General features: G+C 68.4%; 49 protein-coding genes (1 of these 49 running past the window's edge). 23 read left to right on the top strand and 26 right to left on the bottom strand.

What is annotated here, in order from left to right:
* The 3 genes in view from C441_RS15620 to C441_RS15610 are tightly spaced (at most 17 nt apart) and all read left to right on the top strand, a layout consistent with a single transcriptional unit that may run on beyond the window.
* Window positions 1-482: the end of a DUF58 domain-containing protein gene (locus C441_RS15620; RefSeq protein WP_007275951.1), read on the top strand. It extends 973 nt beyond the left edge of the window; the window shows 482 of its 1455 coding nt (coding positions 974-1455); its start codon lies beyond the left edge, outside the window; it ends in the stop codon at window positions 480-482.
* Window positions 483-499: 17 nt separating this feature from the next.
* A complete protein-coding gene (locus C441_RS15615) occupies window positions 500-991 on the top strand; it encodes a hypothetical protein (RefSeq protein WP_007275950.1) in 492 nt (163 codons plus the stop codon).
* Entirely contained in the window at window positions 988-1995 is a 1008-nt protein-coding gene (locus C441_RS15610) for a hypothetical protein (RefSeq protein ID WP_007275949.1), read from the top strand. The genes C441_RS15615 and C441_RS15610 overlap by 4 nt, the downstream gene beginning before the upstream one ends.
* A gap of 15 nt (window positions 1996-2010) precedes the next feature.
* Here C441_RS15610 and C441_RS15605 read toward each other — a convergent pair whose 3' ends face one another.
* The 6 genes from C441_RS15605 to C441_RS15580 form a co-directional block, all read right to left on the bottom strand.
* Window positions 2011-3000: an AAA family ATPase gene (locus C441_RS15605; protein ID WP_007275948.1), complete on the bottom strand. Its 990-nt coding sequence runs from the start codon at window positions 2998-3000 to the stop codon at window positions 2011-2013.
* A gap of 97 nt (window positions 3001-3097) precedes the next feature.
* A complete protein-coding gene (locus C441_RS15600) occupies window positions 3098-4003 on the bottom strand; it encodes a DUF4350 domain-containing protein (RefSeq protein ID WP_007275947.1) in 906 nt (301 codons plus the stop codon).
* Window positions 4004-4279: a hypothetical protein gene (locus tag C441_RS15595; RefSeq protein WP_004969163.1), complete on the bottom strand. Its 276-nt coding sequence runs from the start codon at window positions 4277-4279 to the stop codon at window positions 4004-4006.
* 76 nt (window positions 4280-4355) lie between these two features.
* Complete coding sequence (locus C441_RS15590) at window positions 4356-5645, bottom strand: ABC transporter permease (RefSeq protein WP_007275946.1); 1290 nt, start codon at window positions 5643-5645, stop codon at window positions 4356-4358.
* Complete coding sequence (locus tag C441_RS15585; protein ID WP_007275945.1) at window positions 5638-6873, bottom strand: FtsX-like permease family protein; 1236 nt, start codon at window positions 6871-6873, stop codon at window positions 5638-5640. Before C441_RS15585 ends, C441_RS15590 begins: the two co-directional genes overlap by 8 nt.
* Window positions 6866-7615, bottom strand: a complete 750-nt coding sequence (locus C441_RS15580; RefSeq protein ID WP_007275944.1) for an ABC transporter ATP-binding protein — start codon at window positions 7613-7615, stop codon at window positions 6866-6868. Before C441_RS15580 ends, C441_RS15585 begins: the two co-directional genes overlap by 8 nt.
* Before the next feature lie 171 nt (window positions 7616-7786).
* Here C441_RS15580 and C441_RS15575 point away from each other — a divergent pair, with 171 nt between their 5' ends.
* Window positions 7787-8314 (top strand): metal-dependent hydrolase, encoded by a 528-nt coding sequence (locus C441_RS15575; protein ID WP_007275943.1) that lies wholly within the window; start codon window positions 7787-7789, stop codon window positions 8312-8314.
* 42 nt (window positions 8315-8356) lie between these two features.
* Here C441_RS15575 and C441_RS15570 read toward each other — a convergent pair whose 3' ends face one another.
* Window positions 8357-9436 (bottom strand): hypothetical protein, encoded by a 1080-nt coding sequence (locus C441_RS15570; protein ID WP_007275942.1) that lies wholly within the window; start codon window positions 9434-9436, stop codon window positions 8357-8359.
* A 120-nt stretch (window positions 9437-9556) separates the two neighbouring features.
* The gene (locus C441_RS15565) at window positions 9557-16279 is read right to left on the bottom strand and encodes a PGF-pre-PGF domain-containing protein (RefSeq protein ID WP_049920631.1); all 6723 of its coding nucleotides are present in this window, start codon (window positions 16277-16279) and stop codon (window positions 9557-9559) included.
* Between the two features lie 617 nt (window positions 16280-16896).
* Between C441_RS15565 and C441_RS20040 the strand changes: the two genes are divergently transcribed.
* From C441_RS20040 to C441_RS15540, 5 genes are all read left to right on the top strand, one after another.
* Window positions 16897-17148 (top strand): hypothetical protein, encoded by a 252-nt coding sequence (locus C441_RS20040; protein ID WP_004969155.1) that lies wholly within the window; start codon window positions 16897-16899, stop codon window positions 17146-17148.
* Window positions 17149-17596: 448 nt separating this feature from the next.
* Entirely contained in the window at window positions 17597-17887 is a 291-nt protein-coding gene (locus tag C441_RS15555) for a hypothetical protein (protein WP_049920630.1), read from the top strand.
* A gap of 186 nt (window positions 17888-18073) precedes the next feature.
* Window positions 18074-20329 carry an NADP-dependent malic enzyme gene (locus C441_RS15550; RefSeq protein WP_007275939.1) on the top strand — a complete coding sequence of 752 codons (2256 nt, stop codon included), beginning with the start codon at window positions 18074-18076 and terminating at the stop codon, window positions 20327-20329.
* 120 nt (window positions 20330-20449) lie between these two features.
* Window positions 20450-20647 (top strand): hypothetical protein, encoded by a 198-nt coding sequence (locus tag C441_RS15545; RefSeq protein ID WP_004967129.1) that lies wholly within the window; start codon window positions 20450-20452, stop codon window positions 20645-20647.
* A 46-nt stretch (window positions 20648-20693) separates the two neighbouring features.
* Entirely contained in the window at window positions 20694-21194 is a 501-nt protein-coding gene (locus C441_RS15540; RefSeq protein WP_007275938.1) for a hypothetical protein, read from the top strand.
* 44 nt (window positions 21195-21238) lie between these two features.
* Here the strand turns inward: C441_RS15540 and C441_RS15535 are convergent, their stop codons facing one another.
* The 4 genes from C441_RS15535 to C441_RS15520 form a co-directional block, all read right to left on the bottom strand.
* The gene (locus C441_RS15535; protein ID WP_007275937.1) at window positions 21239-22717 is read right to left on the bottom strand and encodes a PGF-pre-PGF domain-containing protein; all 1479 of its coding nucleotides are present in this window, start codon (window positions 22715-22717) and stop codon (window positions 21239-21241) included.
* Window positions 22714-23919, bottom strand: coding sequence for a hypothetical protein (locus C441_RS15530; RefSeq protein ID WP_007275936.1), 1206 nt, complete (start codon window positions 23917-23919; stop codon window positions 22714-22716). Before C441_RS15530 ends, C441_RS15535 begins: the two co-directional genes overlap by 4 nt.
* A gap of 1 nt (window position 23920) precedes the next feature.
* A complete protein-coding gene (locus C441_RS15525) occupies window positions 23921-29779 on the bottom strand; it encodes an outer membrane protein assembly factor BamB family protein (protein WP_007275935.1) in 5859 nt (1952 codons plus the stop codon).
* Between the two features lie 202 nt (window positions 29780-29981).
* Window positions 29982-30776: a helix-turn-helix transcriptional regulator gene (locus C441_RS15520; RefSeq protein ID WP_007275934.1), complete on the bottom strand. Its 795-nt coding sequence runs from the start codon at window positions 30774-30776 to the stop codon at window positions 29982-29984.
* Between the two features lie 180 nt (window positions 30777-30956).
* On the opposite strand from C441_RS15520, the gene C441_RS15515 reads away from it, so the two are divergent.
* Complete coding sequence (locus tag C441_RS15515) at window positions 30957-31883, top strand: universal stress protein (protein WP_007275933.1); 927 nt, start codon at window positions 30957-30959, stop codon at window positions 31881-31883.
* A 52-nt stretch (window positions 31884-31935) separates the two neighbouring features.
* Here the strand turns inward: C441_RS15515 and C441_RS15510 are convergent, their stop codons facing one another.
* The 3 genes from C441_RS15510 to C441_RS15500 all read right to left on the bottom strand — a co-directional run bounded on the left by C441_RS15510 (window position 31936) and on the right by C441_RS15500 (window position 35792).
* Complete coding sequence (locus C441_RS15510) at window positions 31936-32970, bottom strand: sodium:calcium antiporter (protein ID WP_007275932.1); 1035 nt, start codon at window positions 32968-32970, stop codon at window positions 31936-31938.
* A 75-nt stretch (window positions 32971-33045) separates the two neighbouring features.
* Window positions 33046-34494 carry a phosphomethylpyrimidine synthase ThiC gene (thiC, locus tag C441_RS15505; protein ID WP_083874931.1) on the bottom strand — a complete coding sequence of 483 codons (1449 nt, stop codon included), beginning with the start codon at window positions 34492-34494 and terminating at the stop codon, window positions 33046-33048.
* Between the two features lie 143 nt (window positions 34495-34637).
* Entirely contained in the window at window positions 34638-35792 is a 1155-nt protein-coding gene (locus C441_RS15500; protein ID WP_007275930.1) for a multicopper oxidase domain-containing protein, read from the bottom strand.
* A gap of 260 nt (window positions 35793-36052) precedes the next feature.
* On the opposite strand from C441_RS15500, the gene C441_RS15495 reads away from it, so the two are divergent.
* Entirely contained in the window at window positions 36053-36421 is a 369-nt protein-coding gene (locus C441_RS15495) for a winged helix-turn-helix domain-containing protein (protein ID WP_007275929.1), read from the top strand.
* A gap of 22 nt (window positions 36422-36443) precedes the next feature.
* Here C441_RS15495 and C441_RS15490 read toward each other — a convergent pair whose 3' ends face one another.
* Window positions 36444-37082, bottom strand: a complete 639-nt coding sequence (locus C441_RS15490) for a helix-turn-helix domain-containing protein (RefSeq protein ID WP_007275928.1) — start codon at window positions 37080-37082, stop codon at window positions 36444-36446.
* Window positions 37083-37238: 156 nt separating this feature from the next.
* On the opposite strand from C441_RS15490, the gene C441_RS15485 reads away from it, so the two are divergent.
* The gene (locus C441_RS15485) at window positions 37239-38345 is read left to right on the top strand and encodes a halocyanin domain-containing protein (protein WP_007275927.1); all 1107 of its coding nucleotides are present in this window, start codon (window positions 37239-37241) and stop codon (window positions 38343-38345) included.
* Window positions 38346-38497: 152 nt separating this feature from the next.
* On the top strand, window positions 38498-39118 hold the full coding sequence (locus C441_RS15480) for a hypothetical protein (protein WP_007275926.1): 621 nt from the start codon (window positions 38498-38500) through the stop codon (window positions 39116-39118).
* 146 nt (window positions 39119-39264) lie between these two features.
* Here C441_RS15480 and C441_RS15475 read toward each other — a convergent pair whose 3' ends face one another.
* Complete coding sequence (locus tag C441_RS15475; RefSeq protein WP_007275925.1) at window positions 39265-39462, bottom strand: XapX domain-containing protein; 198 nt, start codon at window positions 39460-39462, stop codon at window positions 39265-39267.
* A gap of 85 nt (window positions 39463-39547) precedes the next feature.
* Window positions 39548-39883 carry a CGCGG family putative rSAM-modified RiPP protein gene (locus C441_RS15470; protein WP_007275924.1) on the bottom strand — a complete coding sequence of 112 codons (336 nt, stop codon included), beginning with the start codon at window positions 39881-39883 and terminating at the stop codon, window positions 39548-39550.
* Between the two features lie 118 nt (window positions 39884-40001).
* Here C441_RS15470 and C441_RS15465 point away from each other — a divergent pair, with 118 nt between their 5' ends.
* Entirely contained in the window at window positions 40002-42284 is a 2283-nt protein-coding gene (locus C441_RS15465) for a nitric-oxide reductase large subunit (protein ID WP_007275923.1), read from the top strand.
* A gap of 130 nt (window positions 42285-42414) precedes the next feature.
* Here C441_RS15465 and C441_RS15460 read toward each other — a convergent pair whose 3' ends face one another.
* The 3 genes from C441_RS15460 to C441_RS15450 all read right to left on the bottom strand — a co-directional run bounded on the left by C441_RS15460 (window position 42415) and on the right by C441_RS15450 (window position 44852).
* A complete protein-coding gene (locus C441_RS15460; RefSeq protein ID WP_007275922.1) occupies window positions 42415-42948 on the bottom strand; it encodes a hypothetical protein in 534 nt (177 codons plus the stop codon).
* Window positions 42949-43040: 92 nt separating this feature from the next.
* Window positions 43041-43595: a halocyanin domain-containing protein gene (locus C441_RS15455; RefSeq protein WP_007275921.1), complete on the bottom strand. Its 555-nt coding sequence runs from the start codon at window positions 43593-43595 to the stop codon at window positions 43041-43043.
* Window positions 43596-43679: 84 nt separating this feature from the next.
* The gene (locus C441_RS15450; protein WP_007275920.1) at window positions 43680-44852 is read right to left on the bottom strand and encodes a TIGR04053 family radical SAM/SPASM domain-containing protein; all 1173 of its coding nucleotides are present in this window, start codon (window positions 44850-44852) and stop codon (window positions 43680-43682) included.
* A gap of 32 nt (window positions 44853-44884) precedes the next feature.
* On the opposite strand from C441_RS15450, the gene C441_RS15445 reads away from it, so the two are divergent.
* The 6 genes from C441_RS15445 to C441_RS15425 all read left to right on the top strand — a co-directional run bounded on the left by C441_RS15445 (window position 44885) and on the right by C441_RS15425 (window position 48828).
* The gene (locus C441_RS15445) at window positions 44885-45244 is read left to right on the top strand and encodes a DUF2249 domain-containing protein (RefSeq protein ID WP_007275919.1); all 360 of its coding nucleotides are present in this window, start codon (window positions 44885-44887) and stop codon (window positions 45242-45244) included.
* A 139-nt stretch (window positions 45245-45383) separates the two neighbouring features.
* On the top strand, window positions 45384-45536 hold the full coding sequence (locus tag C441_RS20605; RefSeq protein ID WP_157575444.1) for an HVO_2142 family zinc finger protein: 153 nt from the start codon (window positions 45384-45386) through the stop codon (window positions 45534-45536).
* 168 nt (window positions 45537-45704) lie between these two features.
* On the top strand, window positions 45705-46784 hold the full coding sequence (nirK, locus tag C441_RS15440) for a copper-containing nitrite reductase (protein WP_007275917.1): 1080 nt from the start codon (window positions 45705-45707) through the stop codon (window positions 46782-46784).
* Between the two features lie 102 nt (window positions 46785-46886).
* The gene (locus C441_RS15435; RefSeq protein ID WP_049920629.1) at window positions 46887-47207 is read left to right on the top strand and encodes a DUF5789 family protein; all 321 of its coding nucleotides are present in this window, start codon (window positions 46887-46889) and stop codon (window positions 47205-47207) included.
* Window positions 47208-47419: 212 nt separating this feature from the next.
* A complete protein-coding gene (locus C441_RS15430; RefSeq protein ID WP_007275915.1) occupies window positions 47420-48004 on the top strand; it encodes a hypothetical protein in 585 nt (194 codons plus the stop codon).
* 209 nt (window positions 48005-48213) lie between these two features.
* The gene (locus C441_RS15425) at window positions 48214-48828 is read left to right on the top strand and encodes a hypothetical protein (RefSeq protein WP_007275914.1); all 615 of its coding nucleotides are present in this window, start codon (window positions 48214-48216) and stop codon (window positions 48826-48828) included.
* Window positions 48829-48861: 33 nt separating this feature from the next.
* On the opposite strand, the gene C441_RS15420 is transcribed toward C441_RS15425, so the two are convergent.
* Entirely contained in the window at window positions 48862-49167 is a 306-nt protein-coding gene (locus C441_RS15420) for a cupin domain-containing protein (RefSeq protein WP_007275913.1), read from the bottom strand.
* Window positions 49168-49290: 123 nt separating this feature from the next.
* Here C441_RS15420 and C441_RS15415 point away from each other — a divergent pair, with 123 nt between their 5' ends.
* Window positions 49291-49590, top strand: coding sequence for a hypothetical protein (locus C441_RS15415; protein WP_007275912.1), 300 nt, complete (start codon window positions 49291-49293; stop codon window positions 49588-49590).
* A 32-nt stretch (window positions 49591-49622) separates the two neighbouring features.
* Here the strand turns inward: C441_RS15415 and C441_RS15410 are convergent, their stop codons facing one another.
* A complete protein-coding gene (locus C441_RS15410) occupies window positions 49623-50963 on the bottom strand; it encodes a hypothetical protein (protein ID WP_007275911.1) in 1341 nt (446 codons plus the stop codon).
* Window positions 50964-51074: 111 nt separating this feature from the next.
* Window positions 51075-51308 carry a DUF2249 domain-containing protein gene (locus C441_RS15405; protein ID WP_004967158.1) on the bottom strand — a complete coding sequence of 78 codons (234 nt, stop codon included), beginning with the start codon at window positions 51306-51308 and terminating at the stop codon, window positions 51075-51077.
* A 485-nt stretch (window positions 51309-51793) separates the two neighbouring features.
* Here C441_RS15405 and C441_RS15400 point away from each other — a divergent pair, with 485 nt between their 5' ends.
* Both C441_RS15400 and C441_RS15395 read left to right on the top strand, forming a co-directional pair.
* A complete protein-coding gene (locus tag C441_RS15400; RefSeq protein ID WP_007275910.1) occupies window positions 51794-52960 on the top strand; it encodes a Cdc6/Cdc18 family protein in 1167 nt (388 codons plus the stop codon).
* Window positions 52961-53917: 957 nt separating this feature from the next.
* Complete coding sequence (locus tag C441_RS15395; RefSeq protein WP_007275908.1) at window positions 53918-54787, top strand: class 1 fructose-bisphosphatase; 870 nt, start codon at window positions 53918-53920, stop codon at window positions 54785-54787.
* Between the two features lie 602 nt (window positions 54788-55389).
* On the opposite strand, the gene C441_RS15390 is transcribed toward C441_RS15395, so the two are convergent.
* Both C441_RS15390 and C441_RS15385 read right to left on the bottom strand, forming a co-directional pair.
* Window positions 55390-56208, bottom strand: a complete 819-nt coding sequence (locus C441_RS15390; RefSeq protein WP_007275907.1) for an IclR family transcriptional regulator — start codon at window positions 56206-56208, stop codon at window positions 55390-55392.
* Window positions 56209-56833: 625 nt separating this feature from the next.
* Window positions 56834-57671, bottom strand: an 838-nt coding sequence (locus C441_RS15385) for a hydantoinase/carbamoylase family amidase (RefSeq protein ID WP_049920628.1), incomplete at its 5' end; no start/stop codon positions are given.

Genomic DNA, 57671 nt, shown 5'->3' with positions numbered 1-57671 from the left:
CCCGCCCGGTCGCGCCGGAAGACGCCCGCAAGCGGAGCCGCCGCCTCGACGGCGACGACTCGGCGTTCGCGGCGACGCTCCGCCCGTACCTCAAAGACGGCGAGAGCTACGTCTCGCGGGTCAGCGACCGGCCGCTTTTCGACGCGGTGAAGTCCGCGTGCTCGCGGTCGGACCGACAGGACCACCTCGTGCTCATCACCGACGACTCGGCGAAAGTCGAGACGTACGAGGCGGTCGTCGTCGCGTCGAAACGAAGCTCCCAGACGAGCGTCTTCCTCACGCCGACGACGTTCTTCGACGACGCGGCCGAGGGCGAGACCGTCGATGCGAACGGGGCGAACGGAGCGGGCGACGCGGCCGGGTTCGTCGCCTTCGAGGAGTTCAGAAAGCGCCTCGAACGCCTGCCGAACGTCACCGCCTACGAGGTCGCCCCGAAGAGCGCGATGAGACTGGCGACGGGGTGGGCCACCGCCGCGGAGTGATACCGATGGAGACACCTGTGAACCAGAGCGAACGGACGATTCGAACCGTGTTGGACGCGAACGAGCTCACCCCGATGGACGCGGCGGGCGTCCTCTGTTTCACCCTCGCGGTGGGCCTGACAGACGGGCTGTGGGGGGTCGCCGCGGGCGTCCTCGTCCTCGTCGCGGCGGCGAGCGAGGGACCGCTCGCGTTCGTCGTCGCTCAACTGACCGCCGTCTCGCTGTTCGGAGACGCGGGCCTCGTCGCGCTCGGAGCCACGCAACTGGCCGCGTTCCCGCTCCTCGCGAGCGCCGCGTACGAGCGGCCGCCGGACCGCGCTCGACTCGCTCGGCTGGCGGCGGGTTACGTCGTCGCCCTCGGGGTCACGTGGGCGCTCTGGACGACGCTCCGGTGGGCGTGGCAGGCCGCGCTGGTCGCCGCCGTCCTCGCCGCGGCGGTCGCCTACGGACTCCACCGCTACGAGCGCGTCGCGCTCGGCCTCGTCGACGCGACGGAGGCGGAGCGATGAGCGCGGACGACGCGCGCGACCGGGAGTCGGCGTTGGCGAACGGGGACGCCCGCGCCGTCGTGTCGGCCGCCACCGGCGACGACGGCGAGGGCCGACCGAGCACCGACGAGGCGGACCACGCCCGCGGCGAACTCGCCACCCTCCGACGCGAGAACGCCCGGCTCAGACAGCGCTACGAGGCGCTCCGAACGGGCCGGTATCGACAGACCGCCGTCGCGCTGGCCGGACTCGGCGTCGCCGGCCTCATCGGCGGCGCGCTGTTTCCGCCCGTCCGGGAGACGCTCGTCGTCCTCGGCGCTATCGGGCTGTTCGCCGCCGCGGTGACGCGGTATCTCACCCCCGAGCGATTCATCCCCGTCAGTGTCGGGTCGTCCGTGTTCGGCGCGCACGCGCGCAACCACGCCGCCGTCGTCGACGAGCTCGGCCTGCAGGACGCGGCCGTCTACGTCCCCGACGGGGCGCGCGACAGCGTTCGCCTGTTCGTCCCGGAGCACCGCGACTACGCCCTTCCCGACGCCGAGGCGCTCCGCGACACCTTCGTCGTCACCGACGACGAACTGACCCGCGGCGTCGCGTTCGACCCGAGCGGCGGCGGCCTGTTCGACGAGTTCGCACGGAGCCTCGACGGCCCGCTCGGCGACGACCCCGGGACGCTGGCGCGACAGGCGACCGACGCCCTCGTGGAACTGTTCGAACTCGTCGAGACCGCGACCGCCGAGACGGACGCCGCGGACGGTCGCCTGACGGTTCGCGTCGAAAACTGCCGGTTCGCCTCGGCCGAGACGTTCGACACGCCGGTCGCGTCGTTCGTCGCCGTGGTCGTCGCCCGCGGCCTCGACGCGCCGGTCGTCGCCGAGGTCGCCGCCGGCGAGGAGACGGACTTCGCCGTCACCTGCCGGTGGGAGGTCGAAGACGACGGGGAACACGAATCGTCAGCCGACGCGGCGTCGGAGAGTGAAAGTGAGCCCGAAGAAGCAGAAGCAGAAGCCGACGAGCGACGATAGGTCGCCGGCGCGCCCTCAGTCGTCGTCGCCCGCGACCGAGGAGGTCGTCGACTCGCCGAGGCCGACTTCGGGCGTCGGCACGGTGTCGACGACCTCTTCGACGACGTCTCTGGGGTCGCGCCCGCTGATGTCCGCCTCGGTCCCGAGGACGAGGCGGTGCGACATGATGATCGGAGCCAGTCGCTTCACGTCGTCCGGAATCACGTAGTCGCGGCCGCGAATCGCCGCGGCGGCCTTCCCGGCCCGCAGGAAGGCCAGCGAGGCGCGGGGCGACGCGCCGAAATCGACCGCGGCGTGCGTCCGGGTCGCGCCGACGAGGTCGAGGATGTAGTCGAACACCTTGTCGTCGACGTGGACGCTCGTGACGACCTGTCGGGCCTCCCCGATGTCGGCGTCGTCGATGACGTTCGAGATGTCCGAGGGCTTGAGCGACGGCGAGCGGTCGAACCGTTCGAGAATCTCCCGCTCGTCTGCCCGGTCGGGGATGTCGACGACGACCTTGAACTGGAAGCGGTCGCGCTGGGCCTCCGGGAGGTTGAACGTCCCCTCGTACTCGATGGGGTTCTGCGTTGCGACGACCATGAACGGGTAGGGGAGCTTGAGCGTCTCGCCTTCGATCGTCACCTGCCCCTCTTCCATCGCTTCGAGGAGCGCCGACTGCGTCTTCGGCGTCGCGCGGTTAATCTCGTCGGCGAGGACGACGTTCGAGAACACCGGCCCCCGCTGGAGGTCGAACTCGCCGAGGTTCTCGCGGTAGATGTGGGTGCCCGTGATGTCGGCCGGCAACACGTCGGGCGTCATCTGAATCCGCTGGTAGTCGAGGTTCGCGGCGTGTGCGAACAGGTTGGCGATAGTCGTCTTAGCCACGCCCGGAACCCCTTCGAGGAGGACGTGCCCGTTTGTCAGCAACGCGATAGTGAGCGCCTCTATCGCGTCTTCGTTCCCGACGAGGAGTTGCGACGTCTCGTCCAGGATGGCCTCGTAGACCTCTTCGGGAGCACTCATATGGCAACAGTCGGGACGGCGACCACATATAACTGCGGTCTCGGCGAGCCCGCGAGACGGACGGCGGGCCGACCGCGTCCCCGAGCGCCTCGACGGCCTACGAGAACCGTCCCCGCCGGGCGACGAGCGCGACCGCGCCGACGACGAGGCCGCCGAACAGGAGTTGCAATCCGGCCGAGCCCCGGAGCGCCCGAAGCGCGACCTGCAGGGGCGGGCGCTCCTCGGCGTGCGAGAAGTCCAACACGACGGTCTGTCGGTCGGCCGCGAGCGCCGCCGCGAACGCCCGGTTGTCCGGGCGGTCGAGCATCGCGTTGATGAACACGCTCGGGTCGCTCACGACGACCACGTCGCCCGCGCCGAGGCGCTCTGCCGTCACGACGGGGTAGGACTGAAGCGTCTCGGCGTCGTCCAGTTCGCCGTCGTCGTCGCGGTCGAGATACGAGAAGTTCGACGAGCGGACGAGGACAGTGCTCTCGTTCGACGTCACCGTCGCCGGGTGGTTCAAGGTGAGTTGCGTCACGTTTCGGGTGAGCGGGTCCGCGGCGACGCGCGTGGCGACCGGGAGCGCGCCGGCGCGGTACTGGTGGCGGTCGTCGCGGAGCGGCGTCCGGTCGATGCGCGCCGACGCGCCCAGTCGGGCGAGCAGGTCGTTGCCGTGCGGCCTGAAGTCGTCGGCGACGACGACGGTCCCCCCGGCGCGGACGAACGACTCGACGCGGGCGGCCTCGGCGTCGGTGTAGCCCCGCTCCGGGGAGATGACGAACGCGACGGTTCCCGCCGGCTCGACCTCGTCGTACTCGGTGGTGTTGTAGACGACCTGCGTCTCGGCACCCGCGTCCGAGGCGACCCCGCGAATGCCCGAGCCGCCGTCCCACGCGGCGTTGAACGCGCCGTAGGTGGACGACGAGGTGCCCGCGCCGACGCCGACGCCGACGAGCATCGCGACGAGGAGCGCCGCCGCCAACAGGTGCGGATAGCCGACCTCGCGGGAGCCGAGGCGCACTCAGAACACCCCCGGCGGGAGGATGTCGAGGATGCGTCTGACCACGATGTAGCCGAAGGCGACGAGGCCGCCGCCGATGAGCCACAGGAGCCGCCGCCGCCACGCGGGCGTCACCGCGACCGGCGCGGTGAGTTCGACGACGACGAGAAAGCCGATGAGGGACACGACGAACACCAGCTCGTAGGACAGCGCGTCGAGGAGGACCAAGACGAGCGTCGCGCCGAGCATCCAGGCGAGCTGGGCGCGGATGAACCGCTCGCGTCGTGCCGTTGCCATGTACGGTCGTGGACGGGGCGGGATAACTAAACTATCGCTTGCGGGGGTCGGGAACCCCCCGGACGCCACGCCGCGACTACAGGTGGTCGAGCGGTCGGATGCCGGCTATCTGTCGGCTGACCGCGAGCGACGAGACGAGGCTCATCACGAACGCGATGGCGAAGCCGCCGGCGAGGACCGTCTCCGGGAGGACGACCACGTCGCCGAACCCGACGAGCAGTTGGGCCAGTCGGTTCAGACCGCGCGCGGCCGGGAACGACAGCGCCACCCCGAGCAGGCCGCCGAGCGTCCCGAGAACGAGCGACTGCACGACGAGCGTCAGCGACAGCGTCGACGACGACGTGCCGAGCGCCTTCAGCGCGGCGAGCTCCCGCGTTTGGTGGTAGACGTGCGACAGCAGGACGTTCACGCTGAGCGCCAGCCCCGCCAGTAGCGCGAGGAAGACGAGGCTCCCGCCGGCGGCCATGATGACCGCCTGGTCGCGCAGAATCTCCGTGAGCTGTTCCTGGTTCGTCCGCACGTCGTAGTCCGGATAGTCCGCTTGGATGTCGGCCGCGACCGCCTCGGGGTCGGCCCCGTCGGCGACGGTGAGCGTCATGAGCGTGGCCGTGTCCGCGCCGGTCGTGCCCGTCACCTCCTGAAGTTCGCTCAGGTGGACCACGACGCTCGGCGTGCCGAGGAACCGCGAGAACGTCGGCGAGACGCCGACGACGGTGAACTCGTTTTCGCGGGCGATGCCCGTGGTGCCGCCGACGTACAGCGAGTCGCCGACGGAGACGTTCATCATCTCGGCGGTCCGCTCGTCGATGACGACCTCGTGGGTCATCGGCCCGGAGTAGTCGCCGTCGGCGTAGTGGACGTCGGTCCGGTTGAACCCCGAGCCGTTCGTAATCTGGACCGACCCGCCGCGGGCGGGCGCGCCGACGCCGACGAGCGTCTCGTAGTCGGAGTCGTTGGACCTGACGTACACCGTCTGGAACGACATCGGCGTGACGAGTTTCACGTCCTCGCGGGCCTCCAGTTCGGCGTCTAACCCGTGGGCGTCGACGATGCTGTTTTCGAAGCCGCCGACGCCGGTCGGCGAGAACCGGACCGGGCCGCCGGTAATCCACACGTCGCGGCCCGCCGCGTCGAACTGCTGTTGGCCCGTCTGTATCACGCCGATTCCCGTCCCCGCAAGGAGCGTCGCCGCGAGGACCGCGAGCGTGATACCGAGGACGGTCAGGACCGTCCGCCCGCGGGCGTGAGAGAGCTGTGAGACCGCGATTCCCGCCGACGCGCGGACGCGGGAGAGCCGCGGGAACCGCGACGACGCCGGAAGTGTGCTCGCGTCCGACCCCCGGTTCGGGTCGGCGTCCTCAGTCATGCGACATCGCCTCCAGAGTGGGCGTCCGCCAGGTGAGCCACGCCGGATAGACGGAGGAGACGAGGCCGATGAGCGCCGCGACCGCGACGCTGTAGCCGACGAGCACCGGGTCGAACAGCGCGACTTGCACCCCGAGTAGCTCCCGCGTAATCGCGTTCGTCAGGTGGATACCGCCGATGCCCGCCACGACGCCGACGACGCCGCCGACGGTGGCGACGACGACCGTCTCGGCGACGACGAGCAACATCTGCGAGCTCGTCCGGTAGCCCATCGCCGAGAGCACGGCGAGGTTCCGGCGGTCGGCGTTGACTTCGAGGCCCATCATCGTGGCGACGAACAGCACGCCGACGAGGACGGCGACGACGAGCGAGACGGCGGCCATCGCGAGCGGGAGACTGGAGGTCGACGCGCCGCGGACGGCGAGGCCGGTCTGCGTGACGACCGAGGTCCGCGGGTAGAGCGCCTCGATGTCGGACCGCACGCCCGGCGAGTCGGTGCTGACGAGCAGTTGGTCCGCGAGGTCGCCGTCGGTCGAGCCGGTCATCGTCTGCAGTTCCGAGAGGTGGACGAGCGCGACCGGGACGGGCCCGACGCCCGACGACAGCGACCCCTCGCGGACGTCGACGACGGTGAACGCGGCCCGCGAGCCGCCGACGCTCGCGGTCACCTCGTCGCCGGGCGAGACGCCGAGCAGTTCCGCGGCGGCGTCGTTGAGCACGAGTTCGCCGGTCCGCGGGCCGTCGTAGCTCCCGTTGGCGTAGTGGGGGTCCCCCGGCGTGAGCGACGCCGTCGAGACGCCGACGACCGACGTGGGTTTCTCGGGCGGGATGATGCCCGCCGCGAGGACGTACTCGTCGGTCGAGCCGCCTTCGGGCGCGAGCGTCACCAACTGCGTCTGGACCGGCGTGGCGTAGTCCACCCGCTCGTCGCGTGAGAGCCGGTCGGTAATCGCGTGGGTGTCGCCGAGTTGCGGACTGCCGACCGAGACGGCGACCGACGAGGCCGTGCTGGCCTCGGGGACGACCCAGTAGTCGACGCCCTCGCTCTGGATGGCGTTTTCCGCGCCGAGGCCGAGGGCGATGCCGCTGACGGTCGTCATGAGCGTCACGGCGAGGGCGACGCCGAGGACGCTCAACAACACCTGCTTCGAGGAGGTGGTTCGCAGGCGGCCGAGGACGCGCCGCCCCGCGAGGCCGACGACGCCGAACAGTCGGTGTCGCCTAGCCATCGCTCACCACGTGGCCGTCGCGGAGGCGGACGACGCGGTCGGCCCGCTCGATGACGTGTTCGTCGTGCGTGGCGACGACGACCGCCCGCTCCGTGGCGGTCTGTTCGATGTAGTCGAGGACGCGTTGGCCCGTCTCGGTGTCCAACTCGCCGGTCGGCTCGTCGGCGATGAGCACCGCGGGGTCGGAGACCAGCGCGCGGGCGATGGCGACGCGCTGTTGCTCGCCGCCGGAGAGTTCGCCCGGCTTGTGGCCGGCGCGGTCGCCGAGGCCCACCCGTTCGAGCAGTTCTTCGGCGCGGGCGCGTCGGTCGCGCTTCGACACGCCGCGTTCGATGAGCGGGAGCGCGACGTTGCCGCGGGCCGAAAGCGAGGGCAACAGGTGGAAGTGCTGGAAGACGATGCCGATGGTGTCCCGGCGGAGTTTCGTCCGCCCGCGGTTCGACAGCGACCGGACGTCGGTGCCCGCGATGCGGACGTCGCCGCGGGTGGGCGTGTCGAGCGCGGCGAGGAGGTGCAACAGCGTGGACTTGCCGCTCCCGCTCGGGCCGGCGATGGCGACGAACTCGCCCGTCGAGACCGAAATCGAGACGCCGTCGAGCGCGCGGACCGTCGGGGCGTCGGACCCGCGGGAGAAAAACGAGTCGGACCCGCGGGTGTACTCCCGAACGACCCGCTCGCAACGGAGAGTCGCCGCCGCGTCCGCCGCGTCGGGGGGACGGTGTTCGGAGACCGAATCAGACATACTGCCACGTGGTCCCCGGCGTGACATATACTTGGTGCGTGGCCGCCGCGGGGACGGGGCTAGGGTGACGCTGACCCACCCGACCCGACCCGACGAACGTCCAGAGTCGCGGGGATGCGTCGGCACGCGTCACCCCACGGTTGAATAGCCTCGGCACCGTCCGCCTCGGTAGTGTTCCCAATCGGCCACCTCGCCCTCGGATATCTCTCGGTTTCGCTCTTCCGAGTCGGCCGTCGACGCCCGCTTCCGACCGGGTGGACGCTGGCCGCCGCGCTCGTCGGCTCGCAGTTGCCAGACCTCATCGACAAACCGCTCGCGTACTACGGCGTCCTCGTCAGCGGCCGCTCGCTCGGCCACTCGCTTCTCGTGATGCTTCCGGTGCTCGTCGTCCTCGTCGGCGTCGGCCACCGGCTTGGCTACAGCGAGCACGCGACCGCCCTCGTCGTCGCGACGCTCTCGCACTACCTCGGCGACACCTACCGGGCGCTTCTCGCCGGCGACTGGGGTTCGATGCAGTTCCTCCTGTGGCCCCTGTTCCCGGCGACCGACTACGCCTCGGACTCGATTCCGCCGTGGGTCCGCGTCTTCGAATCGCTGGGCGACCCGCGGTACAACTTCCAGTACGCCCTCGCCGCCGTCGCGTTCGGGCTCTGGCTGGTCAACCGACTCGACCGTCGGCGAGCGCGAGCGGAGCGGTAGACAAGCAAAGAAAAAACGGTGGTAACGCGAGAGAAAAGAGCGTTAGCCGACGAGTCGCCGGCCGACCGCGAAGACGACGAGCGCGCCGAACAGGAGGTACGGCGCCGTGTTCGGAACTTCCGAAGACGTCGTCGTCTGGGCCGTCGCCGACGTGGACTCGTTGGGCGTCACGACGTTGTCGGTCGTCGTCTGGGCCGTCGCCGTCGACTCGGTGGAATCTCCCGTCTCGTCGGCGTCGGTCGTCGTATCCGTCGCGTCGGTCGTCGTCGACTCGGCGGTGTCGGTCGCCGCCGTCGACGTGTCGGTCGACTCCGAGGTGGTCGTCGTGGCGTCGCCCGTGCCGCCGCCGCCGCCAGCACCGCCGGAGCCGTCGTCGGGCGTGGACGTGTCGGTCGCCTGTTCGACCACCTCGACCGTCGAGGCGTCGCTCACGCCGATGAGCTCGTTCTCGCCGAGGGCCCGGTCGTCGCCGCGGACGACCGCGTACAGCGAGTAGTCACCGGCATCCACGTCGTCGGTGGAGACGGACGCCGAGTAGTGCGTGTCGTTGACCGCCGAGGCGTCGACGCGGACGTTCTCGGAGTCGTCCGCGAGGACGACCTGCACGGCCTCGACGGACTCGCCCGACGCGACCTCGTCGAGTTCGACGGTCACGTCGAGGTCGTCCGACTGCTCGACGCTCCCGGCGGCCTGCGTCGAGACCGCGTAGGCGCGAATCACGAGCGGCTCGCCGGCGTACACCTCTTCTGTCGACTGGTTGCCGACGACGACGGCGTACGTTCCGGGGTCGAGTCCGCCGGTACCGAACTCGCGGTCTGCGTCACCGGTCGCCGACGCGGACCGCCGGATTCGCTGTTCGGAGTCGAGAATCGTGATCGTGTAGTCGCTGTCGCTCGGCGCGTCCACGGAGACCGAAACGGTGTCGCCGGCGTCGGCGCGGCCGACTTGGGTGACGGTGAACTCGCCTTGCGAGGTCGAGACGGTTCTGTCGACGGTGTCGATGGAGCCGCCGATATCGATATCGTAGTCCCCGTTGGCCCCCACGGCCGGGGGCGCGACGGCCGCGAGGAGCATCGCGGCGACCACGAGAACGGGAATCGAGACGCGGGGTCGTAGCATCATCGTTCGTTTTGCTGACCGGTGGTAAAAGCTTGTAGGCAGTTCGTCGCGCCGTCCGCGGGCGGCGCTGGTCCGGTCGAAAAAAACGAAGGAGAGACGAACCGCGCGGTGCGGTCGTTGTCGTTAGTCGTTCCGGCGGACCGCGAGGAGCGCGGCCGCGAGGAGCGCGACCACGGCGAGCGCCGCGCCGAATCCGGGAACGGGGGAGTCGGTCGTGCCGCTCGCGGTCGTCGACGTTTCGTCGTCGAAGCCGGGCGTACTGGACGCCGTGGTGGTGCCGTCGTCCGGCGTCGTCGTTGTCGTCGTGTCGTCGTCGGTCGTCGTCGTGACGACCTGCCGCGACGTCACGGCGAAGTACGAGAAGCCGGGCGTGTCGGCCTCGATGACGACCGCGCCGTCACCGCTGTCGACGACGCGGGTTTCGAGGTCTTCCCACGAACCGGCGTCCTCGTTGAACCGCCGGACCACGAGGTCGGACGATTCGACGCCGAGTTCGTCGAGCCGGCTCTGTCTGACGGTGAACCGGAGGGTCGACTGGCGGTCGCGCGCGCTGTCGGGCACGTCGATGCGCACGTAGCTGACGGCCGTGCCGCCGGGCTGTCCCACGCTACCGGGGAGCCCCGAGCGTTCGCTGACGGTGATCTCACCGGTCGTCCGCTGACTGAACGTGATGCTCACCGCGGAGACGCCCTGCCCGCCGTCGAACTGCGCGTCGAAGCCGGGTGCCGAGAACAGCCGGTCGCTGTCCGTGGTGTCGTCGTGGGGGAGGCTGTTACCGCCGCCGCCGCCACCGCCGCCGCCGACGTTCGCCTCCTCGACGGTGATACTGCCAATCGTGACGCCGTCGACCCGCAGGTCGTACGTGCCGGCGTCGTCGATGGAGACGCTGTACGTCAGCGTGCCGGAGGAACCGGGACCGACGGTGACGCTCTCGGTGGCCAGCGTCGTGCGGCCGGCCGTGAGCGCCTTGGTGTACGTCCCCTCCGCGGTGCCGGTGTTGTTCACGCGCACCTTGACCGTGAACGTCTCGTCGGTGTCCACGGTCGTCTGCGAGATGGTGCTCGCGCCCGCGTCGATGCTGAACGCCGGGGCACGCGCCGAGACGGTGACCGTGTCGATGGTCGTGCCGTTGAACGCGTAGACGTAGTCGCCGGTTCCCGGCGGGGTGTCGGTGAAGGTGAACGTCCGCTGTGCGCCGGAGGCGAGCGAGGTCGAGACGTTCCCGACCGTCGTCCCGTTCCGGGTCACGTCGCCGGAGACGTTGCCGCTCGCGCCGCCGAGGTTACCGAGTTTGACCGTGACGGTCGTCTCCTCGCCTTCGAGGAGCGACGTCGGACTGGCCGACGAGTCGCCGAGCAGTTGGATGTCGGCGGTCGGCGAACTCACGTCGAGCGCGTTCGTCGCGGTCGTCCCGTTGACCGCGACCGTGTAGGTGCCCGCGTTCGTCGGCTTGATGACGAAGTTCACGGACTGGTTCTCACCGGTGGCGAGGGTCACGGACTTCGTGACGCCGAAGTCGGTGGTGCCCGCCTGACTGGTGCCGGTGACGCCGACGTCGGTCGAGCCCGACTCGTCGCCGAAGTTCTCGACCTCAGCGGTCACCTCGACTTTGTCGCCGGTCTGGGCGGTCGCCGGGTCGAGCGAAACGGACGTCACCGCGATGTCCGGCCCCTGATTGACCGAGAACGTCGTGTCGTTCGTGGTCGTGTCGCCGTTGTTGTTGGTGACGCGCACGCTGAGCTGGTGGTCGCCCGAGTCGATTTCGGACGAGTTGAGATCGAGCGTCGCGCCGGGGTTCGGGAACACCGTCGCGTCGTCGGTCACGTCCTCGCCGTCGAGCAGAATCGTCACCGCGGAGGCGTCGATGCCGCTCTCGGGGTCGGTGTAGTTCACTTCGACCGAGAAGTTAGCGTCGCTCCCGAAGGTGGCGTTCCGGGAACTGACCCGCGTGACGTTCGGTGCCGTCAGGTCGGGCGCGACGCTGAAGTTCACCGTCGAGGCGTTCTCGTTCCCACTGCGGTCGGCCGCCGAGACGGACACCGTGTGGTTGGTGCCCGGTTCGAGACCGGTCTTGTTGAACCAGACGTTCGAGAGGTCGTCGAGGTTCGCCTCGCTCGTGACGTCGGTCCCGTCGAAGGTGACGGTCACGGAGCTGAGGTTGACGCCGCTTTCGGCGTCGTCGACGCTCGCGGTCACGTTGACCGAGGTCGTCGTGTTCGAGAGCTCGTCGCCCTCGGCGGGGTTCGAAATCTCGACTGCCGGGTCGGTGTCGTCAGCGGCGATGCTGAAGTTCGTCGTGCTCTCGACGCTGTTACCGGCGTTGTCGGGCACGCGAACCGTCAGGTTGTGCGTCTCGTCGTCGTCCACGGGGACGGTCGTGTTGAACCCGGTCGCGTCGGGCGCGGCCGAGGCGCTGATGTCCTGTCCGTCGTACAGGACGGTGACGTTCTCCGCGTCGACGCCGGTGTCGTTCACCGCGTCGCTCGCTTCCTCGTAGGTCGCGTTGAGTTCCACCGTGTCGGTGCCGAACGGGAAGGTCGTGCCGTCGGTCGGGCCGAGCGCGGTGACCGTCGGCGCTTCGCGGTCGTCCTGCACGGTGAAGTTGACCTGTTCTGTCGCCGTGTTGGCGGTCAGGTTCGTGTCGGACGCCTCGATGGTGACGGTGTAGTCCGCCGGCGGGAGGCCGGGCGTGGTGTAGTTGACCGACTCGTTCGTGACCGTCGCGTTGTCGGTCACGTCTCTGAGCTGGCCGTCGCTTTCGACCGTCACCGACACCGAAGAGGTGTTGACGTCCACGTTGTCGGAGAGCGTCGCGTTCACCGAGACCGTGTTGTTGACCTCGGAGAACTCGACGCCCTCGGTCGGGTCGTCGTAGCTGATGGTCGGCGCTTCCGTGTCGTTTGTGACCGCGCCGTAGGTCGACAGACCGGTTCGGGTCGCGGTGTAGTAGTCACCGGACAGGCCGAACGGGTCGGTCTGGAGCGTCGTCGGGAGCACCCGCGTGCCGCCGCGCTCGATGTAGACGATGTTGAAGCCGTTGCCGGAGGTGTCGAGGTCGGCGCTGAAGCCGTAGGTGACGTCCTCGATTTGGTCCTCGGTGAGGCCGGCGTTGGCTTCGAGGTATCTCGTCGCCGCCGTGCCCTGCGAGAGGGCGTTCGGCGGGATGTTCGTGTCCGTCAGCGTGACGACGGTCTGCCCGGCGGGCAGGTCCGCGTCGTCGCTGGCGTTAATCCGAATGAACGTGTTACCGCTCGAGCTCACGAGCAGGAGCGTCGACTGCTCCGAGAAGTTGTTGCTCGTGACGGTCGCCGTACTGGAGTCGCTCGCCGTGTTGCCGGCGCGGTCGGTCCCCGTCACGTCGAGCGCGTACTCGCCGGACTCGTTCGTGGCGAGCTCGGCGGTCCACGTCGTCGAGTCGAGCCGCGTGAGGGCCAGCGACTCGACGTCGTCGTTCGGGTACGTGAGTTCCGCGTCGGGGGTGTCGGCGAGCGGTTCCGTGCTCGCCACGCTGACCGAGAGGTTACCGGACTCGGTCGTGTTGAGCGTCGCGGTGACGCCGGGGTCGGTCGTGTCGACCACGACGGGCTCGGACCGTTCCACGGTAACGTCGTTGTTACCGAGGTCGGTCGCGGTCGCCGTCAGCGTGTAGCTCCCGTCGGGGAGTTCCGAGGCCACGTCGAGCGTGTGGTTCCCCGTCTCGCCGTCCGGCGTTCTGTCGGGCGTCCGTTCGAACGTCGCCGTCACGCCCGAGTCGGACTCGAACGTGTACTCGACGGTGACGCTCTCCGAGGTGCTGTAGGTGACGTCGACGCTCCCGTTCGTGTAAACGGTGTCCGTCGTCCCGTCGACGGCCGACACGTCGTAGGTCGGCTCGTCGTTGTCCACGCAGACGGTGGCGTTGGCGACGCCGGTGTTCCCGCCGGCGTCCGTCCCCACGAGCGTGAGGTTGTAGGAACAGCTGGCGACGAGCGCGCCGTCGTCGTTCGTGCCGTCCCACTCGATTTCGAACGCGCCGGTCGAGCGGGCGAGCGAGGTCACGTCGCGCGTGTAGACCTCGTCTCCGTCGTTGTTACGGACGACGAACGCCGCGGATTCGAGGTTGTCGTCGGCGCTGTCGAGCGTGATGTCGACGGGGTTGTTCGCGCTCACGTCCTCGCGGTCCTCGTCGTAGTCGGGGTCGAGCGTGAGACTCGCGGTCGGCGCGGTCTCGTCGTACTCGAACTCGAACAGCCGCGAGGTGGCGTGGCCGGCCTCGTCGACGACGGTCAGTCTCGCGGTCGTCGGCCCCTCGGCGAGCGGGACGCCGAGTTCGGAGACGTTGATTTCGAGCGTCGAGTTGGTGTTCGTCGTCGCGCCCGAGAGGTCGACGGCCGTGCCGTCGACGACGAGCCTCGTCGCGCTGGCGTTGATCCCGGACTCCGAGTCGCCGTTGCGGTCGTCCGCGAAGGACGCCGAGACAGTGCTCGACGGCCCGGCGACGTCGGTCGGCGCGACGCTCGTGACGCGCGGCGAGGAGACGAAGTCGAAGGTGAACGTCCGGGTAATCGTGTTCCCGGCCGTGTCGGTCGCGTTGACCGTCAGCGTCGTCTGTCCCTCGTCGAGGTCGCCGGTCGGGACGGTCGCACTCCCGTTGGCGTCGAGCGAGAGCGGCTGTGGGCCGTTACCGAAGTTGTACGTCGCGCGCCTGATGTCCGACTCGTCGCTCACGCTGAGCGTGATGGGCGTCCCGAAGGGAACCGCGCCCTGTGCGGGTGCCGGAAGCCGGACGGTCGGCGGGAGCCGGTCGCGCCGCGTGACCGTCAGCGTCGAATCCGCTTCGACGTCGTTGACGGCGACGGTGAAGTTGCCGACGTCGTCGGAGCCGAGCGCGGTCGGCGCGAGGGCGGTCACGTTCCTCGTGACCGTGGAGTCGGGGCTCACGGCGACGGTTCGGGTGACGTTGTAGACCTCCGTGCCCGACTCGTCACCGGTCGTCGTGTACGTGAGCCGGACCAGGTCGGAGAGCCCGCCGATGTTCTCGACGGTCGCCGAGACGGTGTAGCGCTCGGTCGTGTTGATGCTCGTCGGCTCGACGGTGACGTCGGTCACGCTCGTATTCGCGGGCGCGATGACGCGGACGGTCCGCGAGACGAGCTCGTCGTCGTCGGTCGAGAGCTCGTCGATGGAGACGTTGTAGGTTCCGGGGTCGTCGAACGAGGTCGTGAAGCTCACCTCGGTCGACTCGCCGGGCTGGAGCGCGCCGGTGTCGGACGGCGACTGCGCCTCGCCGTCGATAGTGAGCGCCGCCTCGTAGCTCCCGTTGACCTCGCCGACGTTCTCGACGGTCGCGTTCGCGACCACGTCGGTCCCGGGAACGACCTGTTGGGGCTCGACGGTGAGGTTGCTGTACTCGAAGGTCGCCGGCTCGAACACGTCGAGCGCGAGCGTGGCGTCGGCGAACGCCTCGCCGTTCGTCACGTTCTTCGACGCGATGGCGTCGTACTCGCCGGCCGTCGGAACGGTGACGACCGCGACGCCGTTGGCGTCCGTCTGGACGGTCGTGTCGCCGACGGTGACCTCGGCGTTCTGGACGGCCGCGCCGGTGTCCTCGCGCGTGACGGTGAACTCGACGTCGTCGCCCGCGACGGGCGTGGTCGTGTTCGCCGTCAGGTTCAGCTGGACGCTCTCGGCGACCTGTAGCGGCGCGCGGTTCGTCACCGACTCGGTGCCCGACTGGTTCGTCGCCACGTGCATCACGACGTAGTCGCCGGGCGTGGCTCCGTCGGGGATGGGGACCTCGACGGTCGTCCGGTTGCCCGCGACCTTGGTCACGGCCGAACCGTAGACGGTCGCGCCGGGACTGACGACGCGGACGTCGTCGAACTGCGACGTGCTGTCGTTGAAGCGGTCGAAGATCGACATCGCCGTCTGGCTCCCGACGAACGACTGCGAACCGGGAGTGACGCCCATGACGTTCGCGTCCGCCGGCATCTGACTGGTGCCGTTGACCCGCGCGATTTCGGTTTCGAGGGAGATGCTCGACCGGTCGGTCGCGTTGATGGTCTGGTCGTAGTTCGAGAGGTCGGACTCGTTGAAGATTGCGACGGTGTGGCTGACCTCGGTCGCGTCGAGCGACGAGGCGTCAACGGTGACCGTCACGTTCTGGCCGTTGCCCGCGGGCGACGGCGCGCTCACCGACGACGACCCCTGCTGGACCGGCAGGGCGTCGACGCCGACGAACGTGACGTTGCCGTCGGTTTCGAGGTTGCCGTCGCCGTTGGCGTCCGAAAAGCCGTTCCCGTCGTCGACGGTGACGACCGCGAACATCCACATGCCGGACTCGTCGGGCGTGAACGCGAACGAGTTGTCGTCCGCCGCGCCCTGCGCCGAGCCGACGACCGAGGAGGTCACGCTGTCGTCGCTGGTGAGCGTCTCAGCGACGCCGGAGATGCTCCGGGGAATCGACGCGCCCTTCTCGAGTTTGGCCGCGACGAGTTGGACGTCCTGGTCCTCGATGGCGCGGGGAGCGCCGGCGTTCGAACCGGCGAACGTGAACGGGACCTCCTGTCCGACGTTGTACACGTACATCGGGTTCTTTCGGAGGGACTGTTCCGGCCCACCTACCCGTACGTACGTGTTGACCGACTGGACCTGATACGCCGCGGCCGAATCGAGCCGCGGGTCGGTGTCGTCAGGCCGGAGCGTCAGGAACGCGCCGTCCCAGACGCTGATGTTCTCCGACGCCTGTGTCAGTTGGTCGTCGTCGACCGTGTCGAGTTGGTTAGCGGGCGGTCCCCCCAGTTGTGCCTCACCTGTGGTGGTCCCGACGCTCGCAGACACTGGGCCTGCGATAACCGAGAAAACCACGATGAGAGTGAGTGCAAGACTCAACCCTTGTTGGGAGAGCCTGCGGTAACGACTCATGTCTCACTCAACAGATACGAACGCCATAATACTTTTGAATGGAAAACTTTCTGAAAAATCGATTCGTCGTCGCGGGCGGTCCTCACGCGGTCGAAATCGACGCCCCGTCGCGCGACCCCCCAGCGTGGCCACCGCGGTCACGAACCCAGAGATACTGTCAGTGACAATAACGGTGACATCGCCCGCTGTCGGCTGTCGCGCGGCACGAGACCCACTGCGAGCCGACGACGGACGACGTTCGAGCGGTCGCAGAGGTATAACGGACATATCAGTATCACACTGAACGGCAACGCCGTCTGACGCGTTCGCGAGCGCTCGAAGACACACGCGTCGGCGTAGACGACACGCGCGAACACGGGGCGCTCGCGTTGTGAATATGTTGATTGCGCGCGTCAGCGCAGACGCGCGTCGTCTCAGCCGCGTGTCAGTCGCCGTCGCGCGTTTGGGTAACGGTTATCATCGTGGTCGTTGGAGTTGTAGTCGAAGCTCGACAGAATCTCTCAAGAGGTGGTGGGGTGAGATACTGCTCAGAGTCGTCACGAACTGTGGGTTGTCAACGAATGGCCAACAAACGATACGAAGCAGGCGAAACCGTCCCGACGGACATCTGTTCGGCTCTCGGTGTCGAGGACGCGCTGACGTTCGCCGTACCGGTCGAGGTGTACCACGGCTACGGAAGCGCGAGGCACGTCTACCCGACAGAACAGATCGAACGCGTCTCCGACCTGTTCGTCATCGACGGCGAACCCGACGAGATGACCGCCGCGGACGGAGTCCGCCTCTACACGATTCCGCACGACGCCCTCCGCTGAGTTCGACGCCGCACCGACGGGGTGTACGCGAGCCGAACTGTCCGAAATCCGACCATCGACTTCCCGGCCCGCGACACGCCAACATGCAAGCGACCGGACTGGACAGCTGGCAGACTGCTCTCTCGGTGCCGCGACGGTTGACGCGTGGGTTCCCTTTCGGGGGATAGCCGCAGGTCTCGAATCGGTCACCCATCCCCGCCGGGGAGACGCGTTGCGAGCCTCGTTTCGAGACCGGCGGCCCGTCGGTCGGTTACGACGCGGTGACTCGGCGACGCACCGACTCGCGCCCGCCGAACGTATCAACCACACATATAGTTCCGTTGTTTGAGTAATAGTTATGGCGGTACTCGTTGGATATGTGGCTGAAACCTGAGCAGTTCTGTCCCCGGAGAGTGGGCGGGGAGAGACACTACTCAAGATAATGAACAATAGTGTGGGTTGTCAACGGATGGTCAAAGACAGATACGATGCAGGGGACGCGGTGCCGTCAACTATCTGTACAGTTTCCGACGAGGACGACGAGCTGACGTTCGGCTCGACAGTCGAGGTCGACGAGGGAGAGGTGGCGTTCGCCGTGCCGGTCGAGGTGTACCACGGCTACGGGAACGCGAAACACATCTACCCCATAAAGCGAGTCGACGCGGTTTCGGACCTGTTCGCGACGGAGAGTCAGTTCGAGGAGGTGTCGATAGCGGAGAACGTTCAGCTCTACACGATGCCGCACGAAGCGCTTCGGTGAGTGGGCTGGTCGCGGGGTGGAACGGACTGCTGACGGGGCCATCGGCCGCGAACGCACCGTCCAGCCCGTACACCGGTTCCTCGACGGAGAGACGGCGCGACGAGCGGTCGCGCCGCGTGTGACTCTCGTTGACGAGGCGCTGTCGGAGCGAAGGGTCTACTTACCTGACCGTACCCATCACGAGCAATGACGCTCGAAGACGACGCCCGAGACTACCATCGGCGTCCGCCCGCGGGGAAAGTGGAGATAGCGACGACGAAGCCGACGAACACCCAACGCGACCTGAGTCTGGCGTACTCGCCGGGCGTGGCCGCGCCGTGTCTCGACATCGCCGACGACGAGAACGCCGCCTACGAGTACACCGCGAAGGGCAACCTCGTCGGCGTCGTCTCCAACGGCTCCGCCGTCCTCGGGCTGGGGGACATCGGCGCGCAGGCGTCGAAGCCGGTGATGGAGGGCAAGGGCGTGCTGTTCAAGCGCTTCGCCGACATCGACGTGTTCGACGTCGAGTTCGACCACGACGACCCGCAGGCGTTCGTCGAGTCGGTCGCCGCGATGGAGCCGACGTTCGGCGGCATCAACTTGGAGGACATCAAGGCCCCCGAGTGCTTCGAAATCGAGGAGTCCCTGCGCGACCGGATGGACATCCCCGTGTTCCACGACGACCAGCACGGCACGGCCATCATCTCCGGCGCGGCGCTTCTGAACGCCGCCGACATCGCCGACAAGGAGCTGTCGTCGCTGAACGTCACCTTCTCGGGGGCGGGCGCGGCCGCGACCGCGACGGCGCGGTTCTACGTCTCGCTGGGCATCCCCCACGAGAACATCACGCTGTGCGACATCGACGGCGTCCTCTCGGAGTCGCGGGCCGAGGCGGGCGGCCTCGACGAGTACGCAGAACCGTTCGCCCGCGGCGTCGACGACGGCGACCTCGAAGACGCAATCGAGGGCGCGGACGTGCTCGTCGGCCTCTCGGTCGGCGGCATCGTCAGCCAGGAGATGGTGCGGTCGATGGCCGACGACCCAATCATCTTCGCGATGGCGAACCCGGAGCCAGAAATCGCCTACGAGGACGCGAAAGAGGCCCGCGATGACACCGTCATCATGGCGACCGGCCGGTCGGATTACCCGAACCAGGTCAACAACGTCCTCGGCTTTCCGTTCATCTTCCGCGGCGCGCTCGACGTGCGCGCGACCGAGATCAACGAGGAGATGAAGCGCGCGGCCGCGGAAGCGCTGGCGAACCTCGCCCGACAGGACGTGCCCGACGCGGTCGTCAAGGCCTACGGCGACGGCCCGCTCCAGTTCGGCCCCGACTACCTCATCCCGAAGCCCCTCGACCAGCGCGTCCTCTACGAGGTGACGCCCGCCGTCGCCGAGGCGGCCATGGAGAGCGGCGCGGCCCGCCGCGTGCGCGACCTCGACGCCTACCGCGAGGAGCTGGAAGCCCGCCTCGGCAAGTCCCGCGAGATGATGCGTGTCGTCCTCAACAAGGCGGCGTCGAACCCCAAGCGCGTCGTGCTCGCCGAGGGCGAAGACGAGAAGATGATTCGCGCCGCGAGCCAACTGGTCGAGGAGGGCATCGCCGAGCCCATCCTCGTCGGCCGGACGAAGGAGATTCTCCGGACCGCCGAGGAGCTGGGCCTCGACTTCGACCCGACCATCGCCGACCCCGAAAGCGGCGAGTGGAACCACTACGTGGACCACCTCTACGAGCGCCGCCAGCGCAAGGGCCTCACCCGGACCGAGGCGGCCGAACTCGTGCGGAGCGACTCGAACTACTTCGCCAGCGTGATGGTCGCCATGGGCGACGCGGACGCGATGCTCACCGGGTTGACTCACCACTATCCCTCGGCGCTCCGCCCGCCGCTCCAGATTATCGGCACGGCCGACGACGCCGACTACGCCGCCGGCGTCTACATGCTGACGTTCCGGAACCGCGTCGTCTTCTGCGCCGACGCGACGGTCAACCTCGACCCCGACCAGAACGTGCTCGCCGAGGTGACGAAACACACCGCCGAACTCGCGCGGCGCTTCAACGTCGAACCGCGCGCGGCGCTCCTCTCGTATTCGGACTTCGGGAGCGTCACGAACGAGGGGACGCGCAAGCCCCGGAACGCCGTCGAGCAACTGCACGCCGACCCCGACGTGGACTTCCCGGTCGACGGCGAGATGCAGGCCGACACCGCGCTCGTCGAGGAGATGCTGACCGACACCTACGACTTCGCGGAACTCGACGAGCCGGCGAACCTGCTCGTGTTCCCGAACCTCGAAGCGGGCAACATCGGCTACAAACTCCTCCAGCGCCTCGGCGGCGCGGAGGCCATCGGCCCGATACTCGTCGGCATGGACAAACCGGTTCACGTTCTCCAACGCGGCGACGAGGTCAAGGATATCGTTAATCTGGCTGGTGTCGCCGTGGTGGACGCCCAAGCGGAGTAGCGGCCCCGAGCAGAGTAACGCGCTCCGGCCGGAGTAGCCCGGCGGGCGACGGCACACCGCGACCGCCCGCTCGGGCGCGCCAGCACGAGAAATTAAATAGACTCGGCCGAGTCAGAGGGTATGGTCGAGTTGGGTACACACACGTCGGCGTCGGAGCGCCGGTTCGCACTCGGGTGGGTCGGGATGGCCATCGTGATGTCGCTCGCGGTTGCGGCCATCGATTTCCTCGAACTCCCGTTGCAGACGGTGTACGTGTTCGCGGCGGGCGTGACGCTCCGGGAAGCCATCGGACTGGCGGTCTGGGCGCTCCGACGCTGAGGGCGGCGGAGAAGGAGCTATACTCCCGACTCCCGAACGTTCACGCGTGCCATCACGTCGCCTCGTCCTCGGGACGCTCGCCTCGCTTTTCGCCGGCTGTAGCGCGTCGTCGCCGACGCCGACCGACGCCCCGACGACGCACACGGAGACCCGGACAGCGACGCCGACGCCGACGCCGACCCCGAACCCCTACGAGTCCCACCTCGCTTCGTTCGGACGGTTCCTCGAATCGGAGTCGGTGGCCCTCACGGAACTGACCGCCGACGAGCGGGCGTCGGTCGTCTCGCTCACCTACGAGAGCGACGGGCGGAGCACCGACCGCCTCAGCGGCGAAATCGGGACCGTCGCCGGCGGGTTCTTCAGGGAGGTCGCCGCCGGATGGGCGGCGTCGCGCCTCGAAGCGACCATCGTCGCGGCCGACGACGACACGGACGCGGTCGTCGCCCGCTGGCGCGCCGAAGCGACGTGGTTCGAGGCCTACGACCGCGGCGACATCAGCGCGGACGAGCTCTCGCTCCGGGTACTGCGGACTGTCGAGCGGGAGTAACGCGGAAGAACAGGCGACGAGACGCAAAGGGGTTTCTAGCGGCGCTACGGCCGCCGACGAGCGAGTGCGACGAGCGCCGCGAGCGCCGCCGCGAGCGCCGCGGACACCGCGCCGAAACCGGGGGTTCGGGTGTCAGTCGTCGCCGGTTCCGACTCGGTCGACGCGGTCGTCGCGGTCGGCGTCGGCGTCTCCTCGGCGTCGACTTGGAGCGACCCCGCCGAGACGCCGGCGACCGCGACGTCGTAGCGCCCGACGGCGTCGGCGGCGACGGCGAACTCGACGGTCCGCGCCTCGCCGGGGGCGAGGTCGAGCGTCCGCGAGTCGCGGACCGCGCCGTCGACGGTCAGGTCGACCGTCGTCTCGCCGCGGGTCTGGCCGGTGTTTTCGACCGTCGCGGTCACGGTGACCGAGTCGCCGACGACCGCCGACGACGGGAGCGACCCGGTCGTGACCGCGAAGGCCGCCTCGGCTGGCGCGGGGGCGAGCGCGAACACCGAGAGTCCGGGCGAGGCGGCGGTGAGCCGAACCTCGCCGTCGGTCTCGGCGACGACGCTCGTCGAGAGCGCCCGCCACTCGCCGTCGCTGTAGCGGTAGAGGCGGAGGTCGGCCGGGTCGAGACCGCGGTCCGACAGCGTCGCCGCCGAGACGGAGAGGGTGAAGTCCACGCCGTCGACGGCGCTGTCGTCCACGTCGTGGGCCACGTCGAGGTAGGAAAGCGGCTCTCCGTCGAGCGCCGGCGTCCCGTCGGGGACGCTGTCGAGCGCCCGGACCGTGAGTCTCGCGTCCGACTTCGCGCCGAGCGTGAGCGAGAGGCCGTCGACTCGGACGCCGCCGGTCTCGACGTCCGAGAAGTCGACGTCGACCGGCGTGCCGGGCTTCGCGTTTCGGATGTCGACCGCGAGGCCGCCGCCACTGACGGACGTGCGAACCGACGTTCGCGCGCCGCCGGAGCCGGAGCCGCCCGACGAGCCGCCGTCGTCGTCGGTGTCGTCGTCCGAGTCGTCCCGGTCGTCGCCGGAGCCGGAACCGCCGGACACCTCGACGGACGCGTCGGCCGTCGTCCGCGTAATCGCCGACCCGTCCGCGTCGGCGAGGGTGTCGACCTCGACGCCGAGCGTCGCGTCGCCCGCCGACTCGCCGGTCACGTCGAGCGCCGCGAGCGCGACGTCGCCGGTCCGTCCGGTTCGTGCGTCGGTGTAGCCGACGACTCTGAGGACGCCCGGCTCGGGCGCGGCCGTCTCGACCGCGAAGTCGCTTTCGGCGACGCGCACCGAGACGACCGAGGGGTCGTAGGTGACGTTGACCGCGAACGCGCCGACGCCCGCGCTCGCGGGGACGTCCGCGGCCCGCAGGGTCGCCGTCGCCGTCTCGTCCACGCCGACCGAACTAACGCCCGCGACCGAGACGGTCGCCGAAGACGCCGCGCCGGCCGTGGAGACGGCGGCGGGCGCGACGCCCGCGAGGACGACCGAACAGACGACCGCGGCGACGACGAAGCGCCGCGCGAGTTCGAGATGGCTCATCGCGCACCTCCGTAGTCGGCGGTGCGATTGCCGGCGTCGTACTGGGCGACGAGCATCGCGTCGACGGCCGTCACCTCGCCGTCGCCGTCCACGTCGCCGTAGGGGTCGCCGTCGTCGACCGCGGCGACCGCGGCCGCGATGTCCGCGGCGTCGCCGTCGTCGACGGTCCCGTCGCGGGTCGCGTCGCCGACCCGAAAGCCGACGAACTCGACGGCGACGTCGAGCAGGCCGGGCGAGTCGAGCGCCACGGTCGTCCTGCTTCCGTCGCGCTCGGGCGCGACCTGCTGGCCGTCCACGGTGGCCGTCACGTCGTGGTAGCCGGACGGGAAGTCCGCGGGGTCGGCGACGCCGACGACCGCTCGGCCGTCGGGCACGTCCGCGAGGAACGCGACTTCGAACCGCGCGCGGGCGGTGGCGTTGCCGGCCTCGGTGACGAGGCTGTCGACGCTCCCGTCCGCGACGACCGACTGCGCGTCGGTGGCGGCGACGACCGTCGGGTCGTCCAGCGAGCCGTGGCGGTAGGTCACGTTGGTCTCGCCGGCGGCGGCGACCGAGACGTTCAGCGCCGGGTAGGACTCGCCGTCGACGGTGACCGAGACGGTGTGGTCGCCCGCGGTCACGTCGTCGCGGACGGTGGCTCCCGCGCGGTCGGTGCCGTCGACGGTGACGGTCGCGCCCGACGCGGGGTCGCCCGCCTCGTCGAGGACATCCACCGACAGCGCGCCGGTGGCGGCGGCGGTCGCGGTCGTCTGCGCGCGGACGTTGTTCGACTCGTTGTACAGGGGGCGCACGTCCGCCTGAATGGTGCGCTCGCCCGCCGATTCGACGGTGACGGTGAACACGTAGGTCCGCGACTCGCCCGCCGGGACGTTCCGTCCGTAGACGAAAAGCGAGTCCCCGCTCGTAATCGTGCTGTTCTGGACGGCCCACGTCCGCGTGCCGTCGGTCGATTTCACCACCGGGTTTGGGTCCGACGGGGCCGACAGCCCGGTTTCGAGGGGCACCTCGACGATGGGGCTGAACAGGTCCGTCCCGCTTTCCGTGTTGTCGATGGTCACTTCGAGTCGGTTGTCGCCGACGTGGAAGTCGGCGGGCGCGTCGATGGAGACGCCGTAGCCGGGCGCGGCCGCGGTGGGCGCGGCGACGCCGGCAACGACGACCGCGGCGAGCAAGAGCACCGTCACGGCGCGTGCGACGGCCATCTCAGGCACCTCCCTCGTTCGCGGCGTACTCGTCGCGCGCGACGAGTTGGTCGTTTTCGATTCCGACGACGAGCACGCCCGTCCCGGTCGTGTCGACCTGCACGGTTATCGGCCCGTCGGCGTTGTCCCGGAGCGTCTGGAGTTCGCTCTCGGTGAGTTCGACCGAGTCGAGCGCGTCGGTCGAATCGACGTCTATCGTCTTCGTCACGAGCGCCGGGTTCGACTCCGTGCCGAAGGCGACGGTCACGTCGTGGGTCGGGTTCGCGCCGCCCTGCCCGAGCGTCAACAGCGTGTTGATGGCGAGCGCGGTCGCGCGGGTGTAGCCCCACGAGCCGCGGTCGTCGTAGACGGTGACGAGGTAGGTCTGGCCGTCCTGCACGGAGGCGTTCGTGTTCTCCAAGCCGGTCGCGTTGAGCGCCATGAGCGCGTAGGCGGTCGTCTCGGAGGTGGTGCCGACGTCGCTCCACGAGGCGGAGCGGCGCTCGGTCCACGCCCCGCCGTCGGCTTGGGCGTCGAGCAACCACGTCCGGCCGTCGTCGATGGCGGTCTGGACGGCGGCCGTCTCGACGCCCGAGGCTTCGAGGCCCCAGACGGCGAGCGCGGTGGACATCGTGTTCGGGGTGGAACCCTCGCCCCACGCGCCGTCGGCGCGCTGGGCGGCGACGAGATAGCTCGCGGCGTCGCCCCGGAGTCGGTCTGCGGTCTGTGCGGCGGTCGCGTTGTACGGGCCAGCCTGGTCGAGGGCGACGAGGGTGAACCCGGTCATGGCGGCGTCATCGTCGAAGTAGAACTTGTCGTTGCGGATGCGGCCGTCGGCGGCCTGTTCGGCCGCGAGCCACGAGACGGTCGCGTTGGCGTCTATCCCGTCGAGGTCGGCGCGGACCGGGGCGCGGGCGCTCTGCACGGGGTCGTTTCCGACCGCGCTCGTGCCGAACAGCGCGTAGGCCGTGTAGAACACGTCGCCGTCGGGGTCGTTCCCGTACATGCTCCACGAGCCGTTCGCGTGCTGGGCGTCCTGTCCGGTCGTCAGACGGGCGACGCCCGCGCCGACGCTGTCGTTGATGCGGTCGCTGTCGTACCCGCCGGGTGCGGGGTTGCGCCGGTAGTACTGGCCGGTGTACAGCGCCCCGAGCATCGGCGAGGTCGTCTGCTCGACGCAGGCGTGGGGGTACCGCACGAGGTAGTCGAGGCCGGCGAGCGTCCGCCCGTCGGTCCCGAGGTGCGTGGTGATAGTCAGGTCGTGCTCGTAGGTCGTCTCGTTGCGGAGGGCGAGCGTCGTCGAGTCGCCGCCCGTGCCGGTGAAGTTCACCGCCGTCGTGTCGACCACGCGGGTCTTCGGGCGCTCGACGGTGAGCCGTTCGGTCGCCGTCTCGGTCTCCCCGCGGGCGCTCAGGTTCAGTTCGAGGTCGTAGGTCGCATCGCGGTTCGCGGCGGCGACCACGGTCCACTCGAAGTACGACCGGTCGTCGGTGTCGTGCTTGGTCGCGGTCTCGCCGGCGGCGAATTCGAGGCCGGCCGGGAGCGACAGGTTCGCGGTCACGTTGCTCTCGTAGTTGCTGTACCCGCGGCCGTAGACGGTGACGTTCTGTCCGGCCTGCACCGGGTCGGCCGCGGACAGCCGTCCGCTGAGTTCGTACGGCTGGCTGGTCGTCGCGTCCCCGTCGCTGTTGCCGCGGGGCGCGTCGGGGTCGTCCACGGAGGCGACGACCGCGTGCCGGCCGGCCGCGAACGTGTGGTTCCGCGTGAGAACGACCGACTCGCGGGGGTCGAGCGCCGGCACGGAAAGCGTCTCGTTCGGCGAGCCGTCGCCGAAGTCGAGTTCGACCGTTCTGGGGTCGTTCGGGGCGTTCCCGTTGTTCCTGACGTAGACGCGCGTCTCGGCCGCCTCGGTCGGGATGACCCGCCACGGAGCGTTCACCGAGAGTCGGAGGTCGGCGTAGGTGACCTCGGTCGTCGCCGCGGTCCGGTTGTCCGTCTCGTCGCCCTCGGCGACCGCGTCGTCGGGGTCGGAAACGGCGACGAGTTCCACGTCCGGGTACGCCGAACTCAGGTTGCCGCGGAGCCGGTCGGTGAGGTCGACCGTCACCGTCTCGTTCGCGCCGGCCGCGACCGTGCCGACGGTACGGGTGTACGTCGTCGAGGCGTCGTCGTAGTAGCCGACGCGGGTCCGCGCGACCAGTCGCACGTCGACGCCGGTCGCCTCGGCGGTGCCGTCGTTGACGACGGTGACGTTCGCGGTCACGCGGTCGTTGCCGAGGGTGTACGCGGGTTCGACCTCGATTCGCGGTTCGAGGTCGGGCGCGGCCGAGGCGTTCACGGCGATCGTCGTCGCGTTGCTGTTGCCGGACGCGTCGGTCGCGGTGACGGTGATGTCGTGTGCCCCCGCCGTCGCCAGCGAGAGGTTCGTCCGGTTCGCCGCCGTCGTCACCGACTGCCCCTCGTCGGTCTCGAAGGTGAAGTTGGCGACGCGGTGGTTGTCGGTCGCGGTCGCGGTGACGGTGACGTTCGCGCCGGTCCTGACCGGCGACGGCGCGCTCGCCGAGACCGTCGGCGGCACGCGGTCGACCACCGGAACGGTCGTCGACAGCGTCACAAGCGTCTGCTCGGTCGTCCCGTCGAGCACCTCGACCGAGACGGGCGCGTCGCCGAGCGTCGCGTAGGTGTGGGTCGTCCGGTTCGCGGCCGTGAAGTCGGTCTCGCCGTCGCCGAACGCCCAGTCGTAGCGAACGTCGGTCACGGACGCCGGGAACGAGCGATTGGTGACGGCGAACGAGACGTTCGTCACGTTCACGTCGGCGGGCGTCGGGGTGACGCGGAGGTCCGCGGAGCCGATGTCACGGACGGTCACGGTCGTCGTCGCGGTGTAGAGCCGGCGGTCGTAGCCGTCGAGGCCGGTGGCGCGTGCCGTGTAGGTCCCGGTCCGGTCGTACGCGTGCGAGGCGTTCCGCGCCGTCGTCTCGGCGGTCGCGCCGTCGCCGAACGACCAGCGGTAGGCGTCAATGCTGGCGGTATCGCCCGAAGCGGTCGTCTCGAAGGTGACGTTCTCGACGGCGCGCCGCGGGTTCGCGGGCGTCGCCGAGAGCGACCCAGAGACGGACGCGAGGGGTTCCACGTCGCCGAGGGCGACGAGCGAGCGGTTGATGTCGGACGACGACCCGGTCTGGACGTAGAGCCAGCCGTCGCCGCCGACGACCGCGCTCGCGACGGTGGTGTCGAAGCCGGGGGCGTCGAGCGAGTCGTTCCACACCGGCGCGCCCGTCTGCAGGTCGAGCGCGTGGACGGTGCCGTCGAACTCGGCGACGTAGACCGTGTCGCCGAGGACGGCCGGCGCGCCGAGGACGGCGCTGTCGGTGTCGTAACTCCACGCGCGCGAGCCGTTCGCGGCGAGCGCGACGACGCCTTTCTCGTCGTCGTCGTAGCCGCCGCGGGTGTCGACGACGACGCCGTCGGCGACCGCGGGCGACGAGCGGCTCTCGGTCTCGCCGGCGGCCGCGGACCACAGCGTCGAGCCGTTCGCCGCGTCGAAGGCGACGAGCGAACCGTACGTCGAGACGTAGAGAACGCCGTCCGAGACGGTGGGTGCCGCACCGCGGTGGTTCGAGAGGCTCCGGTTCCACCGCTCGGTGCCCGTGTCGGCGTCGAAGGCGTAGAGGTGCGAGCCGAAGCCGGTGTAGCGCGCGCCGTCCCAGCCCTGCGTCACGTAGACGGTGCCGTTCGCCACCGCGGGGACGGCCTGCGCGTTCCCGGTCGTTGCGAGTTCGGTCAGGTTCTTCCGCCAGCGGAGCGAGCGCGTGCCCCGGTCGATGGCGTAGAGCGAGTCCTCGGCCTCCGAGACGACGTAGACCGCGTCGCTCGTGACCGTCGGCGCGGAGAGCCGCTCGCCGTCGGTGAACAGGCCGTCGCTGTCGGCCGGAACCGACACCGACCAGCGTTCGGTGCCGTCGGTCGCGTCGAACACGGTGAGCGTGTCGCGCTCGTTGTTCGCCGCGTCGTTGTAACTGCTCACGAACACCGAGTCGCCCTCGACGGTCGGCGGGGCGGTCACCTCGTCGGGGTAGGCGCTCGCGGACCACAGCGTCGACCCGTTCGCGGCGTCGCGGGCGACGATACCGTAGCCGTTGGCGACGAACACCCGCCCGTCCGCGAACGTCGGCGACCGCGAGTAGAGCGTGGACGTGGTCTCGTTCCAGCGGACCTCGACCGGTCCGGCCGGGCCGACGCCGGCGACGTTCGCGCCGGTGTTGGCGTCGTCGTAGCCGAACTGCGGCCAGCCGTCGGTCGGCGCGGCGAACTCCTCGGCGGCGACGTCAACCGTCGCCGAGGTCGTGAACAGCGGCGTTCCGTTCGCGTTCGCGGCGGTCACGGCGGCGTCGTAGGTGCCGGGGTCGGCGTAGGCGTGGGCGGTCTCGTTGGCCGCGGTCGTCGCGTCGGCGGTCCCGTCGCCGTCGAAGTCCCAGCGGTACTCGCCGACCGACTGACCGGCCGCGAGCGAGACGTTCCGAACCGCGAACGCGACCGATTCGCCCTCGGTGAGCGCGTCGGGCGCGGCGACGAGCGTCCCCGACCCGGCGGCCGTCACGTTCAGTCGGAGCGTCTCTTCGACCAGAAGCGCCTCCGTGCGGTTGTCGCGGACCCGAACGGTCGCGTTGTACGCGCCGGCGGCGTCGTAGGTGTGGTTCGCCGTCGCGTTCGGGTGTCGGGTGGACGCGCGGTCGCCGTCGCCGAACGTCCACGTGTAGAAGTCGCCGTCGCCGACGCCGGAGACGTTCGCCAGGGAGAACCGAACCGTATCGAGATTCGCGCGGGCGGGCGTCGGTGCGGCCGTGAGCGTGCCGTCTCCGGCCGTCGCCGCGTCGAGCGTGAGCGACTCCTCGAAGAGGAACTGCTCGCTCCCGCTCCGCGCCGTGACGGCGACGGTGTGGGGACCGGGGTCGGAGAAGCCGGTGAGGACGAGGCTCGCGTCCGGATGCGTCGTGTACCCCGCGTAGGAGCCGTCGACCGTCCACGTGTAGAACGACGGCGTCTCGCCCGTGATGTTCGACAGGGAGACGTTGACCGGCACCCCGAGCGCCGGGGCCGTCTCGTTCGCGGTCAGGGTCGCCCCCGACTGCTCGGCCTCTTCGAGCGTCACCGTCACCGTCTCGTCGCCCGTCACGTCGAGCTGTCTCGTGTAGACGCGCTGGACGTAGCCGCTCGACGACGAGACGGGCTCGCCTTCGAGTCCGCCGTCGTAGCTGAGTCGTCGCGGCGGGGCGACGGCGACGGTCACGTTGCCCGTGAGTTCGATTCCGGCCGTCCCGTTCGAGAGGTGGACGTCGCCGTCGGACTCGGTGAGGAACCACTCGCCGAACTGCGAGGTGTTCACCGTCGCGCCGTTCGCGTTCGTGTGCTGGAAGGCCACGGCCGCCCCCGAGACGGGCGCGCCGGTCTCGTTGACGACAGAGAGGTTCACCACGTGCGCGTCCGGGAGCGCCGCGTTCCCGAGGTCGGCGGTCGCGCCGGGCGAGGCTCGCTGGAGCGCGAACACGTCGGGCGAGCCGTCCCGGGGAAACGCGCCGGGCGAGCCGGGTTGCGACCCGTTAGCGGCGACGTAACTCACGTCGTACGTGGCGTTCGACTGGAGCCCCGTGAGGTTGTACGCCCCCTGTGCCGATAGCTCGTCGTTGGTCGGTTCACTCCCCTCGGTCGCCGCGAGGACGACGTCGCTCGCGGCGGGCGCGCCCGTCGCGCGGTCGACCGACCCCGCGAGCGACCCCCCGGCCGCCGCCCCCGAGACCGCGACGAACGGACTCGAAAGCGAGACGAGGACGATAATCGTGAGCGATACTGCCCCTACCTGATGTCGATAGCGTGTTGTCATGCCCCACCGTGTTCCCTCCGAAACCCGCGATACTCACGAAATCCGGACTGATACCGTGTGTCATCACGGCGGGGCTATAATTCTGTGTTACTGACGTCACAGCGGTGTTTCAGGGCGTGAAACGGCGTTTCGACTCGCGGGATGCCGGCCGGTGAACGGCGTCGCTGTCGAGTGGTCGGTCGCGGCGGCGGACCACCCCGCCTCAGAGAAACGCGTCGCGGTCGGCCGGCGTCGCTTCGGCTCGATACCGCGTGTACGTCGAACGGGCCCAGTCGACCACGGCGTCGGCTTCGGCGTCCAGCACCGCGCGCGGGCGGCCGTGGTCGTCGACGACGCCCATGCCGACGCGGTCGGCGTCGAGAATCGAGAGGACGTACGGCACGCGCTCGTAGCGGTACAGAGAGATGCCGGGGGCGTCGAAGAGGTCGGCCAACTGCCTCGCCGTCTTCTCGCTTCGCGCCATCGCCTCGTAGGCCCCGTCGGTCATGACGACCTCGACGTCGATGTCGTCGTTCCGGCGGCGGTGAATCGTCGCGAGCACGTCCGGCGAGGCGGCGTGGGTCAGGATGCGGATTCTGTCGGCCGACTCGACGTGCGACACCGCGAGCCGCAACGGGGCCTGCGGGTCGCTCGGCGTCGGAGCCACGACGGTCGCGGACGCGAGCGCGCCGAGATTGAACCCGAAGTCGTCCCGCGGGAGCCACCGCAGGAGGTCGCTCTCGGCGAACGCCGTCGCCGCCTCGACCGTCGAGATGGCCGACTGGAGCTGTTCGACCACGACGACCCCGAGCGGCGTAATCTCGTATTCCTCGCCCGACTTCGCGACCCAACCGCGCTCGGAGAGCGACTTCATCACCCGCCAGACCGTCGACCGCGACGTGTCGAGCGTCGCCTGCAACTCGCCCGCGGTCGCCGGTCCCTCGTCGAGCGCCCGGAGCGCCGCTAACCGGTTCGGTGAGGTGACGAGACACCGAAGTTCGTCCACGACCCCGTCCATGGTGAACGATATGACACCGCTGTAATAGTAGTTCCCCTCTGGCGGTGCGAAATCACACGCACAGGACCCTCTGCGGCGCGGAATCGGCTTCGTCGCGTCGGCCGCGGACTGCGAACTCGCGTTCTCACTTCGAGCGAACCCACCTCAGCGGTTATGTGCGTTCGCTGAGGATATCGAACCATGTTCGACCGACTCCTCTTTCCGACCGACGGGAGCGACGGCGCGGACGCCGTCCTCGACCACGTCGTCGATATCGCCGCCGCCCACGACGCGACCCTCCACCTACTGCACGTCGCCCCGGCGGAACCCGAGCGCCGGCCGAATCTTCGCGACGGGGACGGCGACACCGAGGCTTCCGACCCCGGCGATTCGGACGGTTCCGACCCCACCGAGCGCCGCCGAACCGACGGCGAGCGGTTCGTGACCGACGCCGAAGCCCGCGCGTCGCAGTCCGGCGTGTCGGTCGTGACGAGCGTCGAGCGCGGCGAGCCGTACCGAGTCATCACCGAGTACGCGGCCGAGCGGGACGCCGACCTCGTGGTCATGCCGACCCACGGGCGGACGGGGCTGAGCCGACTGCTCCTCGGGAGCACCACGGAGCGCGTCGTCCGCCGGTCGGACGTGCCCGTGCTCACGGTCCGGCCGGACGCGGCGACCGGCCTCGCGTACCCCTACGCCGACGTGTTGACGCCCACCGACGGGAGCGTCTGTGCGACCGCGGCGGTCGCGTTCGGAAGCGAGTTGGCCGCGGCGACCGACGCGGCGCTCCACGCGGTGTCGGTCGTCAACGTCGCCGCCTTCGGCGCGGACATCCGCGGCCCGCTTCTCATCGACGAACTCGAAGAACGCGCGAGCGATGCGGTCGAAAAAGCGGGCGACGCGGCGGCCACCGCGGGCGTCGAGACGGTCAGGAAGTCGGTCGGCCGCGACGTGTCGATTCACGACGGCATCCTCGCGTACATCGACGAACACGACGTTGACATCGTGGTGATGGGGACCCACGGCCACACCGGCTTCGACCGCTACATGCTCGGGAGCGTCGCCGAGAAACTGGTCCGGACCTCGCCGGTGCCGGTGGTGACGGTCAGAGAGCCGCGAGACGAGTAGGGCGGGGTCGCCGGGCGTCTGGCCGAGTCGGCGGACGCCGGCCGCTTCCCCGTCAGTTCCGAAGCAGTCCCGTGACGCCCGCGGTCTCGGCGACGACCCATCCGACGAAGACGAGATACGCCGCGCCGAGGGCGTAGCACTCCAGCCGGGTGAGCGACAGGTCCGTCCGGAGCAGGCCGAAAAGCAGGACGGTCGCCAGCGTCAGCACGCCCAGCATGGGGACGGCGACGGCGAAGTCCACCGGGACGCTCCCGACGATGAGCACGCCGACGGGGATGGCGACCAGCAGGTCGAACGTGTTCGACCCGAGGACGTTGCCGAGGCTCGTCGCGCTGTTGCCGTCGGCGGCCGAGCGGACGCTGACGAGCGTGTCGGGGAGGCTCGTCGCGGCGGCGACGACGGTGACCCCCGCGAGGAACGTCGGGACGCCGAACGTCGCGCTGAGCGACTCGACGCTCCCGACCAGTTGGTGGACGCCGACGAGGATGACGAGGAGGCCGCCGAGGAGCCGCGCCCACTCGCGGCCGATGCCGTCGGCGACGCCCGCCTCCTCGCTTTCGTACTCCGAGACGTCCTGCCACTGGATGAACAGGTAGAGCCCGTAGAGAAGCAGGGGAATGAGCGCCACCGGGCGGGTGAGCTGTCCCGTCAGCGCCGGGCCGTCGGGGACGGGGAAGTAGATGACCGCCAGCGAGAAGGTGACGACGAGCGTGGCGACGGCGACCATGTAGAACTGCGCCTCCTTGTAGACGACGAGCCGACTGGTCTCGAGGGGGCCGTCGGTGACGAGCCCCGACAGCGCCGGAATCACGAGGATGTTGAAGATGGCCGAGCCGACGATTGCGCCGACGCCCATGTCGAAGACGCCCCCGGCCGCGGCGACGGCGACGCTGGCGAACTCGGGGAAACTCGACCCGAGGGCGACGACGATAGAGCCCTGCACGACCGCCGGGAGGCCGTAGTACGACGCGAGGTGGTCGGCGGACGCTTCGAGCCAGCCGCTTCCGAGCCAGATGAGGGCGGTCATCAGGAGAATCACGGCGACGTTCGCGAGCGGCGACGACGGGAGGAGACTGCCGAGGACCATTGGAAGCCCGTTCAGCGACGCGGGAAAAGAAGCCACCGGCACGGGTGAAAAGCAGTCCGTGGTCTCGAACCGCCGTCAGTCGTCGCCGTGGGCGGACTCGGGGGTGAACGTGACGCCGCCGATTTCGATTTCGTCGGGGACGCGGTCGGTGTCGTGCGCGCCGACCGGGGGGAGGTTCGCGTCGGCCGCCGGCGACGCGTCGAGGTCGGTCGCGGACGCGAGGCCCTCCATCTCGCCGTCGGCCTCGCGCGCGTCTTGGTCGATGCGCATCGAACAGAACTCCACGCCGCACATCGAACAGAAGCGCGCCTCCTTGTAGTTGTCACCGGGGAGCGTCTGGTCGTGGAACGACCGCGCCCGCTCGGGGTCGAGCGCGAGGTCGAACTGCCGCGCCCAGTCGAACTCGTAGCGGGCCTCCGAGAGCGCGTCGTCCCAGTCGCGCGCGCCGGGGAGGTCGGTCGCCACGTCGGCCGCGTGGGCGGCGATTCGGTAGGCGGCGAGCCCCTCGCGCACGTCCTCGCGGTCGGGGAGACCGAGGTGTTCTTTCGGCGTGACGTAACACAGCATCGCCGCGCCGGCGCGGCCCGCCTCGGTCGCGCCGATGGCGCTCGTGATGTGGTCGTAGCCCGGTGCCACGTCGGTCACGAGCGGCCCGAGGACGTAGAACGGCGCGCCGTCGCAGACTTCCTGCTGGCGCTCGACGTTCTCGGCGATTTGGTCCATCGGGACGTGACCGGGACCTTCGACCATCACCTGCACGCCGTAGTCCCACGCGGTCCGCGTGAGTTCGCCCAGCGTGTCGAGTTCGGCGAACTGCGCGTCGTCGCCGGCGTCGGCCAGACAGCCGGGTCGGAGACCGTCGCCCAGCGAGAACGTCACGTCGTGCTCGGCGAAGACGTCGCAGACGTCCTCGAACGCGACGAAAAGCGGGTTCTGCTCGCCGTGTTCTTCCATCCACTGGGCGAGGATGGAGCCGCCGCGGGAGACGATGCCCGTCTTCCGGCCGTCGGTAAGCGGGAGGTGTTCCATCAGCACGCCCGCGTGAATCGTCATGTAGTCGACGCCCTGTTCGGCCTGTTTCTCGATGATTTCGAGGAGCAGGTCGCGGGTGATGTCCGCGGGGCTGTCGACGCGCTTGACCGCCTCGTAGATGGGGACGGTGCCGATGGGGACCGGCGAGTACGCGACGTTCGCCTCGCGAATCTCGTCGAGATTCGACCCCGTCGAGAGGTCCATCACCGTGTCCGCACCGTAGTGGACCGCGGTGTGGAGCTTTTCCAACTCTCCTGTGAGGTCGCTCGTCGTCTCGCTGTTGCCGATGTTCGCGTTGACCTTGGTGGCGAACTCGCGGCCGATAACCATCGGGTCGAGCGAGTCGTGATTCCGGTTCGCGGGGACGACCGCCTGCCCCTCGGCGACCTGTTTCCTGACGAACTCGGGGTCGCGGTTCTCGCGCTCGGCGACGCGTTCCATCGCCGGGGTGACGCGTCCCGCTCGGGCGTGTTGGAGTTGTGTCGACGCCATTGATTACTTAGTGATACAACTAACTAATAACAGTTGTGACGGGCGGGTCGGAAACGAGGGACAGAGAGACAGAGAGACCGAGGACCGAGAGACAGAGCACGCGGGCTATCGGCTTACAGCCCGAAGGCGCGACGACGCGTCGCTCAGCCCTCGTAGCCGGCGTACTCCATGAGGCTCGCGAAGATATCGGAGTCCATCACCTCCTTGTAGACGACGCCGCTCAGCATGCCGCCGGGGTAGAAGTTCCCGTTCATGACGTGGTTGACCTTGTGGCAGTGCATGAGGTAGATTCCGGGCTGGGCGTCGGCCGTGAACTCGACCGTGTGGCGCTCTGCGGGCGCGATGTTCGTCACGTCCATGTCGTGGCGGGCGGCCTCCGGGACGACGCCGCCGTCCTTTTCGACGAGTTGGAAGCGGTGGTTGTGGATGTGCATCGGATGGCTCATGTAGCCCGCGTTGACGTAGTGAATGCGGACGGTGTCGCCCCGTTCGACGATGATGGGCGAGCCGTCCTCGGGGTGGAGCGTCCGCGGCGCGCTCTTGCCGTTGACGGTGAACACGTCCGGCTTCCGGTTCCGGGGGTCGTACGTCACGTTCTCGCCGGCCATCTGTCGGGGGAGCCGCGAGTCCCAGTCGCGGACGGTCATGAAGTACTCCCTGTCGGCCGGTTCGTACCCCTTGGGGTCGACGCGGAGGATGCCGTACATCCCCATCTCGATGTGCCGATGGGTCTGGTAGTGACAGTGGTAGAGATGCGTCCCGGGGACGTTCGCCGGGATGGTGTAGGTGTGTTTCTCGCCGGGGTCGACGCGGATGCCCGTCGTCGTCGGCACGCCGTCGTCTTTCCACGCCTTCCGCACGCCGTGGAAGTGGACCGTGTGCGGGCGCATCCCGTCGGTGTTGTCCAGCGTGACCTCCATGTCGTTGCCCTCGGTCGTCCGGAGAATCGGCCCGGGGACGCTCGGCGCGCCGTCGTCGGCGCTGAACGCCCACACCTGCGGGAGTTCGACCGGGCCGCCCATCGTTTCGAGGGGGTGGGCCGCGTGGCGCGCCGGCGCGCTCTTGAGGGTGACTTTCCCGCCCTGCTCGTCGACCTGTACGACCTCCGGCGGGCTGGTGTACGGCAGACTCGACTCGCTCGTCTGGGCGACCGTCGTCTCGTCCGCGCCGACGGCGGCTGAGTCACCGTTCGTGGGCGCTGTACACCCCGCGAGGCCGAGCGCTCCGACGCTTCCCGTTGCGGCGAGGAATTCGCGACGCGACACCGTCGAACCGGGTGCACCGACGTAGTTTCGCATTACAGTCGGTCGTTGGCCCGGGGGAGTGGAATACCGTCTCGCCGGTTCCCGTCGCACAGGAGTCCGGCGAACATGTTCGGCGAGGTCGATACGTACCGGGCCGAAAAACGGTCGAGTCGGGGCGTACCAGTCCGAATCGACGGCCATCGGTTCGACCGGACCCGACGCTGGTGCCCCGCGACTTTCATACGCCTCGGAGGAGTATCGGGAGCCGAACCGACGGCGCGCGGGTCGCCGCCGACCAACCCACTCTCACGCAGATGTCGACCAACCCACTCTCAGACGCGCTCGAACCGGACTTCGAGACGGTGTTCCACGCCCTCACCAGTCCGCAGTGCCGGGCCGTTCTCAAGGAACTCGACGGCCCGATGACCGCCTCGGACATCGCCGCCGCGTGCGACCTCCCGCGGTCGACGGTGTACCGGAAACTCGAACAGATGGTCGAGGCGGGACTCCTCGAAAAACGCGACCGCGGCCGCGACGCCGCCCGCTACGCAGTCGGCTTCGAGGAGGTGGTCGTGACGCGCGAACCGGGCGACCTCTCGATTTCGGTGTCGTCGCCGTCGCGGTCGGCCTCGGACCAACTGTCGACGCTGTGGTCGGCCGTCGGCGAGCAGACCGACGACTGAAGACTAAACTGACGACCGAGAACTAAACCGCCGCGTCGTCCCGCGCGAGAAACGCCTTCATCACTTTGCCCTCGGCGCGGTGGAGCTTCTCGCTCGTCGTCGACTTCGCCAGCCCCACGGCCTCGGCGAGTTCGGTGAGCGTGCACGTCCGCGGCGTGTCGTAGTAGCCCTCGGCGACGGCCGTTTCGAGGAGGGCGTACTGGTCGTCGGTGAGAAGCGACTCCGTGTCTATCGACTGGTGGATGGAGACGAGGTCGAACGGGATGCCGAACTGCGCGAGCTGGTCGCCCAGCTCCGAGAGGTTCTCGCGCGGCGCGGTCACCTCGACTGTCACCTCGCCGTCGACGATGGTGATTGGCAGTTCCAGCGGGATGCCCACCTCGCTGAGCGTGAGAATCAAAAGCGGCTCGGTCGTCTCGAACTGCACGAGCGCGCGCTCCGGTTGCGCTTCGAGAATCGTCACCGAGACGACCGAGTCGTACTCGTCGATGGTGGTGACGACCGGCTCGATGTCGGCCGCTCGTATCTCGACGAGGCCGACGCCCGTCTCGTCGGCCGGCATCGCCGCGAGGACGGTGAACTCGGCGTCCGGATACCGCCCCGAGAGGTCGGAAACCCAGACCTGCTCGGGGAGCGTGATGGAGAGTGTTGCCCGAGGCATCGGTAGTGAAACGAAGTCGTCCCCGCCGCACAAAGATAGTTCCGAACATGTTCGCCCTCCGGCCGCGTTTCGGGAACCACCGAGGCGGGTTTTTCACCGGACCACCGACCGTCGAGTGTCGAGCGGGGCGGGACCGCCGCCTCGCCACCTTCAATCATGAACCCGAACGACACCACATCTCCGACGCTCGGCCGGCGAACCGTACTTCGACTCCTCGGCGGCGCGGCCGTCTCCGCGACCGCGCTGGGAAGCGCCGCCGACGCCGCGCGGGCGCAGTCGGGGACCGACCTCGATTCGTGGTTCGCACAGACCTCGAACTACGACGGCGTGGTGGACAAGACGGGGAGTTCGACGGTGACGGTGACAGTCGGTGCGGAGGCCAACGGCGGCGCGTTCGGCTTCGGCCCGGCCGGCGTGCGCGTCGACCCCGGGACGACGGTCGTCTGGGAGTGGTCCGGGAAGGGCGGGTCGCACAACGTCGCGGCCGAAGACGGGAGCTTCGAGTCCGACCTCGTCGGCGACGCGGGCCACACCTTCGAGCGGACGTTCGACGCGGCGGGCGTCTACAAGTACGTCTGTACGCCGCACGAGACGCTCGGGATGAAAGGCGCAATCGTCGTCGGCGACGCCGGCGGCGCGACCGCGACCGAGGCGGCCGACTCGACCGACTCGGACGCCGAAAACGAGTCGGAGGCGGCCACAGACAGCGCCGGCGAGGGGGACGCCGACCTCGACGCGTGGTTCGAAGACACCTCGAACTTCGACGGCGTCGAGGCGCAGACCGGCCTCCAACGCGTGACGGTCGACGTCGGGGCGCAGGCCAACGGCGGCGCGTTCGGCTTCGGTCCCGCGGCGGTTCGCGTCTCGAAGGGGACGACCGTCGCGTGGACGTGGACCGGCGAGGGCGGGTCGCACAACGTCGTCGCCGAGGACGGGAGCTTCGAGTCCGACCTCGTCAGCGCCGGCGACCACACGTTCGAACACACGTTCGAGGAGGCCGGGACGTACACCTACGCCTGCACCCCGCACGAGACGCTCGGGATGAAGGGCGCGGTCGTCGTCACCGACGACGAGGGCGGGTCGAACGCGCAGGTCGCCGAGCCGTTCGGCGACCCCGAGACGGAGCGCCTCGGCGGCATCGCGCTGGCCGGGACGTTCGGCGCGATGCTGGCGTCGCCCGCGCTGTTCGGCGCGTTCATGTGGCTCACAGGCGAGGGCGGCGAGTCGGCGGGCGAGACGTATCCGAAGGAGAACTCGGAGTAGGTCACCCACGGTCGGGCAACGCTTTCAAAGACTGGGCGACTGCGACGCGGTCGTGACGAGACGACGGCGACAACCCGTCGCGATGGTGTCGAATATTCCCGGCGCTGTCGTCGGTCCAGAACATTGTTATCGCTACCAACGTGTTGACAGCTATGCGCCGCCGCGCGTTCCTCGCGTCCGCCCTGACCGCCGCCTCCACCCTGACCGCGGGATGTAGCTCGCTCAGTCCGCGAACCGAACACACCGACCCGGCGGTCGAGCGCGACGACAACCCCCGAGACAGGGGAATGTACCTCCAGTTCGACGGAGACGGAGACGACGGAGACCTCGCCACCGTGGGCGTCGACCCCACGTCCGGACCCCTCCCGAGGCCGCTCGCCGTCTCGATTTCACACTCTCGCGACACCGAACTTCGGTCGCTCACACAGCGGTTCGCGGCCCCCGACGGCGACGGGTCCCCGCCGAAACTCTCGCTACGGGGGCCATTCGAGGCCGGTCACAGCCCCCACCCGTCCGTGTCGCTGTTCCAAGACGGGGCGGCCGCGGTCGTCGAAGTCCATCGGTTCGGCGAACTCGCCGACGAAACCGCGTTCATGGGCCTCACGGTCACCGAATGGCCGGACTCGGCCCGCAGACTCGTCGTCGACAGTACCGTGGAACTCGTCGAGACGGGGACGTTCGAGCACACGCACGTCCTCGATGGTGACCTAGCGTTCGAGTTCTTCGCCGAAGCCGACGACGGAACCGCGGACACGCCCGATTCGTCGGGATAACTGGGAACCGTCTCGCCGCGAGCGCCCAAACGCCGCAACCGTCCTCGGCGGGCGAGACGTGTCCGAAAGAAGAGAACGCGTAAGTCGTCTGCGGGGGTGTGTGGAGTTTCCGGGGCCGGACGACTCCGTTTTCTCGCGTGGCGTGTTCAGAACAGCGACGCGAGCACCCCCGAGATATCGACGTGGAACCCCCACCGCTGGACTCCCTTGTAGCCGAGGTAGATGCCGACGATACCCAGAATCCCGGCGAGGTTGGGTGGGGCCGGAATCGGCGTTTCTATGAGGCCGAACAGGGCTCCGGCGAAGACGCCTGCCAGCAGGGCCAAAACGAGTTGCGAGGCCATAGGTGAGTCATCCGCGTTCCCCGGTAAATAAGTACAGCTATCGACGCGAGCGCGGGGGCCGTCCAGCCGCGGTTCGAAACCGAGACTACTCCACGTACACCCGCGTCACGTGGCCGCCACAGCCGCATCGCTCGACGTACTCGTACGCCACGTCTTCGCCGAGCCGCTCTGCGAGCGCGTCGTACAGGTACGTCTCCGGGTGGCCGTGGTCGCCGTGGGTGACGAGGTTGACGTGGTGGCCGGCGGTGGTGTGTTCGACCGCGGCGACGGCCTCCGAAATCACGAGGTTCCGGTCGGCGGCGTGCCGCGGGAGTTCGAGGTTCGCGGACCACGAGGTGTCGTGGACGCGGTCGGTCGCCGAGTCGGGCGTTTCGCGGTCGTGGTCGCGGTCGCGGTCGGCGGGGCGCGAGTCGGTCGTCATACGATTCGAGAGACGGCTTCCGGCTCAAAGAGCGACTATCCGAACATGTTCGTCCGGGCTGTGCGAGGCCGGGAAGCGGCGTGTGGAGCCTATAGCAGGCGTGTGAACCACGACGTGTATGGAGATTCAACGCAAGACCATCGCGAAGGCAATCGTCGTCGTGTTCGTCTTCAACCTCGCCGTGATGGGTGCGGGCGCGTGGTTCGCCTATCAGGAGGCCCCGCCCATCCCCGACGAGGTGGTCGGACCCGACGGCGACGTCGTCGTCAGCGGCGACGCGATTCGAGAGGGAAAGACGGTGTTCCAGCGAGACGGCCTGATGAACCACGGGTCGATACTGGGCAACGGCGCGTACTACGGGGCGGACTACACCGCAGACGCGCTGGACTCGAAAGTCCGGTTCATGCGGAACTACTACGCCCAAGAGCGGTACGGTGAGACCTACGACCAACTCGACTCCGCCGAGCAAGCCGCCGTCGCCGACGTGGTGAAATCCGACCTCGACGACAGCTACGAGGGCGGCGCGATTCGGTACACCGCGGCCGAGGTGTACGCCCACGAGCAGGTCCGCCAGGAGTACGTCGAGCGCTATCACGAGGGCGACCACGAGCGCGGCGTCCCCGCGAACATGATCGACTCCGAGGAGGAGGCGCGGGCGTTCGCGGACTTCGCCATGTGGACGGCGTGGTTCTCCCACACCGACCGCCCCGGCGGCACCCACTCGTACACGAACGACTGGCCGTACCAGCCCGGCGCGGGGAACGACGCCACCGCCGCCTCGATGACGTGGAGCGTCGTCGCCATGGTGCTCCTCGTCGCGGGCGCGGGCCTCGGCATCTGGCTGTACAAGTCGGTCGAACTCCCCGAGCCGTCGGCCGAGGACATCGCGGTGCCCGAACCCGGTGACGTGAGCGTCTTCCCGAGCCAGCGGGCGGCGCTCCGGTTCATCCCGGTCGCCGCCGGGTTGTTCTTGGCGCAGGTGCTGTTGGGCGGCCTGCTCGCGCACTTCTACATCGAGCGCGCCGGCTTCTTCGGCGTCGAGTCGGTATTCGGCGTGCCCATCCTGCAACTGCTCCCGTTCGCCATCGCCAAGACGTGGCACATCGACCTCGGCATCCTCTGGATCGCCGCGACGTGGCTCGGCGCGGGGCTGTTCCTCCCCCCGCTTCTGACCGGCTACGAGCCGCCGAAGCAGTCGACGTACATCAACGTCCTCCTCGGCGCTATCGTCGTCGTCGTGGTCGGCGGCCTGTCGGGCATCTGGCTGGGCGCGAACGGCTACATCGACGGCTCGCTGTGGTGGATTCTCGGCAACGAAGGGCTCGAATACCTCGAAGTCGGGAAGCTCTGGCAGTTCGGCATCCTCGCCGGCTTCCTCATCTGGGCGGGGCTGGCCGTCCGCGGCCTGAAGCCGCTTCTCGACAAGGAGCCGCCGTACGGGCTGGCGCACATGATTCTGTACGCCGGCGGCTCTATCGCCCTCCTGTTTACCGCGGGCTTCCTGTTTACCCCCGAGACGAACATCGCCGTCACGGAGTTCTGGCGCTGGTGGGTCGTCCACATGTGGGTCGAAGGGGCCTTCGAGTTCTTCATCGTCGCCATCGTCGGCCTGACGCTGGTGTCGATGAACCTCCTCAGTCGCCGGAGCGCCGAGAAGGCGGTCATGCTTCAGGCGCTTCTCGTCATGGGGACGGGCATCATCGGCGTCTCGCACCACTACTGGTGGGTCGGCATGCCCGACATGTGGGTCCCCATCGGGAGCGTGTTCTCGACGCTCGAACTCATCCCGCTCGTGTTCATCCTCTACGAGGCGCTCGGGCAGTACCGCGCGATGTCGGGCGAGTCGTTCCCGTACCGCCTGCCGTTCATGTTCATCGTCGCCAGCGGCGTCTGGAACTTCGTCGGCGCGGGCGTGCTCGGCTTCTTCATCAACCTCCCGCTCATCAACTACTACGAACACGGGACCTACCTGACGGTCGGCCACGCCCACGCCGCGATGTTCGGCGCGTTCGGCTTCCTCGCGCTCGGCATGGTCACCTACATGCTCCAGCTCTCCATCGACGCCGACCGCTGGGACGGCTCGTGGCTCCGCGCCGCCTTCTGGTGTTGGAACGTCGGCCTCGTGTTGATGGTGTTCGTCTCCGTCCTCCCGGTCGGCTTCCTCCAGTTGGAGACGGCGTTCACCGGGAGCTACGCCGCCGCGCGGAGCGTCGCCTTCTACGACCAGCCGCTGATTCAGACGCTGTTCTGGGCGCGGCTCCCCGGCGACACGCTCATCATCCTCGGGACGATCATCTACGCGGCCGACCTCGTCAGAAAGCGGTTCGTCCTCCGGCAGTCCGCCGACGACCCGAGCGTCGAGGACATGGCCGTCGCCGAAGGTATCTTGGGCGACGACTAACGGGCGAGCGCTGTCGAACCGCTTCTTTTCTGCTCGCTTGTTGAGACCGACTTCTGTTGTACGCGCACGCGTCACTGTCGCGCCAGACCCGTCGAAGAAGCGGAATTCAACAGAGCCACTGACGGCTGATTCACGTTCCCGATTTTTCACCGCCGGTGGACTCCCGACTCTCCCACGCGAGCACCAACCCCGTCACGGCCCCGACGACGACCGTCCCGCCGAGCGTCGCAATCACGCCCAGCGCCCCGAGGAACAGCGGAACGACGAGAAACAGGACCACACCTCTCACGAGCGCCGCCACCGCCCCCACCCCGACCGGCGTTTCGAATGGATTGCCCTCCATCACGACCACCGCGAGTTCGAGCAGGTACATCGGGACCGGGAGCGCGAGCAACCCCACGAGGCCGCCGACGAGCGCGCCGCGGACGCGGGAGTTCGGCCCGCCGAGTCGCCGCCAGAGCAGGCTGGCGAGCAGACCGCCGCCGAGAAACCCCCCGACGACGAGCACCGCCGTCGGTCCGGAGGGGACGGCCGGGTCGCCGCCGGTCAGAAGCGCGGTCACCGGGTCGGCGAGAACGTACCAGAGCGCGAACGCGCCGCCCGCGAGGGCGAACGTGAGCGACGGGCGGCGGCGCGCGGCGGCGAGGACCGAGGACCGAGGCATACGAGAGATTCGGCGCACCGGGAGATGAAGCTCGCGGGCGGTGAAGAACCGACGACGGGCGAAAACAGACCGAAAAACGACGCGGTCGGACGCTACTCGACGACGACCGCGCCCTTCATCCCGAGCGTCTCGTGCGGGGTGCAGGCGTAGGTGTACGTCCCGGCCTCCTCGAAGGTGTGTTCGAACGTGTGGCCGCTACTGCCCGCCAACTCCGATTCGAAGGAGCCGTCGTCGGCGGCGACGTTGTGCGAGCCGCCCTCGCCGTTCCATTCCCAGACGACTGTGGTGCCCGGTGAGACGCGAACGGCGGCCGGGCCGAAGCCGAACGCCCCGCCGTTGGCTTGCGCACCCACCGTCACCGTCACCGTCGAACTCCCGGTCTCGTCCGAGACGCCGTCGTAGTTGTCGACGTTGTCGAACCAGCCGTCGAATTGCGGGGCGCTCCCGTCGCCGGAACCGTCGTCGCCGCCGGTCGTGCCGCCGGATTCGGCGGTCGATTCGGCGGTCGTCGCGCCGCCCCCGTCCGCTTCGGCCGCGTTCGCGGCGTCGTCGCCGGAGCCGGAACAGCCGGCGAGCGCCGTCGACAGCGCCGCCGTCGCAGTCAGTGCCGTAAAGCGCCGTCTCGTGAAGGTTGTGTCGCGCGTCATCAGCTACACCTCGGCGGCGACGGATGCAAGCGGTTATCCCGAACGTGTTCGGGGTGGCTCCCGCGCGCCGCCACTTTCCGAGGGTCAGTCGCCCGCCGACCGAGTCGTCGGCATCGGGCCGTCGTATTCGGCGGGGACGTACGCACAGAGCGGGTCGCTGGCCAGCGGGTCGCCGGTGTGGGCGTACGCCCGCGAGCGACTGCCGCCGCAGACGTGGCGGAACTCGCACGCGCCGCACTTCCCGCCGAGGGCGTCGCGGTCCCGGAGCGACCGAAAGAGGTCGCTCTCGCGGTATCGCTCGACGAGCCCGCCGTCGCGGACGTTGCCGGCGGACGCGGGGAGAAAGCCCGACGGGAACAGCTCGCCGGTGTGGCTGACGAAGGCGAACCCGTCGCCCGCGGTGATGCCGAGCCGGCGGCCGATGCCGTCGGTCGGGGGGGCGTCGCTCGCGTCCCGCCGGCGCTGGATGGCGACCCGCCGGTAGTGAGGCGCTTCGGTCGTCTTGACGCCGAAGGGAGCGTCCTCGCTCACCTCGGTCAGCCACTCCATGACGCGCTCGGCGCGCTCGGGAGATATCGGGTCGAGGACGCGTCCGCGCCCGACGGGAACGAGGAAGAACACCGACCAGAGCACCGCCCCGAGGTCGGCCACGAGGTCGCAGAGCGCGGGGAGTTCGGCGACCGTCTCGGCGCAGACGGTCGTGTTTATCTGGAGCGGGAGGCCGGCCTCGCGGGCCGCGCGGGCGGCCGCGACGGTCTGTTCGAAGCTCCCGTCCTCGCCTCGAAAGGCGTCGTGCGACGCCGCCGTCGCGCCGTCGAGACTGAGCGCCATGCGCCTGACGCCCGCGTCGGCGAGGTCGGCGACCGTTTCGGGCGTCAGCGACGACGTTCCGCTCGGGGTGAGCGTCATCCGGAGGCCGAGGTCGGTGCCGTACTCGACGAGGTCCACGAGGTCGGGGCGGGCCAGCGGGTCGCCGCCGGAGAGGACGACGAGCTGTCCGGGGCCGAACTCGCGGGCCTGTTCCAGCAGGCGCGTTCCCTCCGCGGAGGTCAGTTCGTCGGGGTGTCGCGCGGGCGTCGCGTCCGCCCGGCAGTGGTCACACGCGAGGTCGCACGCCTGCGTCACCTCCCAGACGAGGACGAACGGCCGCCGCGAGGTGTCGATGCTCGACGGGTCAGCCGGGGCGGTCGCCGTCGGCGGCGCGTCCGCGTCACTTCCCGCGTTCGTATCGGTGTCGACGTGTGGCGGTCGAGACATGGCTCTGGCCGGGTGGTTCGAGGGCGCGGGAGGTGAGCGACGCCCCGAACGTGTTCGGCCGACTGGCCGGGGGAACCGAGACGAACACGTTCGGGGTGAGCTTCCTGCGCTGTCGCCCCCACGGCTTTGGTATGGAGCACGAGGCGTACCTCGACAGACTCGACGCACCGACCGACCGAGCGGTCGACTTCCTCGACGTGCGGGAGTTGCCGCCGCCGGAACCGCTCACGGAGACGATGAACCGCCTCGCCGACCTCGACGGCGAGACCGTGTTCGTCCAGCTCAACGACCGCGAGCCGAAGTTCCTCTACCCGAAGCTCGACGACCGGGGGTTCGCCTACTGCTCCGCCGAACGAGACGACGGCGTCGCCACCGCAATCTGGGTGCCCTGAGTCGGCGACTGCGCCGACTCACGTCCGGTATTACCCCTCCAGCGCCGGTCTCTACGCCGCTTGCGCCCCGAGACGTATCAACCGAGCCTAATTTGGCATAATCGTTAATGTAATAACACCCCGGGCGTTTGTACGTGGTATGAGTTCAGACCACACGAATACCACCCACTCCGAATGGTGCCCCGACTGCGGCACGAAAATGGCCTTCACCGGCACACAGCCGGCGGGGGTCGCGCAGTTCTTCTGCGAGCAGTGTCGGTACCGCCGCGACCGTTTCGTCGGCGACGACTGAACCCCCGTTCGTCTTCTCTGTATTCACGCGCTCGATAGCGGTCGCGCTTCGCGGCGTCTCACGGCGTGGTACGGCTCGCGAAGATGTTCGGAGCGCGTCTCCAAACCGGACAACCATTGTCCGTTTATACCCGTGTCCGGGCACTCGATTCAACCGGAGGGAGACAACATGCTATCTACGACTCGGCGGCGGACGCTCCAGTGGCTCGGACTCGGCGGCGCCGCCTCGCTCGCCGGCTGTGCGACCGAGGCACCGACGACCGCGCAGTCGCTCGACGAGACGGGGGAACCGACACGGCAGGGTTCGACGAACCTGGTCGACCAAGTCGCGGCCGGCCCGACGGACATCCCGGGCCCCATCGACCGGAGCGAGCCCGCGGAGGTCGACGTGACGCTCCGGCCGGAGGAGGTGACCGCGGAGGTCGAAGACGGCGTGACGTTCACCTACACGACGTACAACGGGCAGGTGCCCGGCCCGCTCGTCCGCGTTCGGCAGGGAGACACGGTGAACCTGACGTTCGAGAACCCCGAGGAGAACACCATGCCGCACAACGTCGACTTCCACGCCGTCGCCGGCCCCGGCGGGGGCGCGGAAGCGACGATGACGAACCCCGGCGAGACGGCGCACCTGCGGTTCAAGGCGACCTATCCCGGCGCGTACATCTACCACTGCGCCGTGCCGAACATGGACATGCACATCAGCGCCGGGATGTTCGGCCTCATCCTCGTCGAGCCGCCAGAGGGACTGCCGGAGGTCGACCACGAGATATACCTCGGCCAGCACGAACTTTACACCGACAAGGACGCCGGCGAGGAGGGCCAGCACGCATTCGACTACGAGGCCATGCGGAACGAGGAGCCGACGTACGTCCTCATGAACGGCGAGAAGTACGCGTGGACGCCCGACGGCCGGGGACCGGCCGCGACGGTCGGCACCGGCGAGACGGTCCGGGTGTACTTCGTCGACGGCGGACCGAACCTCTCCAGTAGCTTCCACCCCATCGGGAGCGTCTGGGAGACGCTCTATCCCGAGGGGTCGCTGACGACCGAGCCGCAGACCCACATCCAGACGCGGCAGGTGCCGCCGGGGAGCACGACCATCGCGACGATGAGCTCGCCCGTCCCCGGCGACTTCAAGCTCGTCGACCACTCGCTGTCCCGCGTCGTCCGCAAGGGCTGTATGGCGGTCGTCCGCGCCGAGGGCCCGGAGGACCTCGAGATATTCGACCCCGACCCTGACCCGCAGTAGTCCCACCGGGCCGACCGGTACTCACCGACTGACCGCTGTTTTTCTATCTGTCTCTGTTGAAGCGACCACAGCATTATGGCGTTCGCTTTCAAAATGCCAAGGATGCCAGACGACAAACAGGGCCGAGATAAGCAAGCGGCCAACGAAGAACAGCGCCAACGCGAGCGAGCGCTCCAAGAGGCGCGTGACCGCGCCGACGAACCCAAACCCGGGGAGCAACTCGGGGACCTCGACGATGCACTCGAAATCCAGGACTATCCGACCACAACGGAGCAACTCGTCGAGAACTACGGCGACTACGAGGTCGAAACACAAGGTGGGTCGAAACCAGTCGACGAGGTGCTCGCCTCGGTTGACAACGAAATTTACGACTCCGCGGACGACGTTCGCGACCGGATACAGCGATTGATAAATCGGAGGTGAGTGCGTCCGAAGTGGCCTCTGTCGTTGCGATATTTCGGTGACTTGCGTTCCGAGACGTGTCCGCTCTGTCTGTACCGCTCTTTAGCCCGCCCCATCAGCACCTCCCGTCTCGTGACCGAGACGCGCACTCGATTCAGTACGCCCGCTTAGACCTTCCCAAATCGACAAAATTGGGTCAATGATGTTACTTGAGTGGGGCGTCGTTATTCGCTATGGCTTCTGGGCGCTACCCCCGTATCACGGTTGCTGAAGGCTCTCAACCCAGCAAGGAACCCTTCCAGCTCAGCGTTGAGAAGCTACGGGATTTCTCATCCGATGCACCTGCCCAGATTCGGAGTTCATTTGAGAACCTTTCCCCCGAAGCACAAACGGTTGGCTTCGGCTCAATCCAGCCGTACTCCAGTATTTGGAGTGATGGCCAAGGATGGCTTGTTCTCATTCCGAGTGACCGTCAGGTACAGAACCACGCCTTTGGAACAGACGAACAGATTATTCCGGACCGCCCGGTCGAGGGTTGCTGGCAGACGAATCTCGTTCACTTCGTTCTTCCTGACGTGCTTAGATGGCAGTCACTCGATGCGGGAGAGTGCATTCAGACCGAATACACCGTACTGCATTACCCGGAGCGGGAAATATTGGAGGCCACGATGGACAAGTGGGTGAGCAATCGCCCCGAAGATATGGGCTGTCTTCCCGCAGAGGAACACCGCTTTACCGAATCATTTGTGCCGAAAGCTAGAGCGGACACGGCATGGGAAGCGTTTGAGTGGAGCTATACACTCACGATCGAAGAATAGCCCTCAATCTACTGATTCGGACGACCGACTCGCGCACGCTATTCAGCACGGACTCGGCAAACTATCCGGACTCGACAAACTACCACTGACTACGGATTTCAACCGCACCACCGACCTGCATCTAAACCCCGCCGGAGCGCCGCACCCCGAACGGTGAGTCGAACGTGTTCGGAGGTGGGCCTACGCCCGCGGCGACCCTACCTCGGACTATGCCAGACATTCCGTCCCTGTTCGGCGGCGGGTCGCGGGCCGACCGCTTCGACGATATCGACCAGTTCGTCCCCGAGCACCTGCCCGACCCGGACGCCTTTCTCGACGGCCACCGCGTCCTCGACGGCGACGACCACGTCGCCGTCCACCGGGTCGCCCGCGACCTGTTCGAAGCGCGGGGCGTCTACGACGTGACGTTCGGCTACAACCTCGCGCGGCTGAACCTCGACCGACGCCACCCGGACGCCGGCTTCCGCTACGCGGAGGACCGGAACGACCCGTCGGTCCTTCTCGCGGAGTTCACGCCGACGACGCCGTTCTGCCCGCAGTCGAAGACGCTCACCGTCGGCGCGTTCCGGGCGTGGAACGGCCTCGCCGACCGCCACGACTACGACCGCGTCCGGGTCCGCGTCGCACCGATGCACCAGCAGGCCGACGCCATCAACGCGGAACTCGACGCGATGGGCCCCGCTGACGCGCAGGCGGAGACGGACGACTCGGTCCCCGATACCGGGTCGCCGACGGGTGAGCGCGACGGCGACGAGTCGGGTGCGGTCTCGCTGTCCGAGGAGTTCGAGGCGGCACTGGAGCGGCTGTCGAGCGAGCCGGAGTAAGGTGGGCGTTCGCCCGCCGGTTGGCCCTGCGGTTCAGTCGTCGGCGGTCGGCGCGAACACGAGCACCGCGCTACAGTCGACCGGCGCGCGCGGCGAGATATCGCGGTCGCCGCCGAACCGCATCAGCTCTCCCGCCGCGACCTCGTGCGTCTCGCCGTCGAGGGTGAGTTCCATCCGGCCATCGACGACGTGGAAGACGATGTCGAAGCCGGGGTGGGAGTGCGCCGGCACCTCGTCGCCGGCTTCGAGGCGGAGCCTGACGGTTTTCGGGCGGTCGGTCTCGAAGACGGGCGCGTGCATCACCGGCGGGAGGTCGGCGAGCGCGGCGTGTTCTACCATTGCGGGTGAACTGTCGGCCGCGCGGTCGGTAAGCCTGCGGCCGAACGTGTTCGGAGGTAGAGCGCGGCCAACGAGGTGGCGAATGCAGGAGTTATTTTTCCCTCCCGGGAGTCGACGCGTTCGATGCCCTCCATCGTGAACGAAATCGTGTTCAGCGAGCCCTCCGGCGGCCCATTTGCACTCGTCCAGCTCTGTAGCGCGCTCGTCATGTCGGGGCTCTACTGGCAGTACGCCGTCGTGGAACAGTCCATGTCTGGCGGCTGGCTCCTGTTCATGATAGCCGGGATCGCCCTGTCCGGAATCGCGGAATCGCTTCCGAACAACCGGCGACGAGCGACCGGCATCCTGCGTCTCGCGTCGATTCTCGTCTTAACGAGCCTGCTCGCACTTCTCTTTCTCGCGCCCGAACTGCTCGGGATGTGAGAGAGTTCGAGACGCGTCTCCGACGCACTGACTCAGTCCGCGCTGTCGTCCGCATCGGCGGCCGATGCGGCCGCGCCGCCGACCAACGACTGCGGGCTGTGGACCCAGATGACTCGCAGGAGGTTCGCGGCGAACGCCGCGACACCGACGAGCACGAGCGCCCAGCCCGCCGTCTCGACGGCCGTCGAGAGACCGACGAGGTCGCTCGCGACGACGGCGGCGACGCCCGAGACGACGAGGCCCAAATCGAGGCGAGCGAGGCGAGCGCTGTAGAGGTCGTCGAGCATCGGCACGGGTTCGAGGCCGAGGCGGTCGCTGTAGCGGTGGACCCAGACGATGAAGGGGACGACGTGGTAGAGCGTCCCGAGCACGACGAAGCCGACGAAGCCGAGGCGGAACAGCGAGCCGGTCCCGGGCGCGCCGAACAGGCGGTCGCCGGCCAGCGGGGCCGCGAGCCACGCGGGAAGCGTCAGGACTGCCCACCCGGCGAGCGCGACGGCCGCGACGGCGTACCGGGTGAGCATGGGCGTCCAGTCGACCGCCGACTCGACGAGGCGATGGGCGAGAATCGCGGCGACGCCGAGAAGCGAGAGGGTCACGAGCGCGCCGCCGACCCGCGCGAGCGTCGGGTCGGAGACGAGTCGGCCGCCGGCGAGGGCGACGACGCCCGGCGGGTAGCCGACTTCTTCGACGCGCCGGAGCCACACGTCGACGCCGCGGAGCTTCGTCTGGGTGAACATCGTCGCGAGTTGGTAGAGCGCGCCGACCACGGTCGTCACGACGACGCCGAAGACGGCGAGCGTGACGTGGGCCGCGCGGACGCTCCCGTGCGTCGCGCCGACGCCGGCGAAAAGCGGGCGCGTGAAGTCCACTGCGAGCAGGAACCCGAGCGCGGTGGCGACCGCGAGAAAGCCGAGTGCGAGGCCGAAGTGGCGCTCGGTCACGTCGGAGTCGTCGAGTCGGGAGAGCGTGCGCGCGACGTTGTAGGCGAACGTCCAGAAGCCGAGGAGCGCGGCGGCACCGAAGACGGGAAGCCACGCGAACGCGCCGAGGAGGAAACACGCCGCGAGGCCGCCGAGGCCGACGCCGACGGCCCACAGTTGGGCGGTCGCGAGCCGCCGCGAGTAGAGGTCGACGCCGGACCAGACCGGGACGAACTGCGTCATCGCGCCCATGATGGTGACGCAGACCCACCCCGCGAGCAGGAGATGGACGTGCGCGAGACGAGCGGTGCCGGCGACGACGCCGGCGGCGAGGGCGACTCGGAGGCCCACCGCGGCCGTGAGGAAGCCGAGCGCGACGACGAAGTGCCGGAGCGGAATCGTCATCGGTGGCTGTCGGGCCGTGTCGACCTCGGCGGGAATGGCGCTCATACGCGGACTAGCGCGGCGCGAAGTCCTACCGGTGACGCCGAACATATTCGCCGAGGATGGAGAAACGGAGGAGCCGGGTCGGCACCGCGGTCACGACCCGCGGCCGCGACGCTACCGCTTCGGGAAGGTCGCCGCGAACTCGTTCGGGCCCTGCTTCTCGACCGCGTAGTTGTCGGCGTCGAAGGCGTCGACTTCCGCTTGCATCTCGTAGAACAGCGGTTTCGGGTCGTGGTCGTTGAGAATCGTCAGCGACTCGCCGGCGTCGAGGTCGTCGAAGGCGGCGTGAATCTTCGGATGGCGCTCCGCCGGCGGGAGGTCGCGGACGTCGAGGATGGTGTCTGCCATACGTGTCGTACCTCACGGGGGACCGCCGAGTCGGTTACCCCGAACACGTTCGCTCACGCGGCGGGTGATATCGATACTACTCGTCGCCGGGAGGGAGTAAATATACAGCTTCCACGGGGGTCGCCGGCGATGACCAGTACCGCCACGGGAGCCACGGGGCCCGCCAGTTCGAGAACTCGGGAACACGACTCCCCCGACGCATCGCGAGTTCACAGATTCGAGTGGCATCTACGCAGACAGGAATGGACGAACAGACAGACGGTCTGGTCTGGTCTGCCGACGCGCGCTCCCGGAGCCGAACTGCCGATGTTCTGGTCTGAAAGATATGTTTATACCCATTCAACATGTTATTTACTGACAAGTGTATATCACCGATAACGAATTGGAGGAGAACGGAACAGACAGACCGATGCCGGTCGGTTCGGCACCGCTCCCGTAAGCGGTCAGAACGCATATGACTCTCATCTCGGAACTACCACCACGACATGGACATCGAAGCGAGGATTAAACGTCGGCAACGCCGAGACGGAACGCCTCGCCTCCTCGTCGATTACGACTCGCTCTCGCCGGTCGCACACACCGACGACCCGGTGAACTGCGGGCCGGTTCTGGAGCGACTGCTCGACTACCTCGACCCCGTGTTCGACGGGCATCTCCCGCCGAACGCCTACGTCTACGGCCCGAAGGGGTCGGGGAAGTCGGCGGTCGTGACGGCGCTTTTCGACCACCTCGTCCGCGCGTCGAGCGTCAGCAACGCCGCCATCCACACGACGACCCGCGTGCAGGCGACGTTCGCGCCGCGGTTCGTCTACGTCGACGCGCGCGAGACGACGAGCGCGTTCGCGTTCTACCACGCCGTGCTCGACGCGCTCGTCGACGAGTCGGTGCCGAAGCAGGGCATCAAGACGGAGGCGCTCCAGTCGCGGCTCAAAGCGACGCTCGACGCCCCCCAAACGGGTGCCGTCGTCGCCGTCGACCATCTCGGAGAGCCGGGGACGCTCGACGGCGAGGCGTTCGTCGACCTCTGTGCCGGACTTCCGAGCAAGGTCAGTTGGCTGGCCATCGGGCGCGCGCCGCCCGACGAGACGGTGCTGACCGACTACACGGCCGACGAGGTCCAGTTCGAGCCCTATCAGAGTCAGGTGCTCATCGACGTGTTGATGACGCGGGCGGCGGCGGCCGGCTCGCGGCGGACGCTCGACCACCGCCTCGCCCGCGACATCGCCGAGTGGGCCGACGGCGACGCCCACGACGCGCTCGCGGCGCTGTTCGGCGCGGCCGACGAGGCGGTCCGCAACAGACACCGGAGCATCACGGCCGCCGACGTCGCCGCGGGCATCGCCGCGGTCCCCCAACCCTGCGTCTCGCTCGGCCGCGTGCTCGCGCTCCCGGAGAACCGCCAGCAGGTGCTCCACGAACTCCTCGCGTTGCGCCCCGACCAACAGGAGTCGGTACAGGCGGCGAGCCAGCACATCGCCAAATCGGTCGACCTCTCGGCGACGACGGTCAAGCGAATCCTCTACGAACTCGCCGAAGACGGCATCACCCGCCGAGTCACGGCGGAGCGCGTCGACCGGAAGGGGCGGCCGCCGAGCCGACTCGAACCGCAGTTCCCGACGGTCGTGTTCGAACGGCTGTTCGCCGCTCAGTAATCCGTTTCCACTTATCGACAAAGAATATAGTACAACTGGGTGTCACAACTCAGCATGGGACTGACTAGTAACCGACGGTCCACCGCTGGCATCCTCGCTCTCTGTTGTGGACTCCTTTCGACAATGATTGCTGTGGAGGTTATCGGCGGCTATCTCTCGTTAGAGGGACTGCCGGTCGTGTATGGCCTTCTGGGACTGTCAGCAGTCGGAACTCTCGTGTCGAATCGGTTCAGCCGAACCGCCTCGTGGAAGTCTCTGCCTCTGTACGGCGCATTGACGTTTGGCAGTTCGATTCTCCTGTTTCTCTATCTGTTCTCTCTGACAGATGCGTGATGGTCCTTGTCCCGGCGTTGGTGCATCACTAGAGCCGTCAGTTTCAACCGATGACTGGAAACTCTGTCAAAAAGAGTGTGAAACAGACAGACGGTGTAGCTCTCACGGGGGCCTCGTTATTCCATCGTACCGACGCTGAACTAACCGTTCGGTGGCGCGTGCGTAGTGAACGAAAAGCATTCGCGCGAACGAGCGGTCCGAAGGACCCGGTAGTGAAGCGATTCAGCGGTCGAGCGAATCGAGACCGGCTTTTTGGCATGAGCGGGGTTTCGCCGAGCGGTTCCCGCAGCGAAGCGAGGAAACCCGAGGCGAAAAGAGGTTCTTCTGTACGTAGCGATTTGAGCTGTCCATATTGAGTGCTGAACCGATAACCGACTCGCGCCTGTATTCAGCACGAATCCAACAACCGCCACCAGCGAAGGCATCAACAGAGTCGGAGTCGAAAACCCGCCGCCAACTCCGTCGTCGGCGTCGTGCAACGCTTACGCGCGGGGACAGAACTATACTTCGTCCACGGGACCAGTAGGTAATGACGACCACCCCGACGCCCGTCCGTGCACCGCCCGTCGGCGCTCCGTCGAACCGCTTCGGCGCGCCCGCGACTCCGCGGGGTGTATCGACCGCATGACAGACGCATCGAGTCGGGAAGACGACGTGGTCGACGCCGTCGTCGAGACGCTCTGTGCGGCCGCGCCCTCGATTCGGGCGGGACTGCCCGGCCGGCGCGTCTACGAGGAGGGGACGAACCCGAGCGGCGAGCGTCAACTGGAAGCCGACACCTACGCCGACGAACTGCTGTTGAAGCGGCTTCGCCCCCTCGACGGCGTCGGCGAGTACGCCAGCGAGGAGCGCTCCGACGTCATCGACGTCGGCGAGGGCGTGTCGGTCGCGCTCGACCCGCTGGACGGGTCGACGAACCTGAAGCCGAACAACGTGATGGGGACGCTCTACAGCGTCTACGACGAACCGCTCCCCACGGGCGGCGAGAACCTGCTCGCCGCGGGCTACATCCTCTACGGCCCGGTGACGACGCTCGTGGCCGCCCGCGACGGCGTCGTCAGCGAGTACATCCTCGAATCGGGCATCAAGCGCCCGCTCCGCGAGGAGTTGACGCTCCCCGACGACCCGGCCATCTTCAGCTTCGGCGGCCGCGTCAACCGCTGGTTCGACGAGTTCGAGGCGTTCGCCCGCGAGACCGAACGGACCGAGGGGATGAAGCTCCGCTACGGCGGGTCGATGATCGGCGACGTGAACCAGATTCTCCACTACGGCGGCGTCTTCGCGTACCCCGCACAGACCGACGCGCCGGGCGGGAAGCTCCGCCAGCAGTTCGAGGGCTTCCCCATCGGCTACATCATCGAGTGCGCGGGCGGGCGGTCGTCCGACGGCGAGAAGTCGCTCCTCTCGGGGACGCCCGAGGGCGTCCACGACCGCGTGCCGGTCTACATCGGCAACGATTCGCTCGTCGAGTCGTTGGAAGCGCGACTGAAGTGACGGACCGCCCTCGGTGGCGTGATGACGAGCCGCGCGTTCCGAGGCGACCGAACGCAGTCGGCGAGCCGACCGCTCGTCAATCGCCGCGTGAGGGCCGCGTTCGACTCGGCGCGAACGAGACATACTGACAAGTAGAAAAAATGAATCGATATCGGACACGTTTCGATTCCCGAACGTCAGGAACGGTCTGTGAACGGCTCTGTTCTCATCATCCGATTGTCGGGATACAAGCCTCAAGCGTGCTAACTCTGGATTATCTGAGACAGACGGGAATAGAATCGCACATCGAAGTCGGTCAGCCGACATGCGCAGTTAGAGCGCATGAAACTGCGTACTACCGCTGTTTATCGCCGGTTTCGTCATCAGAGACGCGCTATCGAGTCAACGACTCCAAAACAGTTTGATATTCGATACTATCCCATTCAGTTTTTATTTTTGATATGTGTTTCGAGACGGACAGAGCCGAGTACGTTCCCACAGTCGGAGCGCGGCGTATCGGCCTCGACACGCCGAACTGGTCGGATGGACATCGGACGCCGGCGAGTGCGAGTGCCCGAGAAGGATTACACGCGTACCCCTGTCATGGAAACCGGCCGGGCGGCTCAGTCGAAGCGCCCGTTGTTCGAACTCCGCGCGGCCATGTTCATGTTCACCTCGATGATGTTGGCCGTGCTCGTGACCATCTCGGGGATGGTGTCGCGGAACTGCTCGCCTTTGATGCGACTCGTCGGGCCGGACACGCTCAGCGCGCCGAGGACGGTGCCGTTGCGGTCGCGTATCGGCGCGCCGACCGCGCGGAGGCCTTCGATTTCCTCCTCGTCGTTGCAGGCGTACCCCCGCTCGCGTATCTGGTCGAGCTCGTCGAACAGCGCGTCGCGGTCGGTGATGGTCGCGGCGGTCTTCGCCGGCAGGCCGTGTTGGTCGACGATTTCCTCGACCCGACTGCGCGGGAGGAACGCGAGGATGGCCTTGCCGGTCGACGACGCGTGGAGGTTGTCCGGGCGCTGAATCTTCGACCGCTGGTACTGGCTCCCGACGGCGCGCTCGCCGCGCACCTTGAGCAGGCTGATGCGCAGGCCGTGCTGTTCGGTCGAGAGGTGGGCGTACTCGCCGGTCTTCTCGGCGAGCGCCTCGACTTCCTCCTTGCCGACTTGGTAGAGTATCTGCTGGTTGCGCACGTACTCGCCCAGAAGCAGGAACTGGAGGCTGAGGTGGTAGCTGTCGCCGTCCTTGGCGACGAGGTTGTTCTTCCGCAGGGTCGCCAGATGGTTGTACACCGTAGATTTCGAGAGGCCCAGGTAGTCGACCAACTCGGCGACGCGCGCACCGTCTAACTCCTCGAGCGCCCTGACGACGCTGACCGCCGTGTCCACCGTGCTGAGGGTCCGGGACGGGGCATCGGTGTTGGGGTTCTCGGGCATGCTACGAGAACGTCTATCCGGTGGCATAGCTGTTCCGAATATCTTGCAATCAAAACGTGGGAGTGAAATCGCTGTCGAGACCGTCGAGCTGAGCCGATATCGCTCGATGATTGTCCAACAGGCGGCGCGCCCGCGAGACGACCGGTCTCCGTGATGCGCGCGAACGAGCGCGTCACGCGTAACGCGATGGAAGCGACGCCCAGCCCTCTCGAACCCATCGCTGTCAGATGTGTGGAATCGCTTCTCTCCCAGTCTTCTGCTATCTCGCCGGTTTTGGTTCGGTTCTCACCGCGAGCCGATGTCTAAGCCGTTGTATTTACTGACAACATATCGAAACGGGGCGGTAGAGCGCTCAGTTCCCCCAGAAAGAGCCGATAGCTGGCGGGCGAGCGCTCGGCCGGTGAGGGGCAGTTGTCTACAAAAACGATACCCAGCGCCCGAGCGTGGCTATCACATCGGGGAACGCGGCCGAAGCCACGACAGGAGTTCCCGTCGAGGAGGAGTGTCACATATCGAAACTACCGGCGCGACCGCGAGGAACACCACAGAAGAGCCGCGACCATGGCAGTATGTCACCGCCACTCAGCTGAGGCGGGTCGGAGAGCGGCAGGCCGCCCACCGCGACTCACGCGCCGGCGAGGCGAGCGAGCGTCCCCGCGAGAACCGTCGCCGCGGTCGCACAGTCCGCCCAGTCGGTCCATTCGCGGGGGTTATGCGAGAGGCCGTCCGCCGACGGGGCGAACAGGAGCACGGCATCGGTGACGCTGGCAACATTTGCAGTATCGTGCATCGCCGCGGAATGCATCCGTTTCGCGTCGATATCCCCGGCCGCGGCGGCGTCGAAGGCGGCGTCGACGCAGTCGTCGGCCATCTGACTCGGGCGCTGGTCGCGGTAGCGGTCGAAGTCCGTCTCGACCGGATGCGCGGCTTCGAGTCCGTCGAGCGCCGCGTCGGCCCGCTCGGCGATGGCGTCCATCGCGCCGTAGTCCACGTCGCGGATGTCCATCTGCAGGCTGACTTCCCCGGGGACGATGTTGCGCGCGTTCGGGGCCACGTCGAACTGGCCGACGGTCCCCACGGCGGTCGGACTCCGATTTTGCGCCACGTCGTCGGCCGCGGCCCGGAACTCCACGACGAACTCGCTGGCGGCGACCAGCGCGTCGCGGCGCTCGTCCATCGGCGTCGCGCCCGCGTGGTCGGCCTCGCCGACGATGTCGGCCGCGCAGGTCGTGATGCCGGTGATGGCGTCGACGACGCCGACCGACGCGCCCGCGGACTCCAGTACGGTCCCCTGTTCGATGTGGAGTTCGGCCCACGCGTCCCACTCTTCGGCGTCGATGGTGTCGGTCCCGCGGAAGTCGATGGCGTCGAGGTGGGCTTCGAGGGTCGTCCCGTCGGCGTCGCGGAACGCGAGCGCGTCGTCGGCGTCCCGCGCGCCCGTCGCCACGGACGACCCGAGCAGG

This window comes from Haloferax sulfurifontis ATCC BAA-897 (assembly GCF_000337835.1).
Taxonomy (GTDB): domain Archaea; phylum Halobacteriota; class Halobacteria; order Halobacteriales; family Haloferacaceae; genus Haloferax; species Haloferax denitrificans.
Note: the sequence above shows the minus strand (reverse complement) of the source record. Positions and strands in the feature narration are given on the sequence as shown.

What these genes read in the sequence shown, in the direction of transcription:
- C441_RS15610 (WP_007275949.1), top strand. Translation starts at nt 988, where the DNA reads ATGAGCGCGGACGACGCGCGCGACCGGGAGTCGGCGTTGGCGAACGGG.
- C441_RS15605 (WP_007275948.1), bottom strand. Translation starts at nt 3,000, where the DNA reads ATGAGTGCTCCCGAAGAGGTCTACGAGGCCATCCTGGACGAGACGTCG.
- C441_RS15595 (WP_004969163.1), bottom strand. Translation starts at nt 4,279, where the DNA reads ATGGCAACGGCACGACGCGAGCGGTTCATCCGCGCCCAGCTCGCCTGG.
- C441_RS15590 (WP_007275946.1), bottom strand. Translation starts at nt 5,645, where the DNA reads ATGACTGAGGACGCCGACCCGAACCGGGGGTCGGACGCGAGCACACTT.
- C441_RS15585 (WP_007275945.1), bottom strand. Translation starts at nt 6,873, where the DNA reads ATGGCTAGGCGACACCGACTGTTCGGCGTCGTCGGCCTCGCGGGGCGG.
- C441_RS15580 (WP_007275944.1), bottom strand. Translation starts at nt 7,615, where the DNA reads ATGTCTGATTCGGTCTCCGAACACCGTCCCCCCGACGCGGCGGACGCG.
- C441_RS15570 (WP_007275942.1), bottom strand. Translation starts at nt 9,436, where the DNA reads ATGATGCTACGACCCCGCGTCTCGATTCCCGTTCTCGTGGTCGCCGCG.
- C441_RS20040 (WP_004969155.1), top strand. Translation starts at nt 16,897, where the DNA reads ATGGCCAACAAACGATACGAAGCAGGCGAAACCGTCCCGACGGACATC.
- C441_RS15555 (WP_049920630.1), top strand. Translation starts at nt 17,597, where the DNA reads ATGGTCAAAGACAGATACGATGCAGGGGACGCGGTGCCGTCAACTATC.
- C441_RS15550 (WP_007275939.1), top strand. Translation starts at nt 18,074, where the DNA reads ATGACGCTCGAAGACGACGCCCGAGACTACCATCGGCGTCCGCCCGCG.
- C441_RS15545 (WP_004967129.1), top strand. Translation starts at nt 20,450, where the DNA reads ATGGTCGAGTTGGGTACACACACGTCGGCGTCGGAGCGCCGGTTCGCA.
- C441_RS15535 (WP_007275937.1), bottom strand. Translation starts at nt 22,717, where the DNA reads ATGAGCCATCTCGAACTCGCGCGGCGCTTCGTCGTCGCCGCGGTCGTC.
- C441_RS15530 (WP_007275936.1), bottom strand. Translation starts at nt 23,919, where the DNA reads ATGGCCGTCGCACGCGCCGTGACGGTGCTCTTGCTCGCCGCGGTCGTC.
- C441_RS15525 (WP_007275935.1), bottom strand. Translation starts at nt 29,779, where the DNA reads ATGACAACACGCTATCGACATCAGGTAGGGGCAGTATCGCTCACGATT.
- C441_RS15520 (WP_007275934.1), bottom strand. Translation starts at nt 30,776, where the DNA reads ATGGACGGGGTCGTGGACGAACTTCGGTGTCTCGTCACCTCACCGAAC.
- C441_RS15515 (WP_007275933.1), top strand. Translation starts at nt 30,957, where the DNA reads ATGTTCGACCGACTCCTCTTTCCGACCGACGGGAGCGACGGCGCGGAC.
- C441_RS15510 (WP_007275932.1), bottom strand. Translation starts at nt 32,970, where the DNA reads ATGGTCCTCGGCAGTCTCCTCCCGTCGTCGCCGCTCGCGAACGTCGCC.
- thiC (WP_083874931.1), bottom strand. Translation starts at nt 34,494, where the DNA reads ATGGCGTCGACACAACTCCAACACGCCCGAGCGGGACGCGTCACCCCG.
- C441_RS15500 (WP_007275930.1), bottom strand. Translation starts at nt 35,792, where the DNA reads ATGCGAAACTACGTCGGTGCACCCGGTTCGACGGTGTCGCGTCGCGAA.
- C441_RS15495 (WP_007275929.1), top strand. Translation starts at nt 36,053, where the DNA reads ATGTCGACCAACCCACTCTCAGACGCGCTCGAACCGGACTTCGAGACG.
- C441_RS15490 (WP_007275928.1), bottom strand. Translation starts at nt 37,082, where the DNA reads ATGCCTCGGGCAACACTCTCCATCACGCTCCCCGAGCAGGTCTGGGTT.
- C441_RS15485 (WP_007275927.1), top strand. Translation starts at nt 37,239, where the DNA reads ATGAACCCGAACGACACCACATCTCCGACGCTCGGCCGGCGAACCGTA.
- C441_RS15480 (WP_007275926.1), top strand. Translation starts at nt 38,498, where the DNA reads ATGCGCCGCCGCGCGTTCCTCGCGTCCGCCCTGACCGCCGCCTCCACC.
- C441_RS15475 (WP_007275925.1), bottom strand. Translation starts at nt 39,462, where the DNA reads ATGGCCTCGCAACTCGTTTTGGCCCTGCTGGCAGGCGTCTTCGCCGGA.
- C441_RS15470 (WP_007275924.1), bottom strand. Translation starts at nt 39,883, where the DNA reads ATGACGACCGACTCGCGCCCCGCCGACCGCGACCGCGACCACGACCGC.
- C441_RS15465 (WP_007275923.1), top strand. Translation starts at nt 40,002, where the DNA reads ATGGAGATTCAACGCAAGACCATCGCGAAGGCAATCGTCGTCGTGTTC.
- C441_RS15460 (WP_007275922.1), bottom strand. Translation starts at nt 42,948, where the DNA reads ATGCCTCGGTCCTCGGTCCTCGCCGCCGCGCGCCGCCGCCCGTCGCTC.
- C441_RS15455 (WP_007275921.1), bottom strand. Translation starts at nt 43,595, where the DNA reads ATGACGCGCGACACAACCTTCACGAGACGGCGCTTTACGGCACTGACT.
- C441_RS15450 (WP_007275920.1), bottom strand. Translation starts at nt 44,852, where the DNA reads ATGTCTCGACCGCCACACGTCGACACCGATACGAACGCGGGAAGTGAC.
- C441_RS20605 (WP_157575444.1), top strand. Translation starts at nt 45,384, where the DNA reads ATGAGTTCAGACCACACGAATACCACCCACTCCGAATGGTGCCCCGAC.
- nirK (WP_007275917.1), top strand. Translation starts at nt 45,705, where the DNA reads ATGCTATCTACGACTCGGCGGCGGACGCTCCAGTGGCTCGGACTCGGC.
- C441_RS15435 (WP_049920629.1), top strand. Translation starts at nt 46,887, where the DNA reads ATGCCAGACGACAAACAGGGCCGAGATAAGCAAGCGGCCAACGAAGAA.
- C441_RS15430 (WP_007275915.1), top strand. Translation starts at nt 47,420, where the DNA reads ATGGCTTCTGGGCGCTACCCCCGTATCACGGTTGCTGAAGGCTCTCAA.
- C441_RS15425 (WP_007275914.1), top strand. Translation starts at nt 48,214, where the DNA reads ATGCCAGACATTCCGTCCCTGTTCGGCGGCGGGTCGCGGGCCGACCGC.
- C441_RS15420 (WP_007275913.1), bottom strand. Translation starts at nt 49,167, where the DNA reads ATGGTAGAACACGCCGCGCTCGCCGACCTCCCGCCGGTGATGCACGCG.
- C441_RS15415 (WP_007275912.1), top strand. Translation starts at nt 49,291, where the DNA reads ATGCCCTCCATCGTGAACGAAATCGTGTTCAGCGAGCCCTCCGGCGGC.
- C441_RS15410 (WP_007275911.1), bottom strand. Translation starts at nt 50,963, where the DNA reads ATGAGCGCCATTCCCGCCGAGGTCGACACGGCCCGACAGCCACCGATG.
- C441_RS15405 (WP_004967158.1), bottom strand. Translation starts at nt 51,308, where the DNA reads ATGGCAGACACCATCCTCGACGTCCGCGACCTCCCGCCGGCGGAGCGC.
- C441_RS15400 (WP_007275910.1), top strand. Translation starts at nt 51,794, where the DNA reads ATGGACATCGAAGCGAGGATTAAACGTCGGCAACGCCGAGACGGAACG.
- C441_RS15395 (WP_007275908.1), top strand. Translation starts at nt 53,918, where the DNA reads ATGACAGACGCATCGAGTCGGGAAGACGACGTGGTCGACGCCGTCGTC.
- C441_RS15390 (WP_007275907.1), bottom strand. Translation starts at nt 56,208, where the DNA reads ATGCCCGAGAACCCCAACACCGATGCCCCGTCCCGGACCCTCAGCACG.